This is a genomic window from Paraburkholderia sp. SECH4 (assembly GCF_030511745.1).
GTDB lineage: Bacteria > Pseudomonadota > Gammaproteobacteria > Burkholderiales > Burkholderiaceae > Paraburkholderia > Paraburkholderia madseniana.
Window position 1 is genome coordinate 1 of the sequence record NZ_JALOCP010000049.1, and the last position, 52284, is coordinate 52284.

Below are 52284 nucleotides of genomic sequence, written 5' to 3' on the forward strand. Positions count from 1 at the left end.
TACACGGTCACGTGCATGATTCGTTCGATTACCGTGTCGGCCAGACGCGCGTGATTGCCAATCCGCGCGGCTATGCACTGAACCGTCTGATGGCGGGCGCGCCGGCTGACCTGAAATGGGAAAACCCGGCGTTTGATCCAGCACTGGTGGTCGAGGTCTGAAGGCGATGCAGTCCGGCGTTGAGGTATTGAACCGGCAACGGACCTTACCCGAAGGCCGCATCGGAACGCAGGGCGCCGGCCAGGTCGTCACGTACGACGGCGGGCTCGACCGTGCGCCAGTGGGGTAGGTCCGTCGCAGCTAGCCGGGGAGGAAGAACGTGGCCCGGATCGAATCACCGGCTGCCGAGGTGTCAGGGCGGTACGCGGCGCTGGACGACGCGGGTCGTCGGGTACCCGATCATGCATCGCGATTTTGACGGGCTGCGCGGTGTGCAGACTGTTGCTTCTAACAACTCCAGCAATGACTGATCCAAAAACGGACTTCGCCACGCCAGTGGCGAAAAAAAATCCACCGACCGGGCAGTCAGACCGGAAGGTGCTTCTGCTGGATTTCGACGGTGTCGTCCACCGGGGCGACGCCTATCGCACCAGGCACGGGATTGTCAGTAGCGACCCGTCCCGGATCCGGCTTTTCGAGTACGCCGAGGTACTTGCCGAGGCACTTGAGCCTTATCCGGACGTTGAGATTGTCCTGTCCACGACCTGGGTGAAAGTACTCGGCTTCAATCGTGCGCGCGACGCGTTGCCAGTGAGAGCCCTGCGGGACAAGGTAGTCGGTGCGACGTATCACACACGGTTTTACGATGCACATCTCTGGTATGGAATTCCCAGAGGGCAACAGGTGCTTCGGTACGTGACCCGCCATCGCCTCGTAAAGTGGCTCGCGCTAGATGACAGGCGCGACGGCTTCGAAACAGCGAGGGATAACCTCGTGCTATGTGACCCCGACAAAGCGCTAGGTGACGCAAGCACTCGGGACGCTTTGAGGAAAGCGTTGCGAGAGATGCATGGATCAGTTTAGGAAATAGCTTCTGCTGTTGCATGGAAGCGATGGTGTCCTCGATCTGCACGATGTCCGCATGCATTTTCGCCTCAAACGGGGCACTGCGATCAACTTGCCGGGAAAGTCTCAGTCCGCTTTTACCGTATCGAGCAACGTTCGAAGTTCGCGCTGCATGGTCGGGTGGGGGATTACTCATCCGGCAGCGACAGTTGTAGGCGTCCGGTGCGTATTTTCCGGCGGAGGGGGCGAACGGATGCACGCGATACCAGGTTGGGATAACTACGTCCACCGCCGTGAATGGCTTTCTCGACGGGGTGGCTCTCCCGCCCTAGCCATGCACCGGCCCCAGAACATGGTCCCGGGCGGCGTTAAGCACAGCCCTGGGATCACTGGCAAGCACCTCGCGTGGCGGCCGGCCATTTAGCATGCTGCTGGTCGACTCGAACCATGAGGCGATACGGAATGGCCGGTAGCCTTCGAAAATCCTCAGTACCTCCGCAACTTCGGGAATGGGGTTTCCGAACTCATCGAAAACGTACTTCGGATACAGGCTCAGGCCTTTATGCTCGATATAGAACACCTTCCCTTCCTTCCTCCAGCGACTGGCCACCGCATGCTGGTTGGTTGCGTCGGGATTCTGGCGTTTTCCGACCTCCTGGGCCGTAAGCCACTCGGTACCGGAGAGCACGGCCTCGATTGCCTTGCGCTCGAGCTCGGCCCTACCGGCTGAAAAACGGTGGACAGGCGTGGCGTCGACGAGCTCGCGAAGTGCTTCCTGCTCCTGCGTGTTGATAATCGAGCGCACACCTTGAGTCAGGATGAATCGCTGGCGTAGCGAGACGTCGGCACTGATCTCGCCGATCTGGTCGATGATGATAGAGGCGGCCGCGCGGGTGGCATCCAGTTTCGTCACGAGTCGCTCCAGGTTCTGGAGGTCGCTCGCCTGCCGTTTCACGAACGCGAAGGTCGACGGTTTTGCAGTCGGCTTGTGTTCCACCAGCTTACCCGCTGTCCCGGAGCGCTTTGCCATGATTTCAATAGAGAATTGCGCAACATATGTCATATATCACAATTCTCATGCATGCAACTGTATTTGGCGTCAGGATGGGCGGCAATGATTTCGTCCGGTCGTGTGGGAGATCGAAGTCGCCCCATTGCTGCGCAGTGCGCCAAAGCTGAAGGCGATCACCCTGCTGCGCAAATTGCAGGAGAACCATCCTGAGCACTTTCCCGACAGCATGCGATCGATCCTCAACGTTGCCAGATTGAACGGATCGCTTGGGGCAGACCATGTCAGGGTCAGTCGGTCAGTCCGGGGTTGCGCTGAGACATTCGCGTAATCACACGCGATCCGGAGCTGTCGGTAACGGTATTGTCGACGTATCCCGAGAATCCATAGTTCAGCAGGCTGCCAGTGCCGATGATCCGGTCGTTCGCGGTCGGTGCGCGGGTTATCACCGCGCCGATGCGCCATTAAACGCAACCCTAATAGGCGGAGTTATCAGGGTTGAAATGATGCAGCCCTATTAATTCGATGCCTGCCGGATGCGTTGGCGACACCGTCGGCGCCGCAGCGCACGACTGCGGTCCTATCTGCCGGCACCGGCTGCATGTCGCAAGACGATGCCAGCGGCGTTATTGCGCGAAAGCGCATCGATCGGGGTAGCGGCAGCACAACCACAAAGAGATCGCAGCGAAGACAGGCGACAGCAAGGTCTCCACGGGCGAAGCGATCGACGCGGTGATCACGGCGATCACAGGTGAGTTGACGAAGGGTCAAACGGTGCAGTTGATCGGCTTCGGGTCGTTTTCCACAGGCGCGCGCCGCGCGGGTCGGCCGCAACCCGGCGACCGGTGCCGAGATCCAGATCCCGGCCGCGAAAACGGTAAAGTTCACGGCGGGCAAAGCGTTCAAGGATGCGGTGAACGGCGCCTGAAGCCGGAAGCAAGCCGTCGGCCGGATCGCTGCTGGCGGCGTCCGCGTCGAATCGTAGCGGCAGGTGCGCGGCGGTGGCAGTGGAACGTCGTGATCAGGCAGCGGACCTGGACCCAGGTCGGCTGGCCCAATAGCATTCGCGGCGAGATGCTGCGTTGTATCGCGGCCCCGGCGGAAAATCCCGCGCCCCGCCATCCGCGCGTTACTGCGCTACCGGACTCGAATCGTGCGTGTCCTCGCCGAAGCGTGCGGGCAGCGTGCGATGATCGACTCGCTCGACCCCACGGGCAGGACGTTTGTGAGCACGGTGAAGTGGGACAGCTTGCGCGAGCCGGGTAATCACTTTTCTGACTGGCCTGAGCGGAAGGCCATCTCCCAATTAACCCTGAATGTCGCGGTAAAGGCATAGTAGCTGCGGAAATTGACCGCCCTATACTTGCGCATCGACCATAACCAGGACAACACAATGCGGCGCGTCATCGTCCGGAAATCGCCCGTTCACGGCAAGGGTGTATTTGCGATGCGTCCGCTTGCGGCAGGCGAGCGCGTGCTTGAGTACAAGGGTGAAGTCACCACCTGGCGAAACGCGTTGCGCCGGCACCAGCGTGAGGGTGTTGTGGGACATACGTTCCTGTTCGGCCTATCGGACGGACGTGTCATTGATGGCAGCCGGGACGGCAACAGTGCCCGCTGGCTGAACCACGCCTGTACGCCGAACTGCGAGACCATTGAGGATGATGGTCGGATTTTTATTCACACGCTTCGGCCGATCAATGCGAGCGAAGAACTGTTTATCGACTATTTGCTGGTCATCGACGATGCTGAGGACGAAGAGGCTCGTTCTCAATATGCGTGTGTTTGTACCTTTACCAGGTGTCGTCGGTCGATGCCGGCGGACGCGGCGTGAACCAAACGGTGCTGGATGAGGCTGCATTGCCCAATCGGAGAGAAGCTTCAACGCGAAGCGACGGGATGATAGTCTGGTCCGGATCGGCGCGGCTGCGGGTTTTCATCTCGATGCGCTGAAAATGCCGTTGCCAGAGCATCTTGCGTCCGATGCACCTTCTGGCGCGATGACGACGGAACCGATGTCACTGGGTCTCGACGATTGGTGGTGATGCCGTTACGAGCATACGAAAGCGGAAGATGGGGCAGATGACGTCGTTCATGCATTGAGTCACGATGATAGGCGATAACTTAGCAAAGCTTATTAATTGCTCGTGCCATCCGGTCATACACCCGGCTCAACCATCACTGCTCACGCGGATCGGGTGAGCAGAGCAGACTGCATCGGTCGAGTTACGCCACGAAATTCCGCTGTCGACATAAGAAGGATTGTCTGACACGCGGTTTTGCGATGCGTTTTCCACAAGCGCAGCTTTACGGATTGGCGTGCGGGCACCCTTCTGAAGGAATGGGGCGTGTCCGCGTCGACGTAGCGTGGGTAACCCTCCTTACTCCGCCGGGAATGAAGCCGGGACATGGATGACCGTTTCCCTGTCGACGCGTTGCCCTGCCGGGCAACGATCTGCGCTACCCGGCGCCGCTCCGTCCGGGTGTGGTAAAACAGCGCGCGAATGCGCTGGTCGGCGGCGCATAGACGCAATCAGGAGCAGAGGTTGAGAAGGAAGTCAGGGAACAACAGGTCGCAGGTCATCGCGGTACGCGTCGATTCGGCGATCGAACAGCGATTGAGACTGCTGGCGGAAGTCACAGGGCGAAGCCAGTCGTTTTATCTCAAGCAACTGATCGAGAAGGGCATCGACGCTATGGAAGACGCTTGGCTGCCCCAGGAAGTGGTCGCCCAAGTCCGCAGCGGGGCACTGCCGGCGCAGCAGCATGGCACGACCTTGGATCTGTTCGGCGATCAGATTTGCGGGTAGTGAACAGGGTCGAACAACGTATCCGCAAGTATCGTCGCTTTGGCGGACGGCAAGAGGGTGTACTCGCCGACTTCGTTCAGATCGATCGACCTTAAGCGTCAATCCTCAAACGAAGGGTACGATAATTCAGAGCTATCATACCCTTCGTTTCCGGACGTGCCGGCTGGGAGGGCGTGCTTACCGCTCACACAACTAAAGTTGTTGCTACCGGCGGTGGGCAGGCAGATGCCGCTCCATCAGGTAGCCTTGCGGTGCCTGTGGGGTGCGGCAAGCCGGCCTCGCCGGTTTGCCACCCCTTGCGGCAGGGCAGCCAGTGGTCGTCAGTCGATCCTGAAGAGAGCGGTTGCAACTCGGACTTGATGAAGTCGCGACGGGCAACCAGCCTGATTTGCCGCGAGTCCCCACATCCCGACACCCCGCCGAGGGTAGGCGACCAGCCAGTGATCTATCCCGCGGACAGCAAGGCTTGGCGCAGGCAGCACACGAAAGATCCGTACATGTCAGCCTTGCACTACATGGCGATCCAGACGAGCGGCGGCGGACGACCCAGGTTGTGTAAAAACGCGAACCGATGTGGCTCGACGAGTTCGTACCTTCGATCACGGCCATTGGCGGTTGTTTTAGCCCGCTGTATGGTTGGAGGACCATCGGGCTGGTCAGAATGCGAAGATTCATCGACGAGTTCCAGAAGCGCTCCGGTTCGCCGCCGGCGCAGCCGGCTTGATGTAAGGCTTCTCTCAGGCTCTCATCTTTTGCATCACCGCCGCAGTGCCTAAGATCGCCATGACGCGCTTGAGGTTGTATGCGAGCACATGCAGGCTCATCTCGGTGCTGACATGCTCGCGTGTCTTCATCAGAAAGTGCGTCGCGCCCATCCAGAACTTGAGCGTACCAAATGGATGCTCCACGGTCTGACGGCGTATGCGCATCATCTCCGGCTTCCGGTCGAGTCGTCGCTGCATTGCTTCGACTACACCCTCATGCTCCCAGCGCTTTATCCGGCGGGCCTGTTTGCCGGATGTGCATTGTTTTCTGATGGCGCAGGTAGAACAAGCCGAACTCGAGTAGCAATGCAGCGTCATGCCATGCTCGATGTTTGTGAAACGCCAGGTGAGCCGCTGTTGGGCTGGGCAACGATACTCATCATCTTCGGCAATGTAGACGAAGTCCTGCTTGCCGAAGTACCCATCTGCGTTGTTGCCCGACGTCAGTGGTTTGGGAACGAAGGCCGTAATGCCCGCCTCATTGCATTGCAGGATTTCCTCGCCCTTGAAGTAGCCCCGATCGGCAACAACGGTCAGATTTTTGATGCCGGTAGCCTCTCGCGCCTGTCCGGCCATGTTCGTCAGCTGGCTGCGATCATTGCCAACATTGGTGACCTCATGCGCCACGATCAGATGAGACGTGTCATCAACGGCCGTCTGAACGTTGTAGCCAACCATCCCTGTTCCCCGACCGCTGGTGGCCATTGAGCGCGCGTCCGGATCAGTCAGCGAGACCTGTCCATCCGGCGACTCGCGCAGCCGCTGCTCCATTGCCTTGAGGTCTTGCATCTGCTGCCTGAGCTTCTTGATCTTGTCGCTGATGCGGCTCGTCTTCGCCTCGGCGACATCGGATTGCGTCCGGTCCGCTGTCTCCATCGCCGCAAGATAACGCGCGATGCTCTCATCAATCTGCTGCATGCGTGCCCGGACCTTACCACTCGTGAAGTTGCGATCACGATTGTTGACGGCTTTGAACTTGCTGCCGTCAATGGCCACAATCGACTTTGAGAACAGGTCCAGGTTACGGCACAACACGATGAATTGCCGGCATACATTGCAGATCGCTTTACCGTTGTCACGGCGAAAGTCGGCAATGGTCTTGAAATCCGGCGAAAGGCGGCCCGTAAGCCACATGAGCTCGATATTGCGTTGAGTCTCGCGCTCCAGGCGTCGACTCGACTGAATGCGATTGAGATAGCCGTAAATATATATCTTAAGCAGAACGGATGGATGATAAGAAGGCCACCCTGTTGCAGCTGGCGCAGTTCCGTCAAAGCCGAGATCACGCAGATCAAGTTCGTCGACGAATACATCCACCACACGGACCGGGTTGTCGTCGGCGACATAGTCGTCGAGATACTCGGGTAACAGGACGGCTTGCCTTCGGTCTTCGCCTTCGACGAATCGCTTCATGTGCCCACCCGACCTGAATGCGTTGCTTCAGTTTAGGCGATCAGCACGTTTTCACACAGGCTGGACCCATGTCTGCCTTTCGGGTGCTGGCGGGGAATGTCTCCTAGTCGACCGAATTCGGACTGTGCACCGAAAGCATTCTGTTGGTTTCACGGATACCGAGCTTGAGTCGGCAGGGAACGTGCAAAGTGGGCGTGAGTAAGCTTGTCAGGAGGCGACCTCAAGAGACTTGTGTTCCATCGCATCCGTTTTTTACGTGCAATTGTCGGCGCCTCTTCCCCGAAGGAGCGCAACCTTCGGGGAACGGCAGTGTGCAAATCAAGCGGGTCACGCTCGAAATCCCGCCGGCCGGCAGCGAAGCTAGGCTAACCGAAGATAGGAGTCCACTCGTTACCCTCGTCGTCGAAGTATCCGTGAACCTGTCAGAACAAATGTCGCAGACCGACCATCGCTCCGGTCTGCCCCATCCCGGCGCCCGGCGTCGCGCCAGCTCCGCCGGAACTCACACTGTATCGCGCATGCGCGCTGTTGCCGAGGTAGGCTACTTGCGTATAGACCGCACTTTGCTTCGAGAGGAGGTACATCACGCGCACCGTGCTTAACGTTGCTCGCGTATCGTGAACCTTGTTGACGACTCGGTAGACCTCTCCGTCAATGTTCAGAAACGGCGTGACAAGATAAGACGCACCGATGTAGTAAATGTTGGAGCGCACGCCGGGTGTGCTCGCTGCGGCTGGTTCGACATTGCGCCCAAGCCATCCCGCAACGACCTTTGCCCCCAGCAACTTCACATAGGCGTTGGCCTGCATGCGAGTGTCCTTATCGCCACTGGCGGCGAGAGCGCTCGGCGTCACCCCATCAAAGAAGTTGAAAGCCGCGTTCGTGCCGCCGCGTTCCTCCTCGTATGACGCCACAACTCCGAACGCCGGCCCATCATACTTAATCATCGCAGACCAGTCCTGGCACCGTTTGAAGTCGCCAGCGACCGATCCCGCACAGGTTCCCTGTCCGGGCGAATTGCCGGTCCCGGCCGAATCACGGCCGAACGAGTAGGTGGCACCGAGCGTGAATCCACCAAACGTACCCTTATAAGCGACGCTGTTATCGCTTCTCGCGTTCGGCACATACGCGTCCAACGAGCCCAGGCTGTAGATGGCCGGACCGAGGACATCATTGTCCAGCAGTGCTAGGTAGGTCATCGTATACTGGCGGCCAAACGAGATGGTCCCAAACTGGCCACTCACACCCACCCACGCCTGACGACCGAACAGTCGCCCCCCCTGGCCCAGGTCGCCGCCCCGGATATTGAATCCGTTTTCGAGCACGAACACCGCCTTGTAGCCACCGCCCAAATCCTCCGTGCCCCGCAATCCCCAGCGCGACGGAAGCGAGCCCGTGATAGCGGGTATCCGGAACAGTTTGTCTCCTGCCGCATTGGCGTGCGATATGTACTCGACACCCGTGTCAACGATACCGTAGAGGGTCATGCTGCTTTGAGAATAGGCAGCATCGCTAAAGCAGCACACCGCAAGTAATATGCAGTACTTATTTACGTTCATAGTCTCCCTCATTATAGTTCCAGATCTTGCTGAGTTATCTTTCGGTCCTGCGTAGTTATCTACGTCGCGATAGGTCGTACGCTCACGTTGAGCCTTTCAGGCAGTCGCGCTACTACTGCGCCCTATGGCACGGCCCCCTACACTTGCGTAGATAATCGCAATCGATGCGACGGCAGCAAGTAGCGGCACGGCGAACAGAAAGTAGAGATGTCCGACCTTCCATCCAGCGTCAATCAATGCGCCGACCGACATCGGTGCCAGGATCGCACCGATGCGCCCCATCCCAATTGCCCATCCCATTCCTGTAGCGCGTGATTCGGTGGGATAGAGCATCGGAGCAAGCGAGTACAGTCCACCCACGCAGCCTGAAATCGCTGCACCAATCAGCACAGCGAGAAGCATGGACACCTGCAGCGAATGCGTACCATTTCCAAACGCAACAAGTGCCACTACGCCGACGAGGAGATATGTGTACAGCAGCGTCCTGAGCTTTAGCCGTGACGACAGCGCGCTAAACAAAGTACAGCCGAATATGCCGCCAACGTTCAGCAGCACAGCCCCTGTGATGCCTTGAGAAGCCGACATACCTGATTGGACGAGGAGCTTTGGCGTCCAACTCATGACAAAGTAGAAGCTAGCCATGACGAGGAAAAATGAAGCCCATATCGTCAGGGTTCGGACAAGGAGCGCGGGGTGGAAAAGGCTGGCTGCCGTCGAGCTTGTTTCGGTGTCACGCAGGTCCTCCAGCCGGTCGCCAATGAGCGGCAGCACGTTCACCGGTACGTGACCCATGCGCGCCAGAATCTTGTTGATCTTCTCGAGTGCGCCAGTTGGACGCTTCGCCGTGATGTAGTCGAGCGATTCGGGCATCAAAGCGAACACAACTGGCAACATCGCGGCGGTTGCCAGACCGCCGGAGGCGAAAACGGACCGCCACCCGGCATGAGAAAGCAGAATGCCAGCGATGATCCCGCCGATAGTCGCTCCGAGCGCATAGCCCGTCGATTGCATGCTGATCGCACCGCTACGCCACCTGTCTGATGAGTATTCAGACGTAATGACGGTGAGACTCGCTAACATGCCTCCAATGCCAAGCCCTGTTACAGCGCGAAGAATTGCCAATTGCGCGACGCTTTGCGCCATCGACGAAGCAAGCATTCCGCCGGCGATGGTCATCAGGCAAACCAAAATAATTGTTCTGCGGCCGAGACGGTCTGCGAGCGGAGCGATGAACAGCGAGCCAGCTCCCATTCCAAATAACCCGGCGCTAAGCAACAGTCCGATTTTGGTGCCGTTCAAATTCCATTCAGCGGAGATATGCGCCGCGGTGAACGCCATCGAAAGAACGTCAAATCCGTCAAGCATATTCAGCAAGATACATACGGTCACTACAATGTTCTGGAACCTAGTCATCGGGCTTTCATCAATAGTCTTTCGCAAATCCAGTCTCATCATCAGCTCCTCAAGTATGCGTATCACCGCTCCGATAGTGGGCATCGATAGGAGAGTCCGTACTTCCAGAGTACGGTTACTGCATCCAGTTCCTCTGAAACCGGCACCCGGTTTTCCTGCGACATCACGAGCTTTGAGCAAGCTGTTATCGTTGCCTTCATGCTTGTCTCCTCGATACCCGTTTTATTGAAATTTAGGCGAACAGGCCGTCCCACTAAACGCGAAAACCGTCTTCGGGTGCCGCTAACCTAAGCTGCTTTCCGGAACATGTTATGTGGGTCAATCACGAACTTCTTCGGAACGCCGGAATCGAACTGGGCATAACCACTTGGTGCATCATCGAGCGTGATGACTTCGACGCCGACGATATCGGCGATGTTGATTCGGTCCCACAAAATGGCCTGCATCAAGGCACGGTTGTATTTCATGACCGGCGTCTGACCAGTGAAAAAACTGTGTGACTTCGCCCATCCGAGGCCGAAACGGATGCTCAGCGATCCGCGCTTTGCAGCAGCGTCGACTGCACCGGGGTCTTCTGTGACATAAAGGCCCGGGATACCGATGCGTCCAGCCGCGCGCGTGACTTCCATCAGTGAATTCAAGACCGTCGCGGGCGCCTCATGTTGCGCGCCTTCGTGGCCGTGACCGCGGGCCTCAAAACCGACCGCGTCGATTGCGCAATCGACCTCTGGCTCACCGAGGATCGCGGCAATTTGCTCGGAAAGGCCGGCATCCAGCGAAAGATCAACCGTTTGGAAGCCGAGGTTGCGCGCGTGGAGAAGCCGTGCAGGGTTGACGTCACCTACGATGACCACGGCCGCACCGAGAAGCTGCGCCGAAGCTGCCGCTGCAAGTCCGACCGGACCGGCTCCAGCCACATAGACCGTGCTTCCTGGCCCAACGCCCGCCATGACCGCTCCGTGGTACCCGGTGGGCAAGATGTCGGAGAGGCATGTCAGGTCACGAATCCTCTCCATCGCATGTGCCTTGTCCGGAAACCGCAGCAGATTGAAATCGGCGTATGGCACCATGACATATTCAGCTTGCCCGCCGACCCATCCGCCCATATCCACGTACCCGTATGCACCGCCGGCGCGCGAGGGATTCACCGTCAGGCACACCCCGGTGTGCTGCTCTTTGCACGTACGGCAGCGTCCACAAGCGACGTTGAACGGAACCGACACCAGGTCGCCGATGTTCAGCGTTTCGACATCGCGGCCCCGTTCAATAACCTCACCAGTGATCTCGTGCCCGAGAATGAGCCCCGTCGGCGCCGTAGTGCGACCTCGCACCATGTGTTGGTCGGACCCGCAGATGTTGGTCGAAACGACCTTCAAAATGACCCCGTGATCGATACGCCGCCCCCGAGGATCCTCGAGCTTGGGATACGGAATCGCTTGCACCTCCACCTTGCCTTGACTGATGTAGGCCACACCTCGGTTCGATGACATCAAGAGCTCCTTTGTATTTGCATCAGCTAAAAATCGTGAAGTCAGGCGTTCAGACTTTCTTTGACAAGGCGATCGATGATTCGCCGAGCTCGGTTTGGTCCCACATCGACGTGAATGTCGAGTTGCGTTCGAGACGAAAAGTTGAGCTGGTTTTTGTATTGCGCCTCAATGATGGTCTTGTCTTCGTCGAACGTGGCGGCACTCTGGTCGATAACGGTCTGGGTGACGTTCTCCATTTCCGGATGAGGGTTGGTCGCCATGCTCCAGAAGTAATGTGTCGTGGTTTCCGTCTCCGGCGTGATGCCATGGAAACCACGCATATGAAAACCCTCCCGTTGCGAGTCGTCGAGGCGGCCCGATCCCACATCCATCGCACCCGTCCAGATGCGGATATGTGTCACATGAAAATCGATTTCCTGCCACCGGTCGACGTGACCTCTGAAAGGCCACGCAGCCGTGTAGGTCGGGGGCGGCTCTGAGTCCGGCATCAAACGAACGATGTGTACGACATCTCCGTCGCTGGTCACCCGTGTTTCGGCGCCCATATGAACATTTGCATTGCCCCCGATGGTTTTAAGATGTACGTAACCGAGATGACTCAGATCCATGAGGTTGTCATGGATCAGCTGATAGGGCGCTTCATAATGGTAGCTGCCACCGCCGAACTGGAAGTCAGGGCGGCTATGGATCGGGTATGAGGGAGGCGGGCAGGTCGGCGCATCATCCGGCGACGCACCGATCCAGACCCAGATGATCTGATCCTGTTCCTGCACCGGATAGGAAGTCACCTTCGCCTTGGCCGGTACGCGATCTTGTCCTGGAATTTCCAGGCACGCCCCCGTGCTATCGAAAAGCATGCCGTGGTAGCCACATCGAACGCCCATGGATTCGACAGTGCCGCAGGAGAGCGGCAGTTCTTTGTGGCAGCAGCGGTCCTCCAGTGCACCGACATCACCCGACGGAAGGCGGAAGAATACGATTGGACGATTCAAGATCTTCCGCGGAATTGGCTTGTCGCGGAGTTCCCAGCCAAAGCCCGCGACCCACCACTGGTTCATCGGAAAGGCGGGGGGCGTGATCATTTGTGTAAGCGGAGCAGTGTCAGTGGTCATAGTATTTTCCATCGGATAGGGGATTTTCTCCATTAATTATGGATATCTAATCGTGTGATTTTGCTGCCACTTGAGCCATCTGACCTTCAGTCGTGAAAGGGGCGCGGCGTCGTGAGAACTCTTCTGCTTTTTACAAATCAAGGACCAACAGCTCAGATTTTGACCGGGAGCAGCACGGCAGGAACTGATCGTTCGCGGCCTGTTCGTCTGACGTAAGGTAGGAATCCCGATGATCCGGCTCGCCATCAATCACCCTGGTGAGGCAGGTTCCGCACACACCCTGCTCGCAAGACGTCAGCACCTCGATGCCATGTGCGGCAAGCGCCTGCACGACCGTACAGTCAGCCGCTACTTCGACTGTTGCTCCACTGCTAGCGATGCGCACTTGAAAGTTCTTATCGCCCGCCGTTTGTCCGGGGATAGCCCCAAAGAATTCATAGTGCAGCCGGTCTTCTGGCCATCCTTTGCTTCGCGCTTCGGCTAACACGGCGTCCATGAAACCCCGGGGGCCGCATACGTACAAATGCGTTCCTCCGGGGGCGCGAGCCAGAGTGCTGCTGAGATCGAAAGTTGGGCCGGTCGCGTTATCGTCGTGGTGAAACCGCACCGATCCTGAGAAGCATGCTTCGGTGATGCGTTTGGCGAAGGCGGTGCGGTCGGCCGAGCGTGTGCAGTAGTGCATGTCGAATGGCTGGCCCGTTGCGACCAGACGCTCCGCCATGCACAGGATCGGAGTGACGCCGATCCCGCCGGCCAGCAAAAGGTGGTGGGGCGCATGATCGGCCAAAACGAAGTGATTCCGCGGTGTGCTGACCTGCAGTCGATCACCTTCATGAACCAGGTCGTGGATTGCCTTCGAACCCCCGCGTCCCGAGGCGTCGCGCAGCACAGCGATCAGGTAGCGATGTGTCTCGCTCGGATCGTTGCACAATGAATACTGGCGCACTACTCCACCTGGAAGGTGAACGTCGATATGAGCCCCGGCGGCGAAGGACGGCAGTGGCCGCCCATCTTCGTTTGCAAGTTCGAAACTTGTGATATCGATCGCTTCCCTCTTCTTTCGAGCGACGACGACGTTCAGAACGGTGCAATTCATGACGCCACCTGCACCGGGATAACGCGCGAGGCTCCGGTCTGCTCCGCGCCAACTTGCCCCCGCTCCTGTTCGAGCCATCGTTCGAGCACTCGACGCGACATGACACCGCCAGCATCAATGTTCAATTTCAGCAGATTCCTCCCGGGCCACTTCAACAGATTTTGCTGCTGGCGCTCAAGCATCTCGAGGTCCTCGCTGAAAATCTTGCCCTGTCCTTCCCGGATGCTTGCGGTGAGGGCCGCGTCGTCGGGGCGGAAGTTTCGTGCCATGCCCCAGAAATACCAGATGGAAGTTTCAGTCTCTGGCGTAATGAAGTCCACCACGATCGAGGCCGCCTTTTTTTCCGGAGGAGCGCTATATCCGCCGTGCCCCGCATGTGCCACGCCGACGTCGATCAGTACGTGGCTCGGCGGCGTAAAGCTGCAAATCTGCCATCGGTCGACCGGAACGTCATCGGCAAGACCATTACCACGTAAGGCCATGCGCCAGAAGGAAGGTGCCTCTACGTTTTCCATAAAGCGGCTGGTAGTGACGGTGTCGCCCTCGCTTACGGTCTTTGGGGCGGCCTCGTCGATTTCCTTCTGGCCGATGCTGTCTGCATGAACGTACGTCTCGTGTGTGAGATCCATCAGGTTGTCGATCATGAGACGGTAGTCGCACTTGATGTGGTAAAGGCCCCCGCCATAAGCCCAATCAGGGCTTTCCGCCCAAGGCAAGTGATGAAGTTTGGCGGGGTCGGCCTGCTCCGCGTCGCCAGGCCACACCCAGACGAAACCGTAGCGCTCGATCACCGGATAGTTCCTGATGGATGGAAAGCCTCCGACTCGCTGGCCTGGCATGCCAGTAGTCTTGCCCTCACATCCCATTTCAAGCCCGTGGTAACCGCAAACCAGCGTGCCATCGCGCACGAAACCAAGCGACAGTGGCGCCCCACGATGAGGGCAGAAATCTTCGAGCGCGACGGCTTTTCCACCGGCGTTGCGATAGAAGACAATGGACTCGCCGCAGATCTTGCGGCCAAGCGGCTTTTCAATAATTTCATCTGGCATGCAGGCGACATACCAGGCATTTTTGGGGAACATTTTTCCGAACTCCTGATGATCACGTGTGATGCGCCCGAGTCCATTCCCGTGCGCATCAGCGATAGTCATTCCGTGTACTCAATGTGATTCAGTATACTCAATGTACCTTTGATGGTTAAATGGAGGTTTTCCCTTAGAGCCATTTGCTGTGGGCTAATGCGCGGCGAAATTTTCGAGTGTGGTCGTCGTTTCACGAACATCACGCTCGAAGGCCGACGGATGCCAGCCGACAGCGTCACCAACATCCATGGTCACATCACCTGCCACTACTGATACGGCGATAAGCCTCGACTTGTATGACCAGCCGGGTCACCTGATACGTCGCGCCCATCAGATTTCCGTGTCGATGTTTCATGAACTCCTGGGTCGCGAAGTCACTCCCGTCCAGTACGCGATACTCCGGATGCTTCAGGAGCTCCCTGGGCTTGACCAGGTAACATTGGCGCAACGGGTTGGGCTGGACACCTCTACGACCGCCGACATCGCCGTCAGACTCGAAGCTAAAGGTTGGATTCTTCGTGAAGTTCTGCCGCGACGTCAGCGTCGCCTGTTGCTCACGGAAGAGGGCGAGACCCTGCTTACGCAGCTCATCCCGGGTGTGAAGGCGCTTAGCCACGGCTTGCTCGACGGGATGGGCGAAGAGGACGCGCAAGAGCTACTCCGACTCTTGCGAAAGTTCGTACATCTCAATAATGATCAAAGTCGCGCGCCGCTGCGCAGTTCTGGCGATGATGCGACTTCCGAATAGAACGAACGGCCATGCGGTCGCGTTTGCGCCGCCAATTTCTTCATCGCAAGAGTCAATTTCGCGGATTCGCAGCTGAACGCTAAAGAACGTTGGCGCCGCTGGAGAACGAAACCGGAGAGCGTTCGCTTCGGCGAGGTGAACAGCGCGCCCGGTTATTTTCTACCGCTGCAGCAATGTTGTCGTCGGCGCACTGGGTAACGCACAACGGTGTCTCCCACACTGGCATGTTTGGCTTCCAGCAAGTTGCGGGCGAGATCTGTGCCGGACGAATGTATCCTGTCGCTGGCATGAAAACGTAGATCCTCCCAACGTCGGCTTAACGACACCATTCGGCCCTTCGTGGCAAACCGACGAGTGTCTCTCATTGGCCGCGTGCTGCCTGATGCGTTCGGCATAGGGCAGTTAAGTTTCGACGTCGACCTTGCGCAACCTGATCCATTCGTCCGCCACCTCCCCCATGTTCTTGGGTACTCCGCCTTTAATCCAGACCATGAAGGATCGATCGAACCTGAACGTCTCACCACACTCACTCGTCAGAAATCGACGAACCTTCTGGGGTTCGTGTAAGTCTCGTCAATTTTGGTGGCCCAGTTAATCGGGTCTCGGTGCCAGTCAAATTTCATAGAGGCTCCCCGTCTTAAGAGTTGCTGTGGAAGAGACCAGCTATTGTTAGCGATCTACGCCACAGCGTCGAGTGGCCGAAATCGGCCGAACACGGAATCAAGTGGTTCGATGATCGCGCAGCGCTGTCCCAGCCACTGAGGTGTTAGCTCGCACAAGATCTCCAGGTGCCAGGATAATGCACTTGCGGACCGGCCGGTGCGCGCGCGGGAAACGTCGGCTGCGTTTCGCCGTAATCGAACCAGTCGTCCATAACCCTGATCCTGATTCGCGGGTTGGCGACATGGCCAGGTTCGGCATACGCATAACACTCGGACTGTTCTTTGATTTCCTTTGCCGCTGCGGCGGAGCGTTGGGCCAGGCTGCGAACCTCACTGGCAACCACCGCAAACCCCCGCCCCTGCTCACCTGCGCGCGCGGCTTCGACGGCAGCATTCAGCGCGAGAATGTTTGTCTGGAAAGCAATACCCTCGGTGACGCCAGTGATGTCGGAAATCTTGTATGAGCTACTGCTGATCTGGCCGATCGTTTCAACCATGGCCTGGACAGAGTCCTCTCTGTAAGCACGGGCCATTCGGCCGACTCATTCGCGTGTAAATAGCGGCCACGTTCGGGTTGCGCCCTCCAAGCATATCTACCTAAAACGATGCTGAGCGCTTGCGTCGAGCCGGCTGCGGCAACTCTGAGTGTCGCAAATCATATCTGCTTTGCCTAGCGGTATCGGGGGCGTACATGCTTAGAGCCGAAAGCGTCCCGGTGCCATGCGTACATCGTTTCAACCAAACCACCCGTTGGCGGCCACCAGTCTGACAAAGCTCCCCGCGACCAGTGGCAATCGGACTAAGCACAGTCCGCACGCGGAGCAAGAGCAAGTAACCCCCCATATTCGCCCGGAGGCGGCTCGCGCAGCCGGACGGTGAGCGCGGCAGTTCGATCGAGCTGCCGGGGATAAAACGCGCGAATCCTGTCGAGTCTAGCGAGCAGGAGTGTTAAATCAATCACATTGTCCGTCATAGCGAGCGTCGACGATGCTGTAAGTTTTCCGTTTGAGCGTGCCGAGCAAATTCGGACCGAGGATTGGAAGCGCAAGGGTTTTCCATAGGATCACATTGAAACTCTCAATGGCGAGGCCGAAAACGACAAAAACTGACTGTCCCGCGTAAGAGCATTTCTTTTTGAAGGTGACAGAATCGCCCTAACAGTTTTCGGCGGGGCGACCGTCTTTAGCAAGACAAGAAGCGTAAGCAGCGGAAGATTTAAGGAAATGACCGCGCCGATAGCTTGAGAGATTGTCATGGTGAAGAGCGTGCTCTCACGCAGCGTATGCACAATGTAAGTTTGAAATATTTCATATTTCCTTGCAAATAGTAAGGAATCCTATATTTCGTATGACATACAAAATAAAGAGATGCGTCATCTGAGCCTGAAGGGGGCTGATAGAGGCTTATTGGGTTAACCAAAGCAGTCGCTTTACAACTTGGTTGCATCAATCCAGCATCGGTAGTTAAGTTCTTGTCAATGAGGAGAGGTAGATTGAAAGTCAAGCGAATCATGGGGATGATTGCGAGCCTGGTAATGGCCATCACGGCGGCGCACGCGGAGGAAGTCACCGTTGTAAAAAACGTGCTCGGACCGGAGGGGCCTCTCTACGTTCAAGGCAACCTCTACTACGTGGCATGGACAACAGGTACCCTAAACAAATGGGACGGAAAAAAATCGACAGTGTTGAATGATGCAAAGAACTGCGGCCATAACGGGTTGGCTCTTACCAAGCACAACACTTTCTTGATCATGTGCTCAGCCGATCCGGGCGCGATCATTGAAACCGATATCAATGGTAAGGAGATTCGACGGTGGACAGCTGACAATAAGGGTAATAAGTTTGTCGGCGGTCTAAACGACGTCGTGGTTGCACAGAACGGTGGTGCGTATGCCACTATATTCGGCCCGAACACCGACGAACCGACCTTGGTTGCGGGGAAAATTCTCTATCTCGCGCCTGGGGCCACGGATTGGGTCGATGTAGCTGACGATTTGAACTACGCCAATGGTATTGCAGTTTCGCCCGATCAAAAGACGCTTTATGTAAGTGAAACCGTCAGTAATAGCATGAAGAAATTCGCTATTAATTCGGATGGTACGCTGAGCAGCCGGGCAAACTACGCTTTGCTCAACAATCTAGTCAAAGACAAAGTGCAATCAGCGTGGCTGGGGCCGGACAGCATGAAGGTTGACCGCGAAGGCAATGTCTACATTGCGCAGTGGTCCGGCGGCAAGGTTCTAAAGATTTCACCGGAGGGAAAACTGCTGCACGTATTCGAAATTTTCGCTGGGGATGGCACGACCAACGTGTCACTGACAGACGACGAAAAGTACATTTATGTGACGGTAGTTAAAGACCCGAAGTCTAAGGACGGCGCTGGCAGTATCGTAAAGATCCAAAACGCTAACTAATTCTTCGAAGTGGAACTGATTTGATAGTGACCTCGCCGGTTGCCCAGTAGCGACTAGGTCTGACGTCATCGCGGTCTTAGCACGCAGAGTCGTGAGTTGCTTCGAAGTTCGGCGCAGAGTGGGCAAACCATGAACTGAAAAATATTCGAGATGGAACGATCGTGAATCCTGATCGGCGGGGGATTCGTTAAAAACAACAGCAGTTACGTTTGCCTCGGGAAGCAGTCTGCAGCACAGCGGACTCGTCTCACCTTCTATGGGTCGAGAGCTGAAGATTGCTAATCGCGCTCCGTTAAGGAGGCTCGTCGCGGTAGAAAACAAAACTGGGTTCGTTACGAAGACGTCGCATAGCTTGATTCGACTCACGAGATAGAAAATAGATATCAGTTTTTGAAAAAACGGATTTCAACACTATTAATTCGTATAGCGAAATAACGCGTTTTTTCATTGCTGATCGAAAGCAATTGTTTTGCGGCCTATGGAGTTGGAGATGAATATGAAAACCCGCGCTATTGTCATTACAGTGCTCGGTGCATTCTCTGTATGTGCGTTTGCGGCGGATCTGACGCCGGTGGGCGCTGAGCGCGCTGGAAACAGCGATGGAACGATCCCGGTATTCGATGGTAAGGATGCGCCGTCCGCCGGATGGGAGCCGGGGAAATATCGTGGCGACTACTGGGCCCACAAGTCCGAGAAGCCCCTGTTTGTGATTGACGCCTCCAACGTCGACAAATACGCCGACAAGCTGTCTCCGGGTCAGGTGGAACTCATCAAGACAAAGAAGGGATACACCATGCCGGTATATCCGGCGCATAGAAATTGCGGCTTCCCAGATTTCGTTCTGGAAAACACAAAGGCCGGCGCGGGGAAGGCTTCAATTGCTTCGGACGGTTGGTCCCTTCAGAACGCAGCGTTGCCTTCTGTACCCTTCCCGCAGCCGGCATCTGGGATACAGGCTATGTGGAACTGGCTTGTGAGATACCAAGGTGTCGGACAAGACTGGCCCGCTGGACACACGGTTATTTCAGCTTCACCCGGTTCAAGCAATCGCATCGAATTCTCGTGGACGCAACTGATCTATTTCCCATGGGCAAAGAAGGGTGTGTCGTCGCCTTCTGACTTCGGTGGGCTCGCCTATGCAATCTATTATTCTTACACCGAACCTGCTGCATTTGCTGGGCAAGGGTTGATCCAACGCTACTACTACTCAAAAGACCCGGATGCGTATTACTACTTCACGGGGCAGCGTCGCGTTCGCCGATTGCCGAGCTATGCGTACGACGCGCCGACGTTGGGGACGGAGAATCAGTATCCGACAGACTCGCAATTCATTTTCTACGGTAATCCGGATCGGTTCGACTGGAAAATTGTGGGGAAGCGGGAGATGTATATCCCCTACAACAACTTCGCGGTACAGGACTTTCGCCAGAAGCTGGATGATGCGGCTGGTGAGACGTTCATAAATCCGAACGTTAGACGCTACGAGCTGCACCGTGTTTGGGAGATTGTGGGGACGGTGAAGTCAGGGGTCAGACATACCGCCCCAAAGAAGGTTCTTTACTTTGACGAGGACTCCTGGAACATCGTTGTCGGCGACGATTACGACGCGCAGGGAAAACTTTGGAAAACCAAAGAGAATTACGTCGTCCCTACTTGGGAACTCAACGGCGCGTGTACGGTTCCCGCATTCGCAATGTATGACATCAAGAATGGACGATACGTTGCTGACCAATTGGTTTGGGGGACAGGTAAGGACCAGCGTCATTTCGAAGCTCCAACGGACAAGCGGCTTAACGACGACTTCTTTACGAGTCAGAGCCTTCAATCGATGAGTGAACGGTAAATGCAGTAAGGCGGCGCCATAGGTGCCGCCACCGCAAAAGCGGCCCTGCGAGCGAGCATTTCGGCGTCAGGGCTGATCAACGGTACGAGCACCTTGTCGCGGGAGCGACATGCGTGTCGCTAGGGATTGCGAGGAAAAAATGAAAACGACATTGGGGAAAGTAGGGGTCTGCTTAGGGATGGCGACCTTGTCGGTAGGTGCATCCGCTTATGAGTTTGATACCGGGCTCGGCGATCTGCATGGTTCTTGGGTTTCTAACGTGACGGGCGGCTTGGGCCTCCGTCTTAAGAATCCGAGCTGTTCGTTGACGGGTGATCCTAATGCCTACAACCACTGCGGCGATGGAGCTAACGTTGATCAGTATGGTGCAGGTAGTAACGGCAATCTTAACTACAAGAAAGGTCAACTCTATACGACCTATCTTAGCCTTACCAGTGAACTGCTGCTGACCATGCCCCAGGAGGGGTATAAGTTCATGGTGCGCGGCACTGGCCTTTACGATTTCCTGGCGAGCGATACTTCGTATACGCCGTTGAGTTCGACGGCGAAAGCACAGGCTGTCTATAACGTTACTCTTCTTGATCTGTGGGGCGAAAAGGACTTCGACATCGCTGGACATCCCGCTCACGTCCGGCTTGGTAACCAGGTTATCAATTGGGGTGAGAGTTACTTCGCTTCGGGTGGCATCAATGCGACGAACGCACTGGACATCCAAAAACTGCTTATTCCTGGGACCCAACTGAAACAGGCACTACTGCCAGCTCCGATGCTTAGTTTCGCATCCGAATTGCCGTACGGCTTCAGCACAGAGGCATACTATCAGTTCCAGTGGAGCAGTAATCGCTATCCACCGGTTGGCACTTATTTCTCGACAACCAACGTGTTTGGTCGAGGGATGCTGCCATACACGGTCAATTCAAACAATTTTAACGTCGCTGGTATTGGCCAAGGCGCTGTGTCCGTTCCAGTGAGCACTAATTTGCCCCGCGATTCGTCGCCGCAATATGGCGTTAAGTTGACGTACAAGCCGAAGGCAATTGATGCGAACTTCGGCCTTTACTACGAGGAATACACCGATAAGTCTCCTGTCCTGTCATCTCTCTCAAATGGCTCTCTCCAGTGGTCTTACTTGGGGCGTCGGAAGCTCGTAGGTGCGAGCACAAATTTCCAGCTTGGCGACTGGGCAATCGGCTCCGAATTGTCCTATCGGCCTAAGGACGCTATCGCACTAACAGGGTGCTACGGAGCAGGTGGCGCGCTGGATGCGAATACAAATGGAGTATCGGGCATAGACTGCCAGCAGTGGATCGACAAGAAGAAGATCCAATTCGACATCAATGGCCAGATCAATCTGACGCAGAGCACGGCACCGTTCATCAAACTGCTGGGTGCCGAGGCCGCCGTCTTCACAGCCGAGTTTACGTGGGTGAAGTATCCGGGTGTTAGTGCGGACTCTCTGTACTATCGGACGATCAATGGGGTGAATGTTGTCCAGGCACCTGCCGCTGGTTACTCAAACTGGCTCAACAACACATCTGGTTTAGGTTATCCCATCGCCACCGGGCAAGGCACGTCGAACTCTGGTGGCATCACGTTGGACTTCAACTGGACCTACGATGGGTCGCTTATTCGGGGTTGGCAGGTGACGCCTGGGGTTACGTTCTCCGACAGCATCCTGGGTTATACGCCAACGTTTTCTGCTAACTATATGGCAGGTGCGAAGTCGATCAACGTCTATGTGCTCTTCAATCAGAATCCGGCGGTCTGGCAAGGCGGCGTGAACTTCACCACGTACTTTGGAGGCAATGCGCTGAGTCAGCCTTACGCCGACAGAAATTTCGTGGGTGCGTTCGTTACACGAAACTTTTGATCGAGATTAGGGGATCCGCAGATTCCGGCGGATGCCCGAACTCTGCCTTTGTGGCGTTGTAGTTCGAGTTATTTACCGGACCCATGTCCTGATCTATGAACGGACATCTGGCGAGGCCATGTAGAGGAGTTATTGTGTTAAACCGATTCATCAAGCGGCTTGAGGACTGGTTCTTTGGGCACCGTGCGCTGACGCTAGGAAGTCTGGCTTTGTTTACGGTGCTGATGGCCTGTTTTGCGCTCCAACTCCGGATGGAGGCTGGATTTGAAAAGCAGATCCCGATTGGGCATCCCTACGTCGAAATGTTCCAGAAATATCGGGGGGATCTGTTCGGCGCCAATCGGCTGACAGTGGTGGTGCGAGCCAAGCACGGTTCCATCTGGAACAAAGAAGGGTTCTCTCGTCTCTACGATGTTACACAGGCGGTTGCTGCGTTGCCGAACGTTGACAGGTCTGGGGTTCAGTCACTGTGGACGCCAAACAGCTTTGTAAATGAGATTACCGAGGATGGGTTCCGTGCGCAGCCGGTCATTCCCGCGACGGTAATACCTGCCAGTATTACTCCGCTGGACGTCGAAGCAATCCATCGGGCAGCCGCCGAAGGCGGATTTATTGGCTCGCTCGTGTCACGCGGCCAGGCCGCCGCAATGATAACTGCCGAAGTCAATGAGGTGGGCCCAGATGGCAAGAAGGTCGACTACATTTCCTACAATCGGTTGCTCGAGCAGAAGCTGCGCAGTGCGTTTGAGGACAAGGACTACAGCATTGAGATAATCGGTTTTGCGAAGCAAATTGGTGACATTGCCGATGGAGCTCGCGGTGTTCTCGTTTTTTGTGCGATTGCGCTGTTGCTGACTGCGTGCGCCGTCTATTGGTACTCGCACTCCGTCCGCTTTACCGTTTTGCCGATCGTATGTTCGCTGACTTCGTTGGTTTGGCAGTTCGGGACGCTGCGCATACTGGGATTTGGCTTGGACCCGCTAGCGGTTCTCGTGCCGTTTCTGGTATTTGCCATTGGGGTTTCACACGGTGTGCAGCAGATCAACTATATCGTCCGTGAGCTATCTCATGGAAAGTCGTCTATGGAGGCAGCACGCTCGAGCTTTACGGGTTTGTTGATTCCGGGGTCGCTGGCGCTCGTCACCGCCTTTGTCTCCTTCATTACATTGACCCTAATTCCTATTCCCATGATCAGGGAACTGGCTATCGCTGCCTCGCTCGGGGTGGTCTACAAGATTGTCACGAATCTCGTGATGTTACCGGTGGCGGCGTCCTGCTTTACGTTCTCGAAAGAGTACGCCACAAAGGCAATGAAAAAGCGTGAGAGTCGCGCTGGCTGGCTGCGCGTGATCGCGAAGATAGCGAAACCGAGGAACGCTGTTCCAGTATTGGTCATTGTAGGTATCGTGTTCTGCGCTGCGGTCTGGGAGAGCCGTGACCGCGTGGTCGGGACGCTCCAACCCGGAGCACCGGAGCTGCGACCTGACGCGCGATTTAACCGAGATGCTGTCGACATTTCGAAGAGCTTCGACGTTGGCCTCGATTGGCTTTCAATTGCTATCGAAGCGCCGCCTGAGTCTTGCAATAGTCCTGCGGTGGGTCAGTTCGTGGATAACCTCGCCTATCACATGCAGAGCGTCCCTGGGGTGATCTCGATCGGCTCCTATGCATCCATGTTACGAACGTATAACGAGGGCTATAACGAGGGATATCCAAAGATGAACGTTGTTCCCTTGGACGCAGGGAACTACTCCTCACTTAGCGCCGAAATCAACCGTGTTCGGGGGTACATGACGAAGGACTGCAGTATGACGGCACTGCACCTTTACCTATCCGACCACAAGGCGACGACGATTAATCGCGTTATTTCGGCTGCAAATTCGTTTCAGGCAAGCCATGCGCTGAAGGACGTGCATATTCGCCTTGCGGCGGGAAATGCAGGACTCCTGGCTGCTACGAACGAAGAGTTGGAGAAGACGGAACTGCCAATGATGCTGTACGTATACGGAGCAATAGTTGCGCTCGTGTTCTTGGTTTATAGGGATTTGCGTGCTGTCGTCGCCTGCTGCTTGCCCCTTACGGTCGGCACGTTCATCGGATACTGGTTTATGAAGGAATTCCAGATCGGATTGACGGTTGCGACGCTTCCAGTCATGGTCTTGGCGGTTGGCATTGGTGTTGACTACGCCTTTTACATATACAACCGTCTACAACTCCACCTGGCAGGCGGCGAACCGATAGTTAAGGCGCTGGAACATTCGATGATGGAGGTGGGGATGGCTACTATCTTCACGGCAATCACCTTAGCCATCGGTGTGGCGACGTGGTCGTTTTCGGAACTCAAGTTTCAGGCTGACATGGGCAAATTACTTTCTTTCATGTTTTTGGTGAATTTGATCATGGCAATGACCGCCTTGCCGGCACTGGCGGTTGTTCTTGACATCATCTTCCCTCGCCGACGACCTGTGCGGGCCCCGGGCGTTCTCGGTCATTGAGAACCACCTTGATTGAATGGATTGGAGTATTGCACATGGACACTCTGTCGCGATTCACTGGCTTAACAATAGTCAGCTTGTTCACCGCATTATGTTTAAACTCGACTGCCTTCGCTCAGTCAACCGTTCCGCCTGTTTCGCTGCACCAAGCCGAGCAAGTTGCTGCGGCGACCAACGTTCCCGTGCTCGGGGCGGCGCGGGCCGGCACTCGTATTGTGACGGTGGGAGACCACGGCGTAGTGCTTCTTTCGGACGATGACGGCAAGTCATACCGGCAGGCGCGCGCTGTTCCTACGAACCTTGCGCTTACCGCAACCTATTTCGTCGATTCTCACAAGGGATGGGCGGTCGGCCATGGCGGCGTTGTCATCGCGACAGGGGACGGGGGGGAGACCTGGAAACTTGAACGTAGTGACCTGGGCGTTGACCAGCCGCTCTTCTCCGTATATTTCCGCAATGAGAATGAGGGCTGGGCCGTGGGCCTCTGGTCGCTCATGTTGCATACTATGGATGGGGGGCGGCATTGGATCCCACTGGCGGTACCGGTGCCACCAGGCGCGAAGAAAGCGGACAAGAATCTGTATTCCATTTTCACTAGCCGAAACGGAGCTCTGTTTATGACTTCGGAGCAGGGGCTTGTGCTTCGCTCCGCCGACGCTGGCGCCACTTGGGACTACGTCAAAAGTGGCTATAGCGGGTCGCTGTGGACAGGTATTGGACTACGTGACGGAACGCTTCTAGTAGGTGGATTGCGTGGCAGTGTGCTAAGAAGCGAAGATAACGGAAATACATGGTCGCCAGCCAAGACCGATCTTGCAAGCTCCATTACGGCATTCGGAGAGCAATCTGACGGTTCGGTGATTGCAGTTGGTGTTGATGGTGCGGTCCTTAAGAGTAACGACGGCGGGCGCACGTTCAGCGGAAAAACACGTTCCGACCGCCAGGCCTTGACCGCAGTATTGCCCCAGGCTGGCGCCGCAGCACACCTTTTTTCGGATGGTGGTCCGCTAGACATCGTGCGTTAAGGCGTCGGCTCTACGATCTGGGGATCCGAGGCAACTCTGTCTGCCCCTCTCGCACGCACAAGCTTAGCTGTTCTCTTGTCCTCTCGTCGTGCAATGTATATCGATGAAGCGTCGCTCACTCAATGCTCTCTCCCAACGTCGGAGCACATGGAGAGAGAGTCACTGTAGTTTGACCCAATGCTAGGAAAAGCTACGGAACGGGGCGATTTAAACCCTGAAGGCCTCCGCAACGCCGTAGGTGGTTGCGGCATATTCAGATAAAAGTGAGCTCTGCTCGGCCGGAGCAGAGCCGCGAAGATTAACAAGCACAAACAGGTACCCGGGCGAGGTGATGGCAGAGTTTATTGTCCCGAAACGACAGCTACCAAGTCGGGAATGACGAAATGAACAGACACTGTCTGTCGAGTCAAGTGCTCGTGTACACCTAGTAACCTGCCTGTGACCTTTCAGACGCTGTGACTGAGGGGGCCTTAAACGAGCTAACCACGTCACTGGCCGCACGGCTTAGAAGCCCAGTGTCCGTCGCGATCGCAATCAAATTGGCTCCTGCGGCAAGATATTCGTCTGCGTACGCGCGGTATGTAGCCAGAACGCCCGCTGACTTCCCAATCGCTCGGACCTGCTTGATGCCGGCACACACTGCTTGTCGCACAACGGGATGACTGGGATCACCCTCGAACCCCATGGATGCGCTCAAGTCGGCAGGACCAAAGAACACCCCATCGACGCCGTCGACGTTCGCGATCGCCTCCAGATTGTCCATCCCGATCGTCGATTCTACTTGGACAATGAGACAAAGCTCTTTACTTGCGTTCTCAAAATAGCCGTCGACCTTATTCCAGCGTGAAGCTCGCCCGAGTGCGCTTCCCACGCCCCGGACGCCGCCTGGCGGATAACGGGTGGCAGCCACCGCGAGTTCAGCATCCGCCTCGGTATCGATCATCGGGATGATCAAGGTTTGTGCACCAATATCGAGATACTGCTTGATTACTGCGACGTCGTTCTTTACAGGTCGGACAATGGGTTGACAGGGATACCCACCCAGTACCTGAAGTTGCGAGAGCGAGCTTCGGACATCGTTAGGTGCGTGTTCGTTGTCGATCACAATCCAGTCAAAGCCTGCGGTTGCCAGTAACTCTGTAACGTACCCGTCGGCTAGGGCAGCCCAAAGACCGAACTGTGGCGCCGCTTCGGACAGGCGGTGTTTGAAGGAGTTTCCAGGGAGTTTCATGACATATCCAGTTGAGTCGATCAGGGTCAATGAAGTTCAAGCAAGGTACATCCTGATTGTATTTAAAGCGATAGGGTTGAGTGGTATTCAATGGGGAAAATTGACCCGATGGGTAAAAAGAAGGCCGAAAGAATCAAGAAAATGCCGTAGATGGGTGACAGATTTGAAATTCAACAAATTCGAACTGAATCTTACGCAATCGTCATCGTGGATCCCTGACAAGCCTATCCAGTAAGCGTGTCGCCGTATCTTCAGGCGGGTATGCGCAGCTGATCAGCGACGACCTGCGGCATAAGCTCCTCGGCGCGCTTGATCGCATGGTCAGCGATACGCGCGAGCATCAAGCGCACATACGGCTTGGGATCGACGTCGTTGAGCTTCGACGTTCATGCCGAATCCCGCGCTATGCCGAAGCAGTTCGTATCATTCACTCCTGGTCATGCGATGCGGTTTGCGCATTCGGCATAGTCTGAGGCTCTCTCCTGTCATTTTGGCGGGAAGGAGTAGACATGACCATCGAAGCGTATTACGACAGTCCCAAGATGCTTAAACGGCTTCACGAAGGGCCGTTGGGAGTTCATATCGATCTGTTCGCAGCGCGGCTGCTGCGAGAGGGACATTGTCGACAAGGAGCATGGCGCAATCTTCGCGTGGCTTGCGACTTCAGTCACTGGCTCGCACGCAAACGGCTTGAGCTTGACGACATCAACGAGCAATCGATAGAAGAGTATCAGGAGTTCCGTCGCCGATATCGATGTCCATTTCTCAGTGATCGTCCTGCATTGATCAGACTGCTCGGTCTGCTTCGAGAGATCGATGCAATTCCTGCCAAGCCACCTTTCGCACTGGACGAGCTCGAACAGGTTGTGCAGGATTTTGACCGATATCTGATCCAGGAGCGCGGATTGGCGCGCGTGTCTGCCGTTCGCCATGTCCCTTTCGCTCGGCAGTTTCTGCGGGAGCATTGCCTGTCTGGCTATCCGCAAATCACCAGCCTGACTGGTTCGGACGTCATGACATTCATCGAACGTCATGCAAGAGACCACAGTCCGCAATCCGCGAAACATATGTGCTCGGCCATTCGCGCGTTCATGCGATTTCTGCAATACCGAGGTTACATTGCCGCCGATCTTGCGAGCTGCGTACCAGGTGTGAGAGCGTGGCAGCTCACATCGCTTCCTACCTATCTGCTGCCCGACCAGGTTCAAACCGTGCTCAACGGCTGTGACCGGCATACTCCCGTCGGACGCAGAGACTACGCGATCTTGTTGTTGCTTGCTCGCCTTGGACTGCGAGCAAATGAGATTGCGTTGCTGACGCTCGATGATATTGACTGGCGTATTGGCCAACTCGCCGTTCACGGCAAGGGAAGGCGACGAGCTGAGCTACCGTTGCCGGCGGAGGTTGGCGCCGCAATGGTGGACTACCTAAAGCACGGGCGGCCGCAATCCGGGAGCCGACGCGTGTTTCTCCGGCACCTGGCTCCGCACATAGGGTTTGCATCGTCGGCGGCGGTTTCCATGATCGCCACGATGGCGCTCACACGCGCGGGAATCGATAATGTTTCGCACAAGGGCGCACATCTCTTCCGGCATAGCCTCGCGACTCAGTTGCTCCGAGCCGGTGCGTCATTGACACAGATCGGTCAAGTTCTCCGTCATCAGGATCATGACACGACCCGAATCTATGCGAAGGTCGATATCGCCTCGCTGCGCACGCTTGGCCTGCCATGGCCGGGAGGTGTGCGATGAACACTCTCTCGCAAGCGCTTCGGCAGTACGTGCTCATGCGTCGTAGTTTTGGGTTCAAGTTTGAGAACCAGGAGAGGCGGCTAACGAGCTTTGTCCGCTTTATGGATGGCCGCGCCGCTACCATTATCACGCACAAGCTCGCTCTTGAGTGGGCAATGCTGCCTATAGACGGGCGCGCGTCCTGGGCGTTACGTTTAACGGACGTGCGCGGATTTGCACGCTATCGGCGCATTGCGGAAATCAGGACGGAAGTGCCACCGTTGGGCATTCTTGTTGGTCCCTCACGCCCGAGACCCTATCTCTACACCGACGTAGAGATACAGAAGTTGTTGACGGCTGCGTTAGAACTTCCTCCGGCAGATGGCTTGCGTCGGTGGACGTATCACTGTCTGTTCGGACTGCTGGCCGTGACTGGACTGAGGATCGGTGAAGTACTTAACCTGCGACGAGAAGACGTTGATCTGGAAGACGGCGTTATCACGATCCGCGACACCAAGTTCGGTAAGTCACGCCTTGTCCCGGTCCACCACACAACCAGAGCCGTATTGGCGCACTATGCGCAACGACGAGACGCGCACATCTGGCCGCCGCACAGTCCATACTTTTTCATCGCTGAGCAAGGTGGCAAACTGTTGCACCAATACGTTCATCCGGTATTTTTGAAGCTTTCACGGCGAACGGGGCTTCGAAGCCCCGATGCCCATTCCGGTCCTCGTCTGCATGACTTCCGGCATCGCTTCGCAGTTCAGACGCTGCTCACCTGGTATCGATCGGGTCAAAGCGTCGAATCATGGTTACCCGTGCTGTCCACGTATCTGGGGCACACCTGTGTGCGCGACACGTACTGGTATCTGTCGGCGTGTCCCGAATTGATGGGGCTCGCCGCGCGAAGGCTCGACGTGCGCTGGGGAGCCCCATCATGAGACCAACCCACATCTTGCCTGCGTTGATCGAACGCTTCTTCACAGAGCGATTGATGCGGCAACGCCACGTCAGCCCACACACTATCGCATCGTATCGAGACACGTTTCGTCTATTGTTCAAGTTCGCACAAGTCTGCCTGCGTAAGCCCCCATCCAGTCTCGACCTGTGCGATCTTGACGCGCCGCTGATTGCCGCGTTTCTCGAGGATCTGGAGACGCAGCGATCAGTCAGCGTACGGACACGCAACCTTCGTCTAACCGCGATTCGGTCCTTCTTCCGCTTCACCGCATTCGAGGAGCCTGCATACGCCGCCCAAATCCAGCGCGTGCTCGCGATACCTACCAAGCGATACGATAAGCAACTCGTTCAGTTTCTGACACGCACCGAGATCGAAGCGCTTCTTGTTGCTCCTGATAGAACAACGTGGCTTGGACGTCGGGACTATGCTCTGCTATTGCTCGCGATTCAGACGGGGTTGAGACTCTCCGAATTGACAGGGCTCGATCGTGATTCGGTGCAATTGGGTTGCGGCGCACACGTTCGCTGCCTTGGCAAGGGGCGCAAAGAACGATGCACGCCATTGACAACGCATACCATCGCCACGCTCAAAGCCTGGCTGCAAGAGCCCCCGCGCAACGGCGCGCACGCGTTATTCCCTAATATAAGTGGTGGTCGGCTCAGCTCTGACTCAGTGCAACATCTTCTGGGCAAGTATGTATCCACCGCGAGTGCCTGCTGCTCGTCCTTGACACGTAAGCGAATCACGCCACACGTCCTCAGGCACAGCGCTGCAATGGAACTACTTCATGCCGGCGTCGACTGCTCCGTCATTGCATTGTGGTTAGGACACGAATCGGTCGAAACCACTCAGGTCTATTTGCACGCTCATTTAGCCCTCAAGGAAGCCGCGCTGGCTAAAGTCAAGTCTTCGAACGGTAAACCATTGGGTCGATACCGTGCAGGCGATAAACTACTTGAGTTCCTAACCGCGTTGTGAAGAGTCCGACTATGCCGAGCGCGACCGATGTATGATCGGCAGCGAGGTCGCTTTTGCGGTGCCCAAATCGCCATCAGCATCAGCCGTTCGGCATAGCACGGGATTCGGCATGAACGGCACTATGCCGGATGCGACATAGGGCGGTGCCGATCACGCTGTAGATCGCCGCCGTTCTCTTGCCACCCGAGTCAGCATTGGCGAACAGGCAGTTGCGCCTGCCGATCGCGACACCGTGCAGCGCACGCCCGACCGGCGGCTTGTCGATTTCCGGCCGGTGGTCATCACAATACCGTTTGGACGCCTCTCAGCGGCTCAGCGTGTCGAAGGATTGCCAGGCTTGTGTCGGATTTGCGCGAGAGCGTCTCCAGTGTGACGGTGAGCCGGTCGTGGAGCTGATCAAGCTGCGATCGCGCGTGTTCCTGTCGTTACGTGTGCCGTTCGTCCGGCGGCTAGTCTTGTTGAATGATAAATGGAAAGTTACGCTACTTAAAAATAAATAAACGATAGAATCGTATTTAGAATAAATATGACAAAACGCGTCATTCTCTGCTCGTTGAGCGATGCAGGACAGTGAACATCTGTGTTTTTTGCGGATTCTAAGTTAGTCATGCTTCTCATTGCTGGGAGCAGGATGAATCTTATCTACGCCAACTTGCACGTGTGACACCGGTGATCAATATCTGGTCTACGGTTTCAGTCGACGCGTTTGCGTCTGGAAGGACTATTGGACGGGACCCAACTGGAGGGGCATTCCGGGAAATCTGACAACGCGGGTGTTGCTGGTTCGGCAAGGCTCCAGGACCGCTTTGCGGGCCATGATATCGTCGCCGTGTCCCGAGCGCGGTGATAAAAATCGGCTTCCGTCACTATGGCATTTATAAGCAAAAAGCGGCCGAATCGATCAAGAAAGCGCAAGGAGTCGGTGACAGAATGTCTACATCTACAACGTCAACGCATTTTCACAGCGAGGCGATATAAAAATGAGGGAGGCGGGCATTTGGCGCCAGCATGGCGGCTAACCGCGCTCGTTCCTTCTGTGTCTCGGTGAGCAATTGGTCATGCACAGCGGCCTGCTTTTAGGTCGAAATCCGTGAACGGTTTTATGCGGCATTCATCTTAGAGAGCAAAAATGTCGAAAGTAAAAGTAGCTATTATTGGATCGGGAAACATTGGCACTGATCTGATGATCAAGGTTCTTCGTAACTCAAAAAACCTTGAAATAGTCGCGATGGTTGGCGTTGATGCCGAATCGGACGGCCTTGCACGTGCGAAGCGTCTCGACGTTTGGACTACGCACGAAGGCATCGACGGACTTCTCCGTTGGCAGCATTTCAATGAGATTGCGATTGTTTTCGATGCTACGTCTGCGAGCGCACACAAGAAGCATGATGAAGTGCTTCGAGCTCATGGGAAGCGTGTTATCGATTTGACACCGGCCGCGATTGGACCCTTTGTTATCCCGCCGGTGAACCTCGATAGTCATCTAGACTCGCCGAACCTGAACATGGTGACCTGTGGTGGCCAGGCTACCGTTCCAATCGTTGCTGCGGTTAGCCGTGTAGCGAAGGTCAACTATGCAGAGATCATCGCTTCCATCGCATCGAAATCGGCAGGGCCCGGAACGCGAGCAAACATCGATGAGTTTACGGAGACGACGGCGCATGCGCTCGTGACGGTAGGAGGGGCTGCGCGCGGCAAGGCCGTTATCGTTTTAAATCCGGCGGAGCCCCCGCTGATGATGCGGGATACGGTGCTTTGTCTCTGTGATGACGCGCCGGAAGAAGAGATCAAGGCGTCCGTCGAAAAAATGGTTCAGTCAGTCCAAGAGTATGTACCGGGCTACCGACTAAAGCAGGACGTGCAGGTCGAACGAATCACTCGGGAACACCAACTCGTTATACCAGAAACCGCCGAGCCGTTCGTGGGGTTGAAGGTTTCGGTGTTCGTCGAAGTGGAAGGCGCGGCGCACTATCTCCCAGCATACGCTGGCAACCTCGACATTATGACGTCAGCAGCCTTGCGTACAGCAGAGCGCCTGGCTGAAAGCCACAACCTGACGAAATGAGGCCTGACATGACCAAACTCTTTATCACCGATGTGACTCTCCGCGACGGATCGCATGCCATTCGACATCAGTATGACCTCGGGCACGTCCGTGACATCGCTGCAGCCTTGGATGAAGCCGGTGTTGACGCGATCGAAGTGGGGCACGGCGACGGCTTGAACGGATCGAGTATCGCGTACGGATTTAGCAAACATACCGATGTGGCGTACATCGAGGCAGCCGCAAAGGTCTGTAAGCGCGCCAAGCTGATGACCGTGCTGTTGCCGGGGATCGGGACGATCGACGACATCAAGCGGGCGCACGCCCACGGTGTTCAGATGATCCGAATCGCGACGCACTGCACCGAGGCAGACGTCTCGGCGCAACATATCGCGGCAGCGAGGGATCTTGGGATGCACGTGTCGGGATTTCTCATGATGTCCTCGGCAACGTCGCCTGAGAACCTCGCTGTTCAGGCGAAGAAAATGGAAAGCTACGGGGCGGAATGTGTCTATGTCGCGGATTCGGCGGGTGGCCTGACGATGAAGGCCACAGAAGCGCGCTTTAGGGCATTGGCGTCGACGCTCCTGCCGGGAACGGAGCGAGGCATTCACGCGCACGAAAACATGTCTTTGTCAGTTGCGAATTCGGTGCTGGCAGTTGAGAACGGTGCGACGCGGATCGACGCCTCTTTGGCAGGTATGGGCGCAGGTGCAGGTAATTGCCCAATTGAGGCATTTATCGCAGTTGCCAATCGAAACGAATGGGAACACAACTGCGATCTCTTCAAGCTACAGGATGCGGCAGACGACTTGGTCAGACCCATCCAGGACCGTCCGGTCCGAGTGGATCGCGAGACGCTGACGTTGGGTTATGCGGGAGTTTACTCCAGCTTTCTGCGTCATGCGGAGAAAGCTGCCGAGCGATTTAACCTTGATCCCCGCGTAGTCCTTGTTGAAATTGGAAAGCGCCGATTGATTGGCGGCCAAGAGGACATGATCATTGATGTGGCGCTTGACATGGTTCGACGTGCGTCGGAACAGGCGGCCACCTAATCAGCTTCGGCTGACGCGTTGTTCGACAGGGCTTCGTATCCGGGGATTGTTTGATATCGAGTTGGCGTTACGTAAGCCCTATCGACAGAGAAATTGGGAAGAATAATTATGAGCAAAAGTCTGGCAAGCCGAATGAAATACGTTAAGCCGTCGGCCATTCGAGAGCTGCTGAGTTTGGGCGCAGATCCGGAGATTATTTCGTTCGGCGGCGGCTATCCTGACGCGTCGCTCTTTCCGCTTGAGCAACTGAACGACGTGTACCATCGAGCCATCACCGAGACGGGCAGGGATTCGCTGCAATATACCGTTTCGAACGGTACGCCTCGTCTGCGTGAGCAAATCGCGCGGCGCATGAATCTCGATGGCATCGATTGCGGTGCTGACGATGTGCTCGTACTTCAGGGTGGTCAGCAGGGTCTTGATCTAGTCTCGAAGATGGTCGTGGACCGAGGCGATATCATCATTACTGAAAGCCCGACTTTTCTCGGCGCGCTGATCGCATTCAATCCGTATGAGCCAAGTTATATCGGCGTTGAGATGGACGACGACGGTATGAAGATGGATGAGCTTGAGCGTGTGCTTGAGCAGAATCCTCAGGCAAAGCTTCTTTACACCGTTCCAGATTTTCAGAATCCAAGCGGCGTCACCATGAGCTTGGAGCGACGGAAACGCTTGATCGAACTCGCCAACAAGTACGATCTCATTGTGCTTGAGGATTCGCCGTACCGCGAGCTCAGATTCTCAGGAGAGGCTGTCCCTCCCCTTAAGTCGATGGATACGGAAGGCAGAGTCATTTTCTTGGGCAGCTTCTCCAAGATCTTGGCGCCCGGCCTACGCTTGGGTTGGGCTGTCGCGTCAAGCGAGCTGATCCAGCAACTCGGTTTGCTGAAGCTCGCCGCGGACACGCAGTGCAGCACCCTAAACATGGCGGCCGTTTCGCTGTATCTGGACACTTACGATGTTGATGCCCACATCGCGTCCATTCGTACGGCTTATCGTGCCAAGAAGGACCTGATGCTTCAGACGATTCGTCGCGAATTCCCCGCGTCGATTCGATTCACCGAGCCGAGCGGTGGCATGTTCACCTGGCTGACCTTCCCGGAAGGTTTCGATGCGGGTGCATTCATGCGGCAGAAGGCGGTTCCCGAAGGGAAAGTTGCGTATGTCCCGGGGGCTCCTTTTTTTCCAGTGAATCAGCGCGAGAATCATGCGCGAGTTAGTTACTCGACACAATCCGACGCCGGAATCATCAAAGGCATTGTGACGCTAGGCCGTCTATTGAAGGATGCACTCTAAACGCTGCTGACCTTTCATTTTGCTGGCGGGACCCAACCGTTTACGTCGACTGACTTTTTGTCCTATCGGATTGAAACGGGGTGGTTCGTTGATAGTCCATGCCGTCAGGCCATTGTTCGCGGTTGCAGGTCTGTGGCCATCAATTGACAGAGCGATTTCATGTAAAGCGGACCGGTTAAATCATGCTAGCCGCGTCGGCGATTTTCGGGTTGTGAGACTATATGAACCACATCGAAACCACCTTTTTGCGGCTTGCAGCTCAAGCCGCCGTCCACGGCGACCAAGACCCTGACGAGACTCGAGAATGGCTTGACGCACTCGAGGCTGTAGTGAAGGCAGCCGGGCCTGAGCGCGGCGCATACATTCTCCAGCAGCTTGAGGGAAAGGCGGCCCGCTTAGGCCTTGGCAACCGGCCCGCGCGGGTGACGCCTTATTGCAATACGATAGGGCTTGCCGCGCAGCCTCAATATCCCGGGAAGCTGAGCGTTGAAGAGCGGATAACCTCGATCATCCGTTGGAACGCTTTGGCGATGGTTGTTCGCGCGAACAGGGCATATGGCGAACTTGGCGGGCATATCGCCAGTTATGCCTCCGCTGCGGAAATTTTCGAAGTGGGGTTCAACCACTTCTTTAAAGCTGAAAGGCAGTCTTCGGCAGATCTGGTCTTCTATCAGCCGCATTCCGCTCCTGGCGTGTACGCGCGCGCATTTCTGGAAGGGCGTCTCACGGAAGAACATCTGTCTCGCTACCGGCAAGAGGTTGCCGGAGGCGGCTTGTCGTCCTACCCGCACCCTTGGTTGATGCCGGATTTCTGGCAGTTCCCTACCGGTTCGATGGGCATTGGGCCTATCAGTTCCATCTACCACGCGCGCTTCATGCGCTACCTCGAGCATCGCGGCATCAAGCAGACCGACGGTCGCCATGTTTGGGGGGTGTTCGGTGATGGTGAGATGGATGAGCCTGAGTCGATTGGGGCTCTGACGCTTGCGGCACGGGAGCGGCTCGACAACGTCACGTTCATCATTAACTGTAATTTGCAGCGTTTGGACGGTCCAGTTCGCGGTAACGGCCAAATTATCCAGGAGCTGGAAGCGCTGTTCATCGGCGCCGGTTGGAACGTCGTTAAAGTCATCTGGGGCTCCGAGTGGGATGAACTCTTTTCCAGAGATATGGACGGGGTCCTTCTGCGTCGTTTCGCCGAAACGGTTGATGGTCAGTATCAGACGCTTGGAGCTAATAGTGGCGCCTACAACCTTACGCATTTCTTCGATTCTGATCCCGAGGTACGAAAGCTCGTCTCGCACCTGAGCGACAGTGAAATCGATAAGCTGAAAAGAGGTGGTCATGATTTCCGTAAGCTTTACGCCGCTTTCAAGGCTGCGCAGGATCACAAGGGGCAACCGACGGTTATCCTCGCAAAAACGAAGAAAGGCTATGGTATGGGTGGCGCCGGCGAGTCCCGGATGACATCGCATCAGCAAAAGAAACTCGATGTCGAGGCACTTCGCGCCTTTCGTGATCGCTTTGCACTTCCGCTGTCGGATAACGATGTTGATGAGATGCGCTTCTACAAGCCGGCTGAAGGGAGCGAAGAACTGCATTACTTGAGGGAGCGCAGAGAGGCTCTTGGCGGCTTCTTGCCGGTTCGGAGTAGAAAATGCACCCCGGTCTCGATTCCGGCGTTGGCGGAGCATGGGCGATTCGCGTTGCAGTCTGACGGTAAGGAGATGTCGACCACTACGGCTGCGGTCCGCCTCTTCACTAGTTGGCTGAAGGACTCAGAACTCGGCAAGCGGATTGTGCCGATTGTGGCCGACGAAGCCCGAACGTTCGGAATGGCGAGCCTGTTTCGCCAGATTGGCATCTATTCCCCTCATGGCCAATTGTATGAACCTGAGGATGCTAGCTCTCTTCTCTATTATCGAGAGAGCAAGAACGGGCAACTGCTTGAAGAAGGGATCACGGAGGCGGGCGCACTTTCTTCGTGGGTTGCTGCCGCGACTTCTTACAGCGTCCACGGGGAAGCTATGCTTCCTTTCTATATCTACTATTCGATGTTTGGGTTCCAGCGGGTTGGCGACCTGATATGGGCAGCAGCGGACCAGCGGGCACGAGGCTTCCTGCTGGGTGCGACAGCCGGTCGAACCACTCTCGGCGGAGAGGGCCTGCAACACCAGGATGGCAGTAGTCATATTGTTGCCGCCACCATTCCCAATTGCCGTGCATACGATCCGGCGTTTGCAGGGGAGCTTGCGATCATCCTAGACCATGGTGCACGGGAGATGATGGAGCAGCAACAGGACGTGTTCTACTACGTGACCCTTGCGAATGAGAATTACGCCAATCCGTCACTGCCCGCCGATGTTGCCGGGGATGTAATCAAGGGCATGTATCGCTTCTCTAAAACGTCAGAGGGGGGAGAAGTCGCCAGAGTGCGTTTGCTTGGCTCCGGTCCCATCCTTAGAGAAGTGATCGAAGCATCTGAGCTTCTCCTGAAAGACTGGGGTATCGTAGCCGAAATTTGGAGCGTGACGAGTTTCAGCGAACTGGCACGCGAAGCTAGAGAAGTCGAGCGTCGGAATCGTCTCCATCCGCTGGAGGAGCGACGGACTAGTCACGTTGAGGGCTGCCTGAAGGGTGCTGCGCCGATCGTCGCGGCGAGTGACTATGTCCGTGCATGTCCACAGTTGATCTCCTCGTACGTCAGTGGCCGATTCGTTGCCCTCGGTACTGACGGCTTCGGTCGAAGCGACACACGTGCCGCTTTGCGAAGCTTCTTTGAGGTCGATCGCTTCAGCATCGTTGTGAGTGCTTTACATGCTCTTGCGCTTGACGGCGAGGTGCCACAAGCCACCGTGGCACAAGCTATCGGGCGCTATGGCATCGTAGCTGACGAGGCGGCGCCCTGGAGTCGATAACGCACTGGGCTATCTAGTGAGGGATTGCGGGGTGTTCACATGATGGACGTCCCGCAAGGCCCATGTTTTTCAGGCTGCAGTCGGAGATTGCAGAAAGGCTGGTTCGAGGATGATCAGGCAGTTTGCCGTTGCCATTCTTACGCCTATTTAAGTTGCGTAGTTCACGTTTTCCCCCAAAAAGGTCTCATGCATCAGGCTTGGTTCGCCGTCCTTCCGTGTGGAGTACGCGCGCACATTCTGTCGCATATCGAAGACGAAGTTACGACCGTTGGCCGAATTTGCTTGTGATTTTCAGCAGGAGACAAAAATGAATATGCCCGTTGCAGAGTTTCGCTCGCCCAAGAAAGTTCTGCATGAGGTCATAAGCGGCGCGGAGATGATCATCCGTGCGCTCGAGATTGAGGGTGTTACCAAAATCTGGGGATACCCGGGCGGCGCAGTTCTTCCCATCTACGACGCCTTGGAACAGCAATCCGCCGTCATCCACTATCTTGTCCGACATGAACAAGGGGCCGTTCACGCAGCAGACGGTTACGCTCGAGCTACGGGTTCAGTCGGTGTAGCGTTGGTCACGTCCGGACCCGGCATTACCAATGCGGTAACCGGCATTGCGACCGCCTATTTCGATTCCGTCTCGATGGTCGTGATCTCCGGAAACGTTCCACGAGCGATGATTGGGCAGGACGCATTCCAGGAATGCGACGCGATCGGTATAACCCGACCGGTAGTAAAGCACAGTTTCTTGGTTCTCGACGTAGGCGATCTACCGACGATTCTCAAGAAAGCGTTTCACATTGCCAGAACTGGCCGGCCCGGTCCAGTCCTGATTGATGTGCCAAAAGACGTAGCCTTGGATCGTGCGGCCTTTTCTTATCCGGCGTCGGTAAAAATACGGTCGTACCGTCCGGTGACGGACGGCAGCTTCAACCAGATCAGGAATGCTGCGGCGATGCTGGCTGCCGCAAAACGGCCCTATGTGTATGCGGGTGGTGGCGTTGTCATCTCGGAGGCACACCGCGAGTTGATTGAACTTGTCTCGTTGCTGAAAGCACCAGTTACGACGACCCTGATGGCGCTCGGCGCATATCCCGCTCACTCTCCGAACTTTGTCGGTATGCTTGGCATGCACGGCACATACGAGGCCAATCGCGCAATGCAGGAGTGTGATGTATTGATTGCGGTGGGGGCCCGCTTCGACGATCGGGTAGTGGGCAATGTCGCGGATTTCCTCTCTAGCGGAAGAAAGGTGATTCATATCGACATCGACCCTGCCAGTATCGGAAAACGGGTGTCGGCGGACATTCCGATTGTCGGCGACGCTCGGCTCGTTCTGAAAAAGCTGAACGAAGCGCTGAAGACGGCGAAAGTTCATGATTCGGATCGTGTGAATTGGTGGGAGTCTATCAACCGTTGGCGACAAAAGCGTTGTCTCGAATATTCGTCAACCGGGACAACCATCAAGCCTCAGTTTGTTATTGAGAAACTGTCTGAATTGGCGGGTGATGATTCGTTTGTCTGCTCCGACGTTGGCCAGCATCAGATGTGGACGGCGCAACATTATCCGTTCTCACGTCCTCGGCAATGGATCAATTCAGGCGGCCTTGGAACCATGGGGGTGGGGTTGCCCTACGCTATGGGCGTTAAAGCCGCATTCCCTGAGTCTGATGTGTTCACAATCACAGGTGACGGTTCAATTCAAATGTGCATCCAGGAGCTTTCCACCTGCCGCCAGTACGATCTGGCAGTGAAGGTCATCTCTCTGAACAATGGCTATCTTGGAATGGTGAGGCAGCTTCAGCACGTCGAGTATGGCCAGCGATATTCGCAATCTTATCTCGAAGCATTACCCGACTTTGTTGCACTCGCAAAGGCATACGGTCATGTCGGGATGAGAATCGAAAAACCGGAAGAGGTCGAGCCAGCGCTGAGAGAAGCGATCGGATTGAAGGATCGAACTGTCTTCCTGGATTTCGCAGTAGATCCCAATGAGAACGTATGGCCGATGGTCCGATCTGGCCGAGGTTTGAACGATATGCTGCTAGGTGATCCGCACGACTCTGACTTTCGGGATTAGGCGTTGCCCAGAGAGGGTAGCCGTCGCGAATCCACGACACAACTTAATCCACGATACACAACTGGAATCAGTCGGTCCGGACTACGGGTAACGGACGGCTGCTTAATGTTCGCGCTGCGCGAGACCGTGGGCAGTCTTCCGTCGGAAGATGATCGCGGGACTGGAGAGACGATAGATGAGCCATGCGATTGAAGTAAAAGTGCCGGATATTGGCGACTACAAAGATATTCCTGTGATCGAGGTGCTGGTAAAGACGGGTGACATCGTTGAAAGAGAGCAATCGCTTGTGACGCTCGAATCGGACAAAGCGACGATGGACGTGCCAAGCTCGGCGTCAGGCATCGTCAAGGAAGTAGCCGTCAAAGTTGGTGACAATGTGTCTGAGGGCGCGTTGATTGTTGTGCTAGAAACCGCTGAAGGCGTCATGGCTGAGTCGGCTTTGGAAGCAGTTCCTGCTTATACGCAGATACCCACGTCGACACAGGCCTTGGCCACCAGGGCTATCGCAAGCGGTGGTGTGGAGGAAGTGAAGGTTCCGGATATCGGCGATTTCAAAAACATTCCCGTGATCGAAGTCGCGGTGAGGGTCGGCGATCGTGTAGAGAAAGAGCAGTCGCTGGTAACGCTCGAATCCGACAAGGCGACGATGGATGTACCGAGTTCGGTCGCGGGTGTCGTTAAGGAGTTGAAGGTCAAGGTTGGCGATTTCGTGTCGGAAGGCGTGGTGATCGTCGTTGTGTCTACCGATGATGGAGAGGCAGCATCGTCTCCTGCTCCTGCTTCTGCTCCAGTAGCGGGGCAGAAAGCAGTTGAAAGTTGGCCCGATGGCGTAGTTGGTTCTGGGCCTACTGTGGCGTCGCCGTCAGCGCTTGCACAAGCGCCAGCGATTCCTGTTGGTGAAAGAGATGGATCTCATGCAAGCCACGCTTCGCCATCTGTGCGCAAGTTCGCTCGTGAGCTCGGCGTCGATTTGGCTCAAGTTCGGGGTACGGGTTCGAAAGGCCGAATTACACAGGTAGACGTTGCTGCCTTCGTCAAGCTTGCTTTGAGCGCGCCGCGTGTTTCGCCCGCTGCAGCCGACGGCGGTGAGCTGAACCTGCTGCCGTGGCCCAAGGTCGACTTCACCAAGTTCGGCCCGGTCGATCCGAAGCCGCTGTCGCGCATCAAGAAGATCTCGGGCGCGAACCTGCATCGCAACTGGGTCATGATTCCGCACGTCACGAACAACGATGAAGCGGACATCACGGAACTCGAAGCGCTGCGTGTGCAATTGAACAAGGAAAACGAAAAGGCTGGTGTGAAGATCACGATGTTGTCGTTCGTGATCAAAGCGGCCGTGTCCGCGTTGAGAAAATTCCCCACGTTCAACGCGAGCCTCGACGGCGACAACCTCGTGTTCAAGCAGTACTGCCACATCGGTTTTGCGGCTGACACGCCGAACGGTCTGGTCGTGCCGGTAATCCGCGATGCTGACAAGAAGGGGCTTGTCGAAACCGCCAGAGAAATGGCTGAGCTTTCGAAACTCGCGCGTGATGGCAAGCTGAAACCGGATCAGATGCAAGGTGGGTGCTTCTCGATTTCTTCACTAGGTGGTATTGGAGGAACCAGCTGTACCCCGATAGTGAATGCACCAGAGGTGGCGATTCTTGCCCTGTCGCGTGGTGCTATGAAGCCAGTCTGGGACGGCAGAGAATTCGTGCCACGACTAATGTTACCGTTGTCGCTGTCGTATGACCATCGGGTTATCGACGGTGCGGAAGCGGCACGCTTTAACGCGTATGTGGGTGCGATTCTTGCCGATTTCCGGCGTGTGATTCTTTGATTCGGTTGGTGAGGTTTTTGGCGCAGGCGCGGGTCACTCAGAGATATCCGCGTTTATCTGTTTGCGTGCCTCAGCACCGATCAATAAGAGAAGGGAACAGTAATGCGTTTCATCGAAGTAAAAGTGCCGGATATCGGTGACTTCAAGGACGTCGATGTCATCGAAGTCAATATCAAACCGGGCGATGTCATCGAGAACGAGCAGGCGCTGATGACGCTCGAGTCCGATAAGGCCTCCATCGAAGTGCCGAGCGATACCGCCGGCACCGTCAAGGAAGTACGCATCAAGGCCGGCGACAAAGTCTCGCAAGGTACGGTCATCGCGTTAGTCGAAACGTCCGCAGATGCAGCTCCAGCTAAGACGCCTGAGAAAGCGCCCGCTCCGGCGGCAGCAGCACCTGCACCTGCTGCGCCCAAAGTGGCAGCGCCCGCTCCGCAAGCCGGTAGCTTCTCCGGCAGCGCGGATATCGAATGCGACATGCTCGTGCTCGGTTCGGGTCCCGGCGGTTACTCGGCTGCGTTCCGCTCGGCCGACCTCGGCATGAAGACGGTGCTCGTCGAACGCTATTCCACGCTCGGCGGCGTCTGTCTGAATGTCGGCTGTATTCCCTCGAAGGCGCTGCTGCACACGGCGCTCGTTATCGACGAAGCGGAAGCGCTCGGCGCGCATGGCATCACGTTCGGCAAGCCGCAAATCGATCTCGATAAGCTGCGTGACTTCAAGTCGGGCGTCGTCAAGAAGCTCACCGGCGGTCTCGCCGGCATGGCCAAGATGCGCAAGGTCGAAGTCGTGACGGGTACCGGCTCGTTCGTCGATCCGTATCACATGGAAGTGCAGACCGAAGGCGGCAAGAAGGTCGTCAAGTTCAAGCAGGCCATCATCGCTGCGGGCTCGGAAGCGGTGAAGCTGCCGTTCATTCCGGAAGATCCGCGTGTGGTCGATTCGACCGGCGCGCTCGAACTGCGTCAGATTCCGCAGCGCATGCTGGTGGTCGGCGGCGGCATCATCGGGCTCGAAATGGCGACGGTCTATGCCACGCTCGGCGCACAGATCGATGTGGTCGAAATGCTCGACGGTCTGATGGCCGGCGCGGATCGCGATCTGGTCAAGGTCTGGGAGAAGTACAACAGCAAGCGTTTCGCCAACGTCATGCTGAAGACCAAAACCACCGCGGCGGAAGCGAAAGACGACGGCATCTACGTGTCGTTCGAAGGCGAAAAGGCCCCGGCCGAAGCGCAACGCTATGACCTCGTGCTGGTCGCCGTCGGCCGTACGCCGAATGGCAAGAAGATCGGCGCGGACAATGCAGGCGTGGCCGTAACGGATCGCGGCTTCATCGACGTCGACAAGCAGATGCGCACCAACGTGCCGCATATCTTCGCGATCGGCGATATCGTCGGTCAGCCGATGCTCGCGCACAAAGCCGTGCACGAAGCTCACGTCGCCGCTGAAGTGGCTCACGGCGAGAAGGCGTACTTCGATGCGCTGCAGATTCCGTCGGTGGCCTACACCGATCCGGAAGTGGCGTGGGCCGGCAAGACGGAAGATCAGCTAAAGGCCGAGGGCGTCAAATACGGCAAGGCGGTGTTCCCGTGGGCCGCTTCGGGCCGCGCGATCGCCAACGGCCGTGACGAAGGCTTCACCAAGCTGCTGTTCGACGAAGAAACGCACCGCGTGATCGGCGGCGGGATCGTCGGTTTGAACGCGGGCGACCTGATCAGCGAAGTGTGCCTCGCAGTCGAAATGGGCGCGGACGCAACGGATATCGGTAAGACGATTCACCCACACCCGACGCTCGGCGAATCGATCGGTATGGCCGCCGAGTTGTACGAAGGCGTCTGCACCGACTTGCCGCCGCAGCGCAAGAGTCCATAGACCTCAATGTTCAGGCACTGTTAATTTGCATGCGAAGCTCTCGTGACGGCAGCCATGGGATCGTCCCGCGAGAGCTCCCTACGGAACAAGCAGAGGCTTGTCGCTCCCGATCGCATGTGATTGGTAGTCCTTAGCCAAACTGGTAATGCCGCCAACTGCGAGATTGGAAGTCGGGAATGAGGGGTTGATGGCTACGACAAATGGGTCTTTGCGTCTACTGGTCGAAAAATGGCTTGGGTTGGCTCCGGTGGCTCCGGTTAGAGCGACAAGGTTTAGCCGTAGACGCTTAAATCAGAGGCACTCTGTATGCGTGGAGGTAATGTGGCCAGCAGGCACGCTGACAATTTTCTTCTTTCTCCACGATGACGGGATGTGGCGCGTGTTTCCGCCTGAGGCGCAACGCCCGGCGATGAGCGTTTTATGAGGCGTAGTGGGGTCGCTGCTCGCCGAGTTTGCCAAGGCATAGGTTGAATGGAGTACCAGATTCGTCGTTTTGTCGCATGTTTCTTGGACAACAAAAAAGGGTTGCGATAGTCACGCGACAACCCGGGTCGTGCAACGAATGTATAACTCGCGACGCTAGCCAGAGGCCGATACACCCAGCTTTGTTAGTGTTCGCGCCGTTCGCCCTACTGGGCACGCTCGGATTCGTCGACGACTCCAGTTTGCTTAGTCTTTTTATATCTTGGAGACGCTGAGCGTATTTTCCATATATTTATCGACATCTGAGTTGAGATAAATGGTCTGTACTTCAGCATCCCTGAGAGTCGAGGAGTTCTTATGGATATCTTTCTGCAGCAGGTCCTCAACGGGCTGGTGCTTGGCAGCGTTTACGCCATCATCGCACTGGGCTATACGATGGTTTACGGCATCCTGGGCATCATCAACTTCGCGCACGGCGATGTGTTGATGGTGGGCGCGATGGTTGCGCTCTCAGCCGTAGGCGTGCTTCAGAACCATTTCCCCGGCCTCGGCAATGTGCCGACGCTCGTCATCGCGTTGATCATCGCGGCAGTGGTCTGCTCGCTGGTCGGCTATACGATTGAGCGCGTGGCCTACCGGCCGTTGCGTAAAGCACCGCGTCTCGCCCCGCTGATCACCGCGATCGGCGTGTCGATCCTGCTGCAAACCCTCGCGATGATGATCTGGTCGCGCAACCCGCTGCCGTTCCCGCAGCTGTTGCCTACTGACCCGATCAACGTGATCAAGGCCACCGATACGACGCCTGGCGCCGTGATCTCGATGACCGAAATCGTGATCATGGTCGTGGCGTTCCTCGTGATGGGCGGTCTGCTGTTGCTGGTTCACAAGACCAAGCTGGGCCGCGCGATGCGTGCGATTGCTGAGAACCCGGGCGTCGCCAGCCTGATGGGCGTGAACCCGAATTTCGTGATTTCGGCGACCTTCATGATCGGCTCGGCGCTTGCCGCTCTGGCCGGCGTGATGATCGCGTCCGAATACGGCAACGCACACTTCTATATGGGCTTCATCCCGGGTCTGAAGGCCTTTACCGCGGCGGTGCTGGGCGGGATCGGCAATCTCGGCGGGGCGATGGTGGGCGGCGTGCTGCTCGGCCTGATCGAACAGTTGGGCGCCGGCTACATCGGCAACCTTACTGGCGGTGTGTTCGGCAGTAACTACCAGGACGTGTTCGCATTCATCGTGCTGATCGTCGTGCTGGTGTTCCGTCCGTCGGGCCTGCTGGGCGAACGTGTTGCGGATCGAGCATAAGGAGTAGACAGACATGACCTCAATTCAACCGATCGAGCCGTCCACGACGCTCATCCCTGAAAAGAACCTGACGAAGACGCTGACCGTCGGCATCATCACCGCGATCTTCGTGATCGCCGCGCCGATGATCATCGGTGCCGCCGGCGGCAACTACTGGGTCCGCGTGCTCGACTTCGCGATGCTGTATGTGATGCTCGCGCTGGGCCTGAACGTGGTGGTCGGCTTCGCCGGCCTGCTGGACTTGGGCTACATCGCGTTCTACGCCATCGGCGCGTACACCGCGGCGCTGCTGAGTTCGCCCCACCTGACCTCGCAGTTCGAGTGGATTGCGCACCTGTTCCCGGGCGGCCTGCATACGCCGATCTGGATCATCGTGCCGATTGCGATGGGGCTCGCCGCGACCTTCGGCGTCCTGCTCGGCGCGCCGACCTTGCGTCTGCGCGGCGACTACCTCGCGATCGTGACACTGGGCTTCGGGGAGATTGTGCGGATCTTCATTAACAACCTCGACCGTCCGGTCAACATCACGAACGGGCCGAAGGGGATCACCGGCATCGCTCCGGTGTCGGCAGGCGGCTTCAGCCTCGCGCAGACACACACGTTCCTCGGGTTCTCGTTCCCGTCGGTGTACATGTATTACTACCTGTTCGTGTTGTGCGCGCTGTTCGTGATCTGGACCTGTACGCGTTTGCAGCACTCGCGTATCGGCCGTGCATGGGCCGCCATTCGCGAAGACGAAATCGCCGCCAAGGCGATGGGCATCAACACCCGTAACGTGAAGCTGCTGGCGTTCGCAATGGGCGCGTCGTTCGGCGGCCTGTCGGGCGCGATGTTCGGTTCGTTCCAGGGCTTCGTGTCGCCGGAATCGTTCACGTTCTGGGAATCGGTCGTGGTGCTGGCGTGCGTGGTGCTGGGCGGTATGGGCCACATCCCAGGCGTGATTCTCGGTGCGGTGCTGCTCGCCGTGTTCCCGGAATTCCTGCGCTCGACGATGGGTCCGTTGCAGAACATGATCTTCGGCCATGAAATCGTCGATACCGAAGTGATCCGTCAGTTGCTGTACGGCCTCGCGATGGTCGTGATCATGCTGTACCGCTCGGAAGGCCTGTGGCCGTCGCCGAAGCACGAAGACAAGATTGCGAAACTGGCGAAGCGTGCTGGCAAGAAGCCGGTGCGCGCCTAAGGCCCGCAGGGAGAAATCACATGAGCGATAACGTAAACAACGGCGTCGGCAGCGATCAGATCCGCCTGTCGGTTAAGGGCGTCAACAAGCGCTTCGGCGGCTTGCAGGCACTGTCCGATGTCGGCCTGCAGATCAAGGCGGGCCAGATTTATGGCCTGATCGGTCCGAACGGTGCCGGCAAGACGACCTTCTTCAACGTGATCACGGGTCTGTACACGCCGGATTCGGGCGAGTTCAAGCTCAACGGCACGGAATACACGCCGACCGCCGTCTATCAGGTGGCGAAGGCGGGTATTGCCCGTACGTTCCAGAACATCCGTCTGTTCGGCGGCATGACCGCGTTGGAAAACGTGATGGTCGGCCGTCACGTGCGTACGAAACACGGCCTGATCGGCGCGGTGTTCCAGACGCCGGCCGAGCGCAAGGAAGAGCGCGAGATCAAGGAACGCGCGATCGAACTGCTGGAGTACGTCGGCATTGCGCAGTACGCGGACTACACGTCGCGCAATCTGTCGTACGGTCACCAGCGTCGTCTGGAAATCGCCCGTGCACTGGCAACGGATCCGAAGCTGCTCGCACTGGATGAACCGGCTGCCGGCATGAACGCAACGGAAAAGGTCGAGCTGACCAAGCTGCTCGACAAGATCCGCAGCGACGGCAAGACGATCCTGCTGATCGAGCACGACGTGAAACTGGTGATGGGTCTGTGCAACCAGATGACGGTGCTCGACTATGGCAAGGTGATTGCGCAGGGTCTGCCTTCAGACGTGCAGAAGGATCCGAAGGTGATCGAAGCTTATCTGGGTGCGGGGGTCCACTAATGGCAACGGCAATGTTGAAAATCAAGGGCCTGCAGGTCAATTACGGCGGCATCCAGGCAGTCAAGGGTATCGATCTCGAAGTTGCGCAGGGTGAACTGGTCACGCTGATCGGCGCGAACGGCGCGGGCAAGACCACGACGATGAAGGCGATCACGGGTCTGAAGCCGTACTCGGCAGGCGACATCGAGTACATGGGTGAGTCGATCAAGGGCATCCCGGCGCACGAACTGCTCAAGCGCGGTCTCGCGATGGTGCCGGAAGGCCGCGGAATTTTCTCGCGCATGTCGATCGTCGAGAACATGCAGATGGGCGCGTATCTGCGCAACGATACCGACGCCATCAAGGCAGACGTCGATCGCATGTTCGGCTTCTTCCCGCGCCTGAAGGAACGGGCGACGCAATACGCGGGCACGCTCTCGGGCGGCGAACAGCAGATGCTGGCGATGGCGCGCGCGATCATCAGCAAGCCGAAGCTGTTGTTGCTGGATGAGCCGTCGATGGGTCTGTCGCCGATCATGGTCGAGAAGATCTTCGAAGTGGTGCGGTCGATCTCAGCGGAAGGCATGACCGTGGTGCTGGTCGAGCAGAACGCACGTCTCGCGTTGCAGGCGGCGAATCGCGGCTACGTGATGGACTCGGGTCTGGTCACAATGTCCGGCGACGCGAAGCAGATGCTGGATGATCCGAAGGTGCGGGCGGCTTATCTGGGTGAATAAGGAAGACAAGCACCCCGCATTGATACAGCAGAATCGTCACGGCGATGATTTGGGGTGAAGTTCCTCATGTCGTGAAATCCGGCGTGTATGTTCGAGCCCCGAGCCAGACACGCGCTGGAAAGGTCGGGGGCCGATTTGCCGCGCAATTCGTAGGAATCCGCCTCGGATGCTACCGGTTTCGCGCTCTCGGTCAACTTAGGACGCGAGGTGATCACGAGCGTATTTAAACCGACACATACGAGTTGCGCCTCACCACTCCGATCAACTCATTCCGGAGGTCCGGTACAAATGCTGTCAGGACGTGGCGGCCCTCAGTCATTATGGCGCTTGGCCCACGCGGGAGGCGACAGTTGGTGCGGGAAAGGATCTTAACCGCGCTTCCTTTCGTTGTACCAGCGTTTCGGTGTGTGCCCAGTCACCTGTTTGAAGACCTTTGTGAAGTGACTTTGGCCTGCGAATCCACACAGTTCTGCTACTTGGGCAAGTCCCATGTTTGCACCTGTCATCAACTCCATCGCTTTTTCCGTACGCCTCGTCATCAACCATTTGTGGGGGGTCTCGCCTAACTCTTCGCGGAAGGCGCGCGAAAAGTGTCGTACGCTCAGTCCAGCGACTTCCGAAAGCGTCACGATGTCGACCTCTTCATGAAGATGAGCCTCAACATACTCTCGTACACGCTTCAGGCGCCATGGGGGTAGCGCAACGTATTTCGGTACTTTCTGCACGCAGCCAGCGCGTTGAATGAGGTGAGATACCAACGTCACCAAAGCACCATCAACCAGCAGTCTGTCGGTTGCGTGTGCGCCAGCAAGGCTTTCCCACAGGCGTAGCATCAACGGCTGGATCAGTGGGTCTTCAAGTGTCTTGTCAGCAAGGGGGATAAGCGCTTCCCCAATGTGGTCCGGCACACCCGATCCAAGGATTTGCTTTACCGTTTTCGACGGGATCGTAAGCACGAGAAGCTTCCGTTGCCCCCTAACTTCCCACTGGCTTGAGTTATCCGGAGGCAAAACCAAGACGCGACCAGGTTCGGCCGAGTCGCGATGCCAACCATCGCCGAAATCCCACGCCCAGCTGTTTCCCTCCTGGGCCGACAGAGGCAGCGCGAGCACTGCCTCGGGTACCGCTGGGTCTGTGAACTCGTGGTCCTGCTGGTCCACCGTGATCATGTGGAATGGCAGCCGACCCGGCGAATCTTTGTGCTCTTGGGGGAATGCTGAATATGGCGATGCGCGGTAGAAGTCCGCGTATCTCGTCCAGCTTTTAGGATTATCCATGGTGTATCCACAACATCGACGTTAGTTACGCAAGTACGAGCAAATCGAAAGCAAAATCCATGCTTACACAAGTGTAGGCGATCCACCCATCATTGAGTAGGGTAAGCCGCCGGGGGCAAGCCTCCTATTCTTGTTTTTACCGATCAAGCGGTGAGCGAACCGCCTAAGGGCTCCGCGGCCCATTCTGGGGCGCGCGGAGCGACGTTGGCGCATTAGAGCCATAAGGTGGGATGAATCAGACGAATAGGTGCCGAGCGCCCTGCGCTGAAAAAGCGCGTTTGAATTCGTTCCCGGAGGCAGTTTCAAATCGACGCCATTCACTCGTCGCGCAACTGGCGCGCCTCGCGAGTACAAGTCAAGCTCAAACGTCGCCGACGGCGTTGATTTAGTTGCGCCGCTCCCTATGTCACCACTTGTTCCGTCGAATAAGCAGAAAGCCGCTATACCGCGGCCGATTCGAATAAAAGACGTCCGCCTTGGTCAAGATTGCTATTACTGGCAGTGACAGAATTGTTGCAACTGAGAACTGCAGCGGACGATGCAGCCGCCTATACCGTATCCCCTCCTGAACGAGGGGCTAAGCGAAAGGGGGAGCGAAATTCGGATGCTCGTATCGAAGTTAAACGATTCACGTTGGCCCTAACCGATACGCCGAGCATCTCGAGATGGTGTCGCACGCATCGTCCAGGCGGCAATCGATGGAAGTCTCACTCATATAAAGCATATTTCGGATGGAGATCATGGTGAACCCTCAATTTCACGCGCTGCGCCACATAAGCGCGGGGCTGGTAGTCCTTACGGCAGCAACGCAGCCCTCGTTCGCCGACGAAACCGTAATGCTGGGCGTGGTTGGTCCGTTGACGGGGAATATCGCCCATCTCGGGAAGGATATGGAAAACGGTGCCCGCCTCGCAATTGAAGCCGCCAATCAGAAGGGTTTGGTCATCGGTGGGCAAAAAGTCACACTGAAGCTCGACTCGCAAGATGACGCCGGCGACCCTCGCACCGCGACGCAAGTTGCTCAGCGACTGGTCGATGATAAGGTTATTGGCATCGTTGGCCATCTGCAATCGGGAACCTCGATACCTGCCTCGAAGATTTACAACGATGCAGGTATCGTGGAAATTTCGCCGTCTGCGACTAACCCCGCGTTCACACAGCAAGGTTTCAAAACGACTTTCCGCGTCGTTGCCACAGATGCCCAGCAGGGCCCAGCACTCGGACAATATGCGGCCAAGTCTATGAAGGTAAAAACTGTCGCGGTCATCGACGACTCGACAGCCTATGGGCAAGGCCTTGCCGATCAGTTCGAGCAAGCAGCGAAGGCTGCCGGACTGAAAGTCGTATCACATGACGGCACGAGCGATAAAGCCGTTGACTTCCGCGCGGTCTTGACAAAGATTAAGGCGGAGAGGCCGGACGCAATTATGTATGGTGGCAATGATGCCGGCGGCGGCCCCCTTGCGAAGCAAGCCAAGCAGCTCGGCCTGACCGCAAAGATCATTTCTGGTGACGGTACTTGCACCGAGAAGCTGCCCGAACTTGCTGGAGCGGCAGCTGACAGCGTCGTGTGTTCCGAAGCAAGCCTTCCGCTGGAAAAGATGCCTGGAGGCAGTGCGTTCCAAGCTGAGTATCTAAAACGATTCGGTCAACCGATTCAAGGTTTCGCGCCGTTTGCATACGACGCTGCAAACGTTGTTATCGACGCAATGAAGCGCGCTAATTCGACTGATCCGGCAAAGATTCTTGCCGCGATGCCCTCGACGAGTTACGACGGCGTGATTGGACGGATTGCCTTCGATCCGAAGGGCGACCTGAAGCACGGCACGATCTCTATCTTCAGCTACAAAGACGGGAAGAAGACCCTCGTTGACGAAGTAAAACTCTAAGATATCGCCCGAACCAACAGGGCCCTCTACCTTCGACCGCTGCAGATCCGAGAAGTGGGCGCCGTGAGCATCATCACGCTGTTGGATTCGCGCGAGGCGATAGTGCGGCATTAAGTTCCAGCCTCTGCGTTTTCAATCGAATCGGATTCATTGTCTTAAGTTGCGCCATTCTCTTGACGGGGTCTGGGCGTTTGGCTCCGCCTTCTCCAAGGGGGCGGAGCGTTTTTTCCTGACAAGACGTGGGAGGGCAAAGATGCTGAAGTATTTCGCCACAGCGATTAGTGCGCTCTCGAGCGTCACCAGCTTGATTGCTGACTATGCTGGGAGCCGTGTTTATTGTGCAGCGTCCGGTCTCATAGCTCTGACGTCGTACGCGATCTTCGCAGTATGCGCAGCGAAGGCAACGAAAGAGCTTTCTCGTCCATAGATTTGGCCCCGCGCAAAGATATTTTCATTCAGGTAGCGCAGGAAAAAGCGATAAATGAAGCTTGATAGCCTCGACCGAGAAATCCTACGTGTCCTTCAATTGAACGGGAGATTGGGTGCCACGGCCGTTGCCCGGTTAGTTGGAATTTCGGCGACGCAATGCTTAAGGCGCAAGCATCGTTTGGAGGAAGGCGGGGTAATTCACCACTACCGAGCCGTCTTGGACCCATGGAAGATTGGGCTGGGCCTGACGGCGTTCGTCCGGGTTTGGCTTAATGACGTCGACGAGCAAGTCGTTGATGGTTTCATACGGGATTGCTCGCGTAATGAACGAGTGATCGAATGCCATCTAATGAACGATGGATGTGATTTCCTGCTCCGCGTTGTCGCCCCCCGGCGTCAGACTACTTGTCGTGTTATCTGATTCCTATAGACATGGTCCGGG

The 52284-nt window shown here is 56.5% G+C and carries 36 protein-coding genes and 4 pseudogenes; 26 read left to right on the forward strand and 14 right to left on the reverse strand.

Annotation, left to right across the window (positions count from 1 at the left end):
* Positions 1-462: 462 nt before the first annotated feature.
* On the forward strand, positions 463-1023 hold the full coding sequence (locus M0D67_RS37275; protein WP_266242230.1) for an HAD domain-containing protein: 561 nt from the start codon (positions 463-465) through the stop codon (positions 1021-1023).
* A gap of 310 nt (positions 1024-1333) precedes the next feature.
* Here the strand turns inward: M0D67_RS37275 and M0D67_RS37280 are convergent, their stop codons facing one another.
* Complete coding sequence (locus tag M0D67_RS37280; protein ID WP_266242232.1) at positions 1334-2068, reverse strand: hypothetical protein; 735 nt, start codon at positions 2066-2068, stop codon at positions 1334-1336.
* Between the two features lie 624 nt (positions 2069-2692).
* Here M0D67_RS37280 and M0D67_RS37285 point away from each other — a divergent pair.
* The 3 genes and pseudogenes from M0D67_RS37285 to M0D67_RS37295 all read left to right on the forward strand — a co-directional run bounded on the left by M0D67_RS37285 (position 2693) and on the right by M0D67_RS37295 (position 4824).
* Positions 2693-2942, forward strand: a pseudogene (locus M0D67_RS37285) (HU family DNA-binding protein).
* A 465-nt stretch (positions 2943-3407) separates the two neighbouring features.
* Positions 3408-3848 carry an SET domain-containing protein gene (locus M0D67_RS37290; protein ID WP_266242289.1) on the forward strand — a complete coding sequence of 147 codons (441 nt, stop codon included), beginning with the start codon at positions 3408-3410 and terminating at the stop codon, positions 3846-3848.
* Positions 3849-4560: 712 nt separating this feature from the next.
* Positions 4561-4824, forward strand: a complete 264-nt coding sequence (locus M0D67_RS37295; RefSeq protein ID WP_266242234.1) for a hypothetical protein — start codon at positions 4561-4563, stop codon at positions 4822-4824.
* Positions 4825-5561: 737 nt separating this feature from the next.
* On the opposite strand, the gene M0D67_RS37300 is transcribed toward M0D67_RS37295, so the two are convergent.
* The 7 genes from M0D67_RS37300 to M0D67_RS37330 form a co-directional block, all read right to left on the reverse strand.
* The gene (locus M0D67_RS37300; protein ID WP_266242236.1) at positions 5562-7001 is read right to left on the reverse strand and encodes an IS1182 family transposase; all 1440 of its coding nucleotides are present in this window, start codon (positions 6999-7001) and stop codon (positions 5562-5564) included.
* A gap of 422 nt (positions 7002-7423) precedes the next feature.
* Complete coding sequence (locus tag M0D67_RS37305) at positions 7424-8560, reverse strand: porin (RefSeq protein ID WP_266242237.1); 1137 nt, start codon at positions 8558-8560, stop codon at positions 7424-7426.
* A gap of 96 nt (positions 8561-8656) precedes the next feature.
* Positions 8657-10012, reverse strand: a complete 1356-nt coding sequence (locus M0D67_RS37310; protein ID WP_266242292.1) for an MFS transporter — start codon at positions 10010-10012, stop codon at positions 8657-8659.
* A 248-nt stretch (positions 10013-10260) separates the two neighbouring features.
* Positions 10261-11463 (reverse strand): formaldehyde dehydrogenase, glutathione-independent, encoded by a 1203-nt coding sequence (fdhA, locus tag M0D67_RS37315; protein WP_266242238.1) that lies wholly within the window; start codon positions 11461-11463, stop codon positions 10261-10263.
* Positions 11464-11504: 41 nt separating this feature from the next.
* Entirely contained in the window at positions 11505-12575 is a 1071-nt protein-coding gene (locus tag M0D67_RS37320) for an aromatic ring-hydroxylating dioxygenase subunit alpha (RefSeq protein WP_266242239.1), read from the reverse strand.
* A 130-nt stretch (positions 12576-12705) separates the two neighbouring features.
* A complete protein-coding gene (locus tag M0D67_RS37325; RefSeq protein ID WP_266242240.1) occupies positions 12706-13671 on the reverse strand; it encodes a PDR/VanB family oxidoreductase in 966 nt (321 codons plus the stop codon).
* Complete coding sequence (locus M0D67_RS37330) at positions 13668-14753, reverse strand: aromatic ring-hydroxylating dioxygenase subunit alpha (RefSeq protein WP_266242294.1); 1086 nt, start codon at positions 14751-14753, stop codon at positions 13668-13670. Before M0D67_RS37330 ends, M0D67_RS37325 begins: the two co-directional genes overlap by 4 nt.
* A 247-nt stretch (positions 14754-15000) precedes the next feature.
* Between M0D67_RS37330 and M0D67_RS37335 the strand changes: the two genes are divergently transcribed.
* Positions 15001-15501: a MarR family winged helix-turn-helix transcriptional regulator gene (locus tag M0D67_RS37335; protein WP_266242241.1), complete on the forward strand. Its 501-nt coding sequence runs from the start codon at positions 15001-15003 to the stop codon at positions 15499-15501.
* Between the two features lie 402 nt (positions 15502-15903).
* On the opposite strand, the gene M0D67_RS37340 is transcribed toward M0D67_RS37335, so the two are convergent.
* Positions 15904-16038, reverse strand: a complete 135-nt coding sequence (locus M0D67_RS37340; RefSeq protein WP_266242296.1) for a DUF6434 domain-containing protein — start codon at positions 16036-16038, stop codon at positions 15904-15906.
* Positions 16039-16444: 406 nt separating this feature from the next.
* Positions 16445-16672: pseudogene (locus M0D67_RS37345) on the reverse strand (methyl-accepting chemotaxis protein); the annotation flags it as partial.
* A gap of 983 nt (positions 16673-17655) precedes the next feature.
* Here M0D67_RS37345 and M0D67_RS37350 point away from each other — a divergent pair.
* The 5 genes from M0D67_RS37350 (at position 17656) to M0D67_RS37370 (ending at position 25809) form a co-directional block, all read left to right on the forward strand.
* Positions 17656-18576, forward strand: a complete 921-nt coding sequence (locus tag M0D67_RS37350; RefSeq protein ID WP_266242243.1) for an SMP-30/gluconolactonase/LRE family protein — start codon at positions 17656-17658, stop codon at positions 18574-18576.
* 490 nt (positions 18577-19066) lie between these two features.
* The gene (locus M0D67_RS37355) at positions 19067-20419 is read left to right on the forward strand and encodes a DUF1329 domain-containing protein (RefSeq protein ID WP_266242244.1); all 1353 of its coding nucleotides are present in this window, start codon (positions 19067-19069) and stop codon (positions 20417-20419) included.
* A gap of 139 nt (positions 20420-20558) precedes the next feature.
* Positions 20559-22289: a DUF1302 domain-containing protein gene (locus M0D67_RS37360; RefSeq protein WP_266242245.1), complete on the forward strand. Its 1731-nt coding sequence runs from the start codon at positions 20559-20561 to the stop codon at positions 22287-22289.
* Between the two features lie 134 nt (positions 22290-22423).
* Entirely contained in the window at positions 22424-24784 is a 2361-nt protein-coding gene (locus M0D67_RS37365) for an RND family transporter (protein WP_266242246.1), read from the forward strand.
* A 35-nt stretch (positions 24785-24819) separates the two neighbouring features.
* Positions 24820-25809, forward strand: a complete 990-nt coding sequence (locus M0D67_RS37370; RefSeq protein ID WP_266242248.1) for a YCF48-related protein — start codon at positions 24820-24822, stop codon at positions 25807-25809.
* Positions 25810-26233: 424 nt separating this feature from the next.
* Here the strand turns inward: M0D67_RS37370 and M0D67_RS37375 are convergent, their stop codons facing one another.
* Both M0D67_RS37375 and M0D67_RS42175 read right to left on the reverse strand, forming a co-directional pair.
* Positions 26234-27040 (reverse strand): HpcH/HpaI aldolase/citrate lyase family protein, encoded by an 807-nt coding sequence (locus M0D67_RS37375; protein ID WP_266242298.1) that lies wholly within the window; start codon positions 27038-27040, stop codon positions 26234-26236.
* Positions 27041-27291: 251 nt separating this feature from the next.
* Positions 27292-27414, reverse strand: a pseudogene (locus tag M0D67_RS42175) (hypothetical protein); the annotation flags it as partial.
* 135 nt (positions 27415-27549) lie between these two features.
* Here M0D67_RS42175 and M0D67_RS37380 point away from each other — a divergent pair.
* Genes M0D67_RS37380 through M0D67_RS37390 form a run of 3 tightly spaced genes read left to right on the forward strand, consistent with a single transcriptional unit; the run spans position 27550 to position 30712 of the window.
* On the forward strand, positions 27550-28791 hold the full coding sequence (locus M0D67_RS37380) for a site-specific integrase (protein ID WP_201142094.1): 1242 nt from the start codon (positions 27550-27552) through the stop codon (positions 28789-28791).
* Positions 28788-29714 carry a tyrosine-type recombinase/integrase gene (locus M0D67_RS37385; RefSeq protein WP_266242254.1) on the forward strand — a complete coding sequence of 309 codons (927 nt, stop codon included), beginning with the start codon at positions 28788-28790 and terminating at the stop codon, positions 29712-29714. Before M0D67_RS37380 ends, M0D67_RS37385 begins: the two co-directional genes overlap by 4 nt.
* Positions 29711-30712 (forward strand): tyrosine-type recombinase/integrase, encoded by a 1002-nt coding sequence (locus M0D67_RS37390; RefSeq protein WP_266242256.1) that lies wholly within the window; start codon positions 29711-29713, stop codon positions 30710-30712. Before M0D67_RS37385 ends, M0D67_RS37390 begins: the two co-directional genes overlap by 4 nt.
* A 139-nt stretch (positions 30713-30851) precedes the next feature.
* Here M0D67_RS37390 and M0D67_RS37395 read toward each other — a convergent pair.
* Positions 30852-31083: pseudogene (locus M0D67_RS37395) on the reverse strand (transposase); the annotation flags it as partial.
* 758 nt (positions 31084-31841) lie between these two features.
* Here M0D67_RS37395 and M0D67_RS37400 point away from each other — a divergent pair.
* From M0D67_RS37400 to M0D67_RS37450, 11 genes are all read left to right on the forward strand, one after another.
* Positions 31842-32777: an acetaldehyde dehydrogenase (acetylating) gene (locus M0D67_RS37400; protein ID WP_266242259.1), complete on the forward strand. Its 936-nt coding sequence runs from the start codon at positions 31842-31844 to the stop codon at positions 32775-32777.
* Between the two features lie 8 nt (positions 32778-32785).
* Positions 32786-33811 (forward strand): 4-hydroxy-2-oxovalerate aldolase, encoded by a 1026-nt coding sequence (gene dmpG, locus M0D67_RS37405; RefSeq protein ID WP_266242261.1) that lies wholly within the window; start codon positions 32786-32788, stop codon positions 33809-33811.
* Between the two features lie 132 nt (positions 33812-33943).
* Positions 33944-35107 (forward strand): PLP-dependent aminotransferase family protein, encoded by a 1164-nt coding sequence (locus M0D67_RS37410; RefSeq protein ID WP_266242263.1) that lies wholly within the window; start codon positions 33944-33946, stop codon positions 35105-35107.
* A gap of 221 nt (positions 35108-35328) precedes the next feature.
* Positions 35329-38025, forward strand: a complete 2697-nt coding sequence (mdeB, locus tag M0D67_RS37415) for an alpha-ketoglutarate dehydrogenase (RefSeq protein WP_266242266.1) — start codon at positions 35329-35331, stop codon at positions 38023-38025.
* A 307-nt stretch (positions 38026-38332) separates the two neighbouring features.
* Positions 38333-40099, forward strand: coding sequence for a biosynthetic-type acetolactate synthase large subunit (gene ilvB / locus M0D67_RS37420; RefSeq protein ID WP_266242269.1), 1767 nt, complete (start codon positions 38333-38335; stop codon positions 40097-40099).
* A 175-nt stretch (positions 40100-40274) separates the two neighbouring features.
* Positions 40275-41921 (forward strand): dihydrolipoyllysine-residue acetyltransferase, encoded by a 1647-nt coding sequence (gene aceF, locus M0D67_RS37425; protein WP_266242271.1) that lies wholly within the window; start codon positions 40275-40277, stop codon positions 41919-41921.
* Positions 41922-42023: 102 nt separating this feature from the next.
* A complete protein-coding gene (lpdA, locus tag M0D67_RS37430) occupies positions 42024-43796 on the forward strand; it encodes a dihydrolipoyl dehydrogenase (protein ID WP_266242274.1) in 1773 nt (590 codons plus the stop codon).
* Positions 43797-44576: 780 nt separating this feature from the next.
* Entirely contained in the window at positions 44577-45527 is a 951-nt protein-coding gene (locus M0D67_RS37435; RefSeq protein WP_266242277.1) for a branched-chain amino acid ABC transporter permease, read from the forward strand.
* A 13-nt stretch (positions 45528-45540) separates the two neighbouring features.
* A complete protein-coding gene (locus M0D67_RS37440; protein ID WP_171926115.1) occupies positions 45541-46710 on the forward strand; it encodes an ABC transporter ATP-binding protein in 1170 nt (389 codons plus the stop codon).
* Positions 46711-46730: 20 nt separating this feature from the next.
* Positions 46731-47531 carry an ABC transporter ATP-binding protein gene (locus tag M0D67_RS37445; RefSeq protein ID WP_266242280.1) on the forward strand — a complete coding sequence of 267 codons (801 nt, stop codon included), beginning with the start codon at positions 46731-46733 and terminating at the stop codon, positions 47529-47531.
* The gene (locus M0D67_RS37450) at positions 47531-48247 is read left to right on the forward strand and encodes an ABC transporter ATP-binding protein (RefSeq protein ID WP_266242282.1); all 717 of its coding nucleotides are present in this window, start codon (positions 47531-47533) and stop codon (positions 48245-48247) included. Before M0D67_RS37445 ends, M0D67_RS37450 begins: the two co-directional genes overlap by 1 nt.
* 368 nt (positions 48248-48615) lie before the next feature.
* On the opposite strand, the gene M0D67_RS37455 is transcribed toward M0D67_RS37450, so the two are convergent.
* On the reverse strand, positions 48616-49524 hold the full coding sequence (locus tag M0D67_RS37455; protein ID WP_266242284.1) for an AraC family transcriptional regulator: 909 nt from the start codon (positions 49522-49524) through the stop codon (positions 48616-48618).
* A gap of 740 nt (positions 49525-50264) precedes the next feature.
* On the opposite strand from M0D67_RS37455, the gene M0D67_RS37460 reads away from it, so the two are divergent.
* Positions 50265-51413 (forward strand): branched-chain amino acid ABC transporter substrate-binding protein, encoded by a 1149-nt coding sequence (locus M0D67_RS37460; RefSeq protein ID WP_266242286.1) that lies wholly within the window; start codon positions 50265-50267, stop codon positions 51411-51413.
* 481 nt (positions 51414-51894) lie between these two features.
* A complete protein-coding gene (locus M0D67_RS42180; RefSeq protein WP_367892360.1) occupies positions 51895-52263 on the forward strand; it encodes an Lrp/AsnC family transcriptional regulator in 369 nt (122 codons plus the stop codon).
* The last annotated feature ends 21 nt before the right edge of the window (positions 52264-52284 follow it).

Bases quoted from the DNA above. Each gene is read 5' to 3' on its own strand.
- M0D67_RS37280 (WP_266242232.1), bottom strand. From the start codon at position 2,068: ATGACATATGTTGCGCAATTCTCTATTGAAATCATGGCAAAGCGCTCC.
- M0D67_RS42180 (WP_367892360.1), top strand. From the start codon at position 51,895: ATGAAGCTTGATAGCCTCGACCGAGAAATCCTACGTGTCCTTCAATTG.
- M0D67_RS37455 (WP_266242284.1), bottom strand. From the start codon at position 49,524: ATGGATAATCCTAAAAGCTGGACGAGATACGCGGACTTCTACCGCGCA.
- M0D67_RS37275 (WP_266242230.1), top strand. From the start codon at position 463: ATGACTGATCCAAAAACGGACTTCGCCACGCCAGTGGCGAAAAAAAAT.
- M0D67_RS37435 (WP_266242277.1), top strand. From the start codon at position 44,577: ATGGATATCTTTCTGCAGCAGGTCCTCAACGGGCTGGTGCTTGGCAGC.
- M0D67_RS37370 (WP_266242248.1), top strand. From the start codon at position 24,820: ATGGACACTCTGTCGCGATTCACTGGCTTAACAATAGTCAGCTTGTTC.
- M0D67_RS37390 (WP_266242256.1), top strand. From the start codon at position 29,711: ATGAGACCAACCCACATCTTGCCTGCGTTGATCGAACGCTTCTTCACA.
- aceF (WP_266242271.1), top strand. From the start codon at position 40,275: ATGAGCCATGCGATTGAAGTAAAAGTGCCGGATATTGGCGACTACAAA.
- M0D67_RS37410 (WP_266242263.1), top strand. From the start codon at position 33,944: ATGAAATACGTTAAGCCGTCGGCCATTCGAGAGCTGCTGAGTTTGGGC.
- M0D67_RS37460 (WP_266242286.1), top strand. From the start codon at position 50,265: ATGGTGAACCCTCAATTTCACGCGCTGCGCCACATAAGCGCGGGGCTG.
- M0D67_RS37445 (WP_266242280.1), top strand. From the start codon at position 46,731: ATGAGCGATAACGTAAACAACGGCGTCGGCAGCGATCAGATCCGCCTG.
- lpdA (WP_266242274.1), top strand. From the start codon at position 42,024: ATGCGTTTCATCGAAGTAAAAGTGCCGGATATCGGTGACTTCAAGGAC.
- fdhA (WP_266242238.1), bottom strand. From the start codon at position 11,463: ATGTCATCGAACCGAGGTGTGGCCTACATCAGTCAAGGCAAGGTGGAG.
- M0D67_RS37450 (WP_266242282.1), top strand. From the start codon at position 47,531: ATGGCAACGGCAATGTTGAAAATCAAGGGCCTGCAGGTCAATTACGGC.
- M0D67_RS37355 (WP_266242244.1), top strand. From the start codon at position 19,067: ATGAATATGAAAACCCGCGCTATTGTCATTACAGTGCTCGGTGCATTC.
- dmpG (WP_266242261.1), top strand. From the start codon at position 32,786: ATGACCAAACTCTTTATCACCGATGTGACTCTCCGCGACGGATCGCAT.
- M0D67_RS37320 (WP_266242239.1), bottom strand. From the start codon at position 12,575: ATGACCACTGACACTGCTCCGCTTACACAAATGATCACGCCCCCCGCC.
- M0D67_RS37290 (WP_266242289.1), top strand. From the start codon at position 3,408: ATGCGGCGCGTCATCGTCCGGAAATCGCCCGTTCACGGCAAGGGTGTA.
- M0D67_RS37300 (WP_266242236.1), bottom strand. From the start codon at position 7,001: ATGAAGCGATTCGTCGAAGGCGAAGACCGAAGGCAAGCCGTCCTGTTA.
- ilvB (WP_266242269.1), top strand. From the start codon at position 38,333: ATGAATATGCCCGTTGCAGAGTTTCGCTCGCCCAAGAAAGTTCTGCAT.
- M0D67_RS37325 (WP_266242240.1), bottom strand. From the start codon at position 13,671: ATGAATTGCACCGTTCTGAACGTCGTCGTCGCTCGAAAGAAGAGGGAA.
- M0D67_RS37380 (WP_201142094.1), top strand. From the start codon at position 27,550: ATGACCATCGAAGCGTATTACGACAGTCCCAAGATGCTTAAACGGCTT.
- M0D67_RS37310 (WP_266242292.1), bottom strand. From the start codon at position 10,012: ATGAGACTGGATTTGCGAAAGACTATTGATGAAAGCCCGATGACTAGG.
- M0D67_RS37330 (WP_266242294.1), bottom strand. From the start codon at position 14,753: ATGTTCCCCAAAAATGCCTGGTATGTCGCCTGCATGCCAGATGAAATT.
- M0D67_RS37375 (WP_266242298.1), bottom strand. From the start codon at position 27,040: ATGAAACTCCCTGGAAACTCCTTCAAACACCGCCTGTCCGAAGCGGCG.
- M0D67_RS37440 (WP_171926115.1), top strand. From the start codon at position 45,541: ATGACCTCAATTCAACCGATCGAGCCGTCCACGACGCTCATCCCTGAA.
- M0D67_RS37385 (WP_266242254.1), top strand. From the start codon at position 28,788: ATGAACACTCTCTCGCAAGCGCTTCGGCAGTACGTGCTCATGCGTCGT.
- M0D67_RS37335 (WP_266242241.1), top strand. From the start codon at position 15,001: ATGGTCACATCACCTGCCACTACTGATACGGCGATAAGCCTCGACTTG.
- mdeB (WP_266242266.1), top strand. From the start codon at position 35,329: ATGAACCACATCGAAACCACCTTTTTGCGGCTTGCAGCTCAAGCCGCC.
- M0D67_RS37360 (WP_266242245.1), top strand. From the start codon at position 20,559: ATGAAAACGACATTGGGGAAAGTAGGGGTCTGCTTAGGGATGGCGACC.
- M0D67_RS37400 (WP_266242259.1), top strand. From the start codon at position 31,842: ATGTCGAAAGTAAAAGTAGCTATTATTGGATCGGGAAACATTGGCACT.
- M0D67_RS37305 (WP_266242237.1), bottom strand. From the start codon at position 8,560: ATGAACGTAAATAAGTACTGCATATTACTTGCGGTGTGCTGCTTTAGC.